54 protein-coding genes and 1 pseudogene (1 of these 55 only partly in view) are annotated in these 52,205 nt (G+C 62.9%); 31 read left to right on the forward strand and 24 right to left on the reverse strand.

All coding sequences use genetic code 11. From position 1 onward, the window contains the following. The 7 genes from NKJ12_RS24815 to NKJ12_RS24845 all read left to right on the forward strand — a co-directional run. On the forward strand, positions 1-772 hold the 3' portion of the coding sequence (locus NKJ12_RS24815; protein ID WP_352705660.1) for an ABC transporter substrate-binding protein. It extends 227 nt beyond the left edge of the window; 772 of the gene's 999 nt are visible here — the last part of the coding sequence; its start codon lies off the left edge, out of view; the stop codon is at positions 770-772. 32 nt (positions 773-804) lie between these two features. Then, positions 805-1,575: an ABC transporter ATP-binding protein gene (locus tag NKJ12_RS24820; RefSeq protein WP_502895557.1), complete on the forward strand. Its 771-nt coding sequence runs from the start codon at positions 805-807 to the stop codon at positions 1,573-1,575. 168 nt (positions 1,576-1,743) lie between these two features. Then, positions 1,744-2,373 carry a BA14K family protein gene (locus NKJ12_RS24825; RefSeq protein WP_352705663.1) on the forward strand — a complete coding sequence of 210 codons (630 nt, stop codon included), beginning with the start codon at positions 1,744-1,746 and terminating at the stop codon, positions 2,371-2,373. Between the two features lie 112 nt (positions 2,374-2,485). After that, complete coding sequence (locus NKJ12_RS24830) at positions 2,486-2,809, forward strand: DUF2934 domain-containing protein (RefSeq protein WP_352705666.1); 324 nt, start codon at positions 2,486-2,488, stop codon at positions 2,807-2,809. 14 nt (positions 2,810-2,823) lie between these two features. Next, a complete protein-coding gene (locus NKJ12_RS24835) occupies positions 2,824-2,973 on the forward strand; it encodes a hypothetical protein (RefSeq protein WP_023677295.1) in 150 nt (49 codons plus the stop codon). 161 nt (positions 2,974-3,134) lie between these two features. Continuing rightward, positions 3,135-3,341, forward strand: a complete 207-nt coding sequence (locus tag NKJ12_RS32305; protein ID WP_502899839.1) for a BA14K family protein — start codon at positions 3,135-3,137, stop codon at positions 3,339-3,341. 182 nt (positions 3,342-3,523) lie between these two features. Further along, a complete protein-coding gene (locus NKJ12_RS24845) occupies positions 3,524-5,725 on the forward strand; it encodes a KAP family P-loop NTPase fold protein (protein ID WP_352705668.1) in 2,202 nt (733 codons plus the stop codon). A gap of 56 nt (positions 5,726-5,781) precedes the next feature. Here the strand turns inward: NKJ12_RS24845 and NKJ12_RS24850 are convergent, their stop codons facing one another. Then, positions 5,782-5,958: a hypothetical protein gene (locus NKJ12_RS24850; protein WP_352705670.1), complete on the reverse strand. Its 177-nt coding sequence runs from the start codon at positions 5,956-5,958 to the stop codon at positions 5,782-5,784. 135 nt (positions 5,959-6,093) lie between these two features. On the opposite strand from NKJ12_RS24850, the gene NKJ12_RS24855 reads away from it, so the two are divergent. Both NKJ12_RS24855 and NKJ12_RS24860 read left to right on the forward strand, forming a co-directional pair. Continuing rightward, a complete protein-coding gene (locus tag NKJ12_RS24855; protein WP_254819421.1) occupies positions 6,094-6,354 on the forward strand; it encodes a hypothetical protein in 261 nt (86 codons plus the stop codon). Positions 6,355-6,357: 3 nt separating this feature from the next. Continuing rightward, the gene (locus NKJ12_RS24860) at positions 6,358-6,618 is read left to right on the forward strand and encodes a hypothetical protein (RefSeq protein WP_023677293.1); all 261 of its coding nucleotides are present in this window, start codon (positions 6,358-6,360) and stop codon (positions 6,616-6,618) included. Here the strand turns inward: NKJ12_RS24860 and NKJ12_RS24865 are convergent. Next, positions 6,615-7,319, reverse strand: a complete 705-nt coding sequence (locus tag NKJ12_RS24865; protein WP_352705672.1) for an SOS response-associated peptidase — start codon at positions 7,317-7,319, stop codon at positions 6,615-6,617. The genes NKJ12_RS24860 and NKJ12_RS24865 overlap by 4 nt on opposite strands. Before the next feature lie 112 nt (positions 7,320-7,431). Beyond that, complete coding sequence (locus tag NKJ12_RS24870) at positions 7,432-7,653, reverse strand: hypothetical protein (protein ID WP_254819423.1); 222 nt, start codon at positions 7,651-7,653, stop codon at positions 7,432-7,434. Positions 7,654-7,954: 301 nt separating this feature from the next. On the opposite strand from NKJ12_RS24870, the gene NKJ12_RS24875 reads away from it, so the two are divergent. Beyond that, on the forward strand, positions 7,955-10,153 hold the full coding sequence (locus tag NKJ12_RS24875) for a sensor domain-containing diguanylate cyclase (RefSeq protein WP_352705674.1): 2,199 nt from the start codon (positions 7,955-7,957) through the stop codon (positions 10,151-10,153). An 853-nt stretch (positions 10,154-11,006) separates the two neighbouring features. On the opposite strand, the gene NKJ12_RS24880 is transcribed toward NKJ12_RS24875, so the two are convergent. From NKJ12_RS24880 to NKJ12_RS24910, 7 genes and pseudogenes are all read right to left on the reverse strand, one after another. Next, positions 11,007-12,794 (reverse strand): ABC transporter ATP-binding protein, encoded by a 1,788-nt coding sequence (locus NKJ12_RS24880; RefSeq protein WP_502905729.1) that lies wholly within the window; start codon positions 12,792-12,794, stop codon positions 11,007-11,009. Between the two features lie 9 nt (positions 12,795-12,803). Next, a complete protein-coding gene (locus tag NKJ12_RS24885) occupies positions 12,804-13,790 on the reverse strand; it encodes a glycosyltransferase family 2 protein (RefSeq protein ID WP_352475738.1) in 987 nt (328 codons plus the stop codon). 48 nt (positions 13,791-13,838) lie between these two features. Beyond that, on the reverse strand, positions 13,839-14,942 hold the full coding sequence (locus NKJ12_RS24890) for a glycosyltransferase family 2 protein (RefSeq protein ID WP_352705676.1): 1,104 nt from the start codon (positions 14,940-14,942) through the stop codon (positions 13,839-13,841). 2 nt (positions 14,943-14,944) lie between these two features. Then, entirely contained in the window at positions 14,945-16,138 is a 1,194-nt protein-coding gene (locus NKJ12_RS24895) for an acyltransferase family protein (RefSeq protein ID WP_352690345.1), read from the reverse strand. Further along, entirely contained in the window at positions 16,138-16,473 is a 336-nt protein-coding gene (locus tag NKJ12_RS24900) for a hypothetical protein (protein ID WP_352690348.1), read from the reverse strand. The genes NKJ12_RS24895 and NKJ12_RS24900 overlap by 1 nt, the downstream gene beginning before the upstream one ends. Positions 16,474-16,699: 226 nt before the next feature. Next, positions 16,700-17,272, reverse strand: a complete 573-nt coding sequence (locus NKJ12_RS24905) for an MFS transporter (protein ID WP_352705714.1) — start codon at positions 17,270-17,272, stop codon at positions 16,700-16,702. 21 nt (positions 17,273-17,293) lie between these two features. After that, positions 17,294-18,291: pseudogene (locus NKJ12_RS24910) on the reverse strand (MFS transporter); the annotation flags it as partial. Between the two features lie 18 nt (positions 18,292-18,309). Between NKJ12_RS24910 and NKJ12_RS24915 the strand changes: the two are divergent. After that, the gene (locus NKJ12_RS24915) at positions 18,310-19,212 is read left to right on the forward strand and encodes a sigma-70 family RNA polymerase sigma factor (protein WP_352705678.1); all 903 of its coding nucleotides are present in this window, start codon (positions 18,310-18,312) and stop codon (positions 19,210-19,212) included. 88 nt (positions 19,213-19,300) lie between these two features. Here NKJ12_RS24915 and NKJ12_RS24920 read toward each other — a convergent pair whose 3' ends face one another. Beyond that, the gene (locus NKJ12_RS24920; protein WP_352705681.1) at positions 19,301-20,503 is read right to left on the reverse strand and encodes an MFS transporter; all 1,203 of its coding nucleotides are present in this window, start codon (positions 20,501-20,503) and stop codon (positions 19,301-19,303) included. A 217-nt stretch (positions 20,504-20,720) separates the two neighbouring features. Between NKJ12_RS24920 and NKJ12_RS24925 the strand changes: the two genes are divergently transcribed. Continuing rightward, on the forward strand, positions 20,721-21,140 hold the full coding sequence (locus NKJ12_RS24925) for a VOC family protein (protein ID WP_254819430.1): 420 nt from the start codon (positions 20,721-20,723) through the stop codon (positions 21,138-21,140). 80 nt (positions 21,141-21,220) lie between these two features. Here NKJ12_RS24925 and NKJ12_RS24930 read toward each other — a convergent pair whose 3' ends face one another. Next, positions 21,221-22,114 (reverse strand): LysR family transcriptional regulator, encoded by an 894-nt coding sequence (locus NKJ12_RS24930; RefSeq protein ID WP_352705682.1) that lies wholly within the window; start codon positions 22,112-22,114, stop codon positions 21,221-21,223. A gap of 96 nt (positions 22,115-22,210) precedes the next feature. Here NKJ12_RS24930 and NKJ12_RS24935 point away from each other — a divergent pair, with 96 nt between their 5' ends. Continuing rightward, positions 22,211-22,960, forward strand: a complete 750-nt coding sequence (locus tag NKJ12_RS24935) for an SDR family NAD(P)-dependent oxidoreductase (RefSeq protein ID WP_352507134.1) — start codon at positions 22,211-22,213, stop codon at positions 22,958-22,960. A gap of 161 nt (positions 22,961-23,121) precedes the next feature. After that, on the forward strand, positions 23,122-23,505 hold the full coding sequence (locus tag NKJ12_RS24940) for a YybH family protein (RefSeq protein ID WP_352705684.1): 384 nt from the start codon (positions 23,122-23,124) through the stop codon (positions 23,503-23,505). Positions 23,506-23,624: 119 nt separating this feature from the next. Here NKJ12_RS24940 and NKJ12_RS24945 read toward each other — a convergent pair whose 3' ends face one another. Then, positions 23,625-24,086, reverse strand: coding sequence for an Lrp/AsnC family transcriptional regulator (locus tag NKJ12_RS24945; protein WP_352690359.1), 462 nt, complete (start codon positions 24,084-24,086; stop codon positions 23,625-23,627). 160 nt (positions 24,087-24,246) lie between these two features. Here NKJ12_RS24945 and NKJ12_RS24950 point away from each other — a divergent pair, with 160 nt between their 5' ends. Then, positions 24,247-25,254, forward strand: a complete 1,008-nt coding sequence (locus tag NKJ12_RS24950) for an ornithine cyclodeaminase family protein (protein ID WP_352507132.1) — start codon at positions 24,247-24,249, stop codon at positions 25,252-25,254. Positions 25,255-25,266: 12 nt separating this feature from the next. On the opposite strand, the gene NKJ12_RS24955 is transcribed toward NKJ12_RS24950, so the two are convergent. Further along, entirely contained in the window at positions 25,267-26,199 is a 933-nt protein-coding gene (locus tag NKJ12_RS24955) for a dimethylarginine dimethylaminohydrolase family protein (RefSeq protein ID WP_352507131.1), read from the reverse strand. 33 nt (positions 26,200-26,232) lie between these two features. Next, positions 26,233-27,825 carry a zinc-binding metallopeptidase family protein gene (locus NKJ12_RS24960; RefSeq protein WP_502905734.1) on the reverse strand — a complete coding sequence of 531 codons (1,593 nt, stop codon included), beginning with the start codon at positions 27,823-27,825 and terminating at the stop codon, positions 26,233-26,235. 75 nt (positions 27,826-27,900) lie between these two features. Between NKJ12_RS24960 and NKJ12_RS24965 the strand changes: the two genes are divergently transcribed. The 6 genes from NKJ12_RS24965 (at position 27,901) to NKJ12_RS24990 (ending at position 33,389) form a co-directional block, all read left to right on the forward strand. Next, positions 27,901-28,788 carry a LysR substrate-binding domain-containing protein gene (locus tag NKJ12_RS24965; RefSeq protein ID WP_254819437.1) on the forward strand — a complete coding sequence of 296 codons (888 nt, stop codon included), beginning with the start codon at positions 27,901-27,903 and terminating at the stop codon, positions 28,786-28,788. 280 nt (positions 28,789-29,068) lie between these two features. Then, the gene (locus tag NKJ12_RS24970; protein ID WP_352705689.1) at positions 29,069-30,163 is read left to right on the forward strand and encodes an ABC transporter ATP-binding protein; all 1,095 of its coding nucleotides are present in this window, start codon (positions 29,069-29,071) and stop codon (positions 30,161-30,163) included. Positions 30,164-30,228: 65 nt separating this feature from the next. Beyond that, a complete protein-coding gene (locus NKJ12_RS24975) occupies positions 30,229-31,344 on the forward strand; it encodes an ABC transporter substrate-binding protein (RefSeq protein ID WP_352507129.1) in 1,116 nt (371 codons plus the stop codon). A gap of 24 nt (positions 31,345-31,368) precedes the next feature. Further along, a complete protein-coding gene (locus NKJ12_RS24980) occupies positions 31,369-32,202 on the forward strand; it encodes an ABC transporter permease (RefSeq protein ID WP_352705691.1) in 834 nt (277 codons plus the stop codon). A 4-nt stretch (positions 32,203-32,206) separates the two neighbouring features. Next, positions 32,207-33,013 carry an ABC transporter permease gene (locus NKJ12_RS24985; RefSeq protein WP_254819441.1) on the forward strand — a complete coding sequence of 269 codons (807 nt, stop codon included), beginning with the start codon at positions 32,207-32,209 and terminating at the stop codon, positions 33,011-33,013. Between the two features lie 88 nt (positions 33,014-33,101). Beyond that, entirely contained in the window at positions 33,102-33,389 is a 288-nt protein-coding gene (locus tag NKJ12_RS24990) for a DUF982 domain-containing protein (RefSeq protein ID WP_352705693.1), read from the forward strand. Between the two features lie 43 nt (positions 33,390-33,432). Here the strand turns inward: NKJ12_RS24990 and NKJ12_RS24995 are convergent, their stop codons facing one another. The 4 genes from NKJ12_RS24995 to NKJ12_RS25010 form a co-directional block, all read right to left on the reverse strand. After that, complete coding sequence (locus NKJ12_RS24995; protein ID WP_352455430.1) at positions 33,433-33,741, reverse strand: HigA family addiction module antitoxin; 309 nt, start codon at positions 33,739-33,741, stop codon at positions 33,433-33,435. 26 nt (positions 33,742-33,767) lie between these two features. Beyond that, positions 33,768-34,046 (reverse strand): type II toxin-antitoxin system RelE/ParE family toxin, encoded by a 279-nt coding sequence (locus tag NKJ12_RS25000; RefSeq protein WP_352705695.1) that lies wholly within the window; start codon positions 34,044-34,046, stop codon positions 33,768-33,770. 152 nt (positions 34,047-34,198) lie between these two features. Beyond that, a complete protein-coding gene (locus NKJ12_RS25005) occupies positions 34,199-35,266 on the reverse strand; it encodes a glycosyltransferase family 2 protein (RefSeq protein ID WP_352705697.1) in 1,068 nt (355 codons plus the stop codon). 468 nt (positions 35,267-35,734) lie between these two features. Then, positions 35,735-37,066, reverse strand: coding sequence for a dicarboxylate/amino acid:cation symporter (locus tag NKJ12_RS25010; RefSeq protein WP_352705698.1), 1,332 nt, complete (start codon positions 37,064-37,066; stop codon positions 35,735-35,737). Positions 37,067-37,287: 221 nt separating this feature from the next. Between NKJ12_RS25010 and NKJ12_RS25015 the strand changes: the two genes are divergently transcribed. Together NKJ12_RS25015 and NKJ12_RS25020 are read left to right on the forward strand one after the other, a co-directional pair. After that, positions 37,288-39,162: a sensor histidine kinase gene (locus NKJ12_RS25015; protein ID WP_352705701.1), complete on the forward strand. Its 1,875-nt coding sequence runs from the start codon at positions 37,288-37,290 to the stop codon at positions 39,160-39,162. A 6-nt stretch (positions 39,163-39,168) separates the two neighbouring features. Then, complete coding sequence (locus tag NKJ12_RS25020; RefSeq protein ID WP_352705703.1) at positions 39,169-40,524, forward strand: sigma-54-dependent transcriptional regulator; 1,356 nt, start codon at positions 39,169-39,171, stop codon at positions 40,522-40,524. A gap of 28 nt (positions 40,525-40,552) precedes the next feature. Here NKJ12_RS25020 and NKJ12_RS25025 read toward each other — a convergent pair whose 3' ends face one another. Beyond that, positions 40,553-41,296, reverse strand: coding sequence for a 2OG-Fe(II) oxygenase (locus NKJ12_RS25025; RefSeq protein WP_352507122.1), 744 nt, complete (start codon positions 41,294-41,296; stop codon positions 40,553-40,555). A 161-nt stretch (positions 41,297-41,457) separates the two neighbouring features. Here NKJ12_RS25025 and NKJ12_RS25030 point away from each other — a divergent pair, with 161 nt between their 5' ends. From NKJ12_RS25030 to NKJ12_RS25065, 8 genes are all read left to right on the forward strand, one after another. Then, positions 41,458-42,183, forward strand: a complete 726-nt coding sequence (locus NKJ12_RS25030; RefSeq protein ID WP_352507121.1) for a 3-keto-5-aminohexanoate cleavage protein — start codon at positions 41,458-41,460, stop codon at positions 42,181-42,183. 215 nt (positions 42,184-42,398) lie between these two features. Next, on the forward strand, positions 42,399-43,442 hold the full coding sequence (locus tag NKJ12_RS25035) for an acyltransferase family protein (protein ID WP_352507120.1): 1,044 nt from the start codon (positions 42,399-42,401) through the stop codon (positions 43,440-43,442). Between the two features lie 317 nt (positions 43,443-43,759). Further along, a complete protein-coding gene (locus NKJ12_RS25040) occupies positions 43,760-44,263 on the forward strand; it encodes an Lrp/AsnC family transcriptional regulator (protein ID WP_352507119.1) in 504 nt (167 codons plus the stop codon). Beyond that, on the forward strand, positions 44,260-45,423 hold the full coding sequence (locus NKJ12_RS25045; RefSeq protein ID WP_352507118.1) for a saccharopine dehydrogenase family protein: 1,164 nt from the start codon (positions 44,260-44,262) through the stop codon (positions 45,421-45,423). Before NKJ12_RS25040 ends, NKJ12_RS25045 begins: the two co-directional genes overlap by 4 nt. A gap of 109 nt (positions 45,424-45,532) precedes the next feature. Beyond that, positions 45,533-46,321 (forward strand): ABC transporter substrate-binding protein, encoded by a 789-nt coding sequence (locus tag NKJ12_RS25050; protein WP_352507117.1) that lies wholly within the window; start codon positions 45,533-45,535, stop codon positions 46,319-46,321. Between the two features lie 152 nt (positions 46,322-46,473). Further along, complete coding sequence (locus NKJ12_RS25055; protein ID WP_352507176.1) at positions 46,474-47,145, forward strand: amino acid ABC transporter permease; 672 nt, start codon at positions 46,474-46,476, stop codon at positions 47,143-47,145. Next, positions 47,142-47,816, forward strand: a complete 675-nt coding sequence (locus NKJ12_RS25060) for an amino acid ABC transporter permease (RefSeq protein WP_352455417.1) — start codon at positions 47,142-47,144, stop codon at positions 47,814-47,816. The genes NKJ12_RS25055 and NKJ12_RS25060 overlap by 4 nt, the downstream gene beginning before the upstream one ends. A 29-nt stretch (positions 47,817-47,845) precedes the next feature. Beyond that, positions 47,846-48,574, forward strand: a complete 729-nt coding sequence (locus NKJ12_RS25065; RefSeq protein WP_352507116.1) for an amino acid ABC transporter ATP-binding protein — start codon at positions 47,846-47,848, stop codon at positions 48,572-48,574. A 24-nt stretch (positions 48,575-48,598) separates the two neighbouring features. Here NKJ12_RS25065 and NKJ12_RS25070 read toward each other — a convergent pair whose 3' ends face one another. From NKJ12_RS25070 to NKJ12_RS25085, 4 genes are all read right to left on the reverse strand, one after another. Further along, the gene (locus tag NKJ12_RS25070) at positions 48,599-49,030 is read right to left on the reverse strand and encodes a DUF6841 family protein (protein ID WP_352507115.1); all 432 of its coding nucleotides are present in this window, start codon (positions 49,028-49,030) and stop codon (positions 48,599-48,601) included. Positions 49,031-49,276: 246 nt separating this feature from the next. Next, positions 49,277-49,633 carry a hypothetical protein gene (locus NKJ12_RS25075; RefSeq protein WP_352507114.1) on the reverse strand — a complete coding sequence of 119 codons (357 nt, stop codon included), beginning with the start codon at positions 49,631-49,633 and terminating at the stop codon, positions 49,277-49,279. Positions 49,634-49,840: 207 nt separating this feature from the next. Next, positions 49,841-50,899 carry a Gfo/Idh/MocA family protein gene (locus NKJ12_RS25080; RefSeq protein WP_352507113.1) on the reverse strand — a complete coding sequence of 353 codons (1,059 nt, stop codon included), beginning with the start codon at positions 50,897-50,899 and terminating at the stop codon, positions 49,841-49,843. A 53-nt stretch (positions 50,900-50,952) separates the two neighbouring features. After that, entirely contained in the window at positions 50,953-51,738 is a 786-nt protein-coding gene (locus tag NKJ12_RS25085; protein ID WP_352489914.1) for a ThuA domain-containing protein, read from the reverse strand. Between the last annotated feature and the right edge of the window lie 467 nt (positions 51,739-52,205).

Consider the following 52,205-nt stretch of genomic DNA (forward strand, 5'->3'; position numbering starts at 1 on the left):
GTTGTTTGCGCTCGCCTCTGGCAGCGTCGATATTGGCTCGGCCGCAACCGCCGCCGTGATCAATTCGATCTCCGGCGGCAACGACTTCGTCGCCGTCTATCCGAGCAACGGCATCAACAGCAAGGTGCACAGCGTCTTCTACGTGCTGGACGACAGCCCGATCAAATCGATCGCCGACATTGCCGGCAAGACCATCGCAGTCAACACGCTCGGCGCCCATCTCGACTACACCGTGCGCGAGGCGCTGCACAGCGTCGGCCTGTCTCCGGACGCCGCCAATCTTGTCGTCGTGCCCGGACCGCAGCTCGAGCAGACCTTGCGCTCCCGCCAGGTCGACATCGCGGCGCTCGGCTACTGGCAGGCGACGTTTGCCGGGGCGCTGGTCGACAATGGCGGCGTGCGCGGCGTGTTCAACGACACCGACGTGCTGGGCGAGCTGGCCGGCGGCTTCGTCGTGCTCAGGCGCGACTTCATCGCCGCGCATCCCGACGCCGCCCGCAATTTCGTCGAGCAGTCGGCGCGCGCCTCCGACTGGTCGCTGCAGAACCCCGACGAGGCGCGCAAGGTGCTGGCAAACATCCTCGACAAGCGCGGCGAGAACGGCGAGCTGGCGCGCTACTGGACCGGCTTCGGGCTGCGCCAGGGGGCCAAGGCGACGGACCGCGACATCGACTTCTGGGTCAGCGTGCTCGAGCGCGACGGCCGCCTGCCAAAGGGTAAGCTGAAGGCAGCAGATATCCTCTACCGGCCCGGCGAAACCAAGACCAACTGAGAAGGCCAACCGGCAAGACAATCAGCTGGGAGATGAGCGCGATGAGCGGCACAAGCGGCGGTGAGGTCAGCATACGCGACCTGTCCAAATCGTTCAGCATCGGCGGGCGTTCGCTTGCCGTGCTGAGGACCCTCAATCTCGACATCCGCTCGGGTGAATGCCTGGTCATCGTCGGCGCCAGCGGATCGGGCAAGACAACGCTGCTCCGCATCCTGGCCGGACTGGAGGCGGCCGACAGCGGCGGCGTCGCCATCGACGGCAAGCCGGTGCACGGCGTCGGCGCCGAGCGCGCGGTGATTTTCCAGGAGCCGCGCCTGCTGCCCTGGCTGACAGTGCTCGGCAACGTCGCCTTCGGCCTCGAAGTGCGCGGCGTGCCGAAGGCTGAGGCCGAGGAACGGGCGCGCTTCTACATCGCGCTCGTCGGCCTCGCCGAATTCGGCGATGCGTTTCCAAGGCAGCTGTCGGGCGGCATGGCGCAGCGCGTCGGTATCGCCCGCGCCCTGACCGTGCAGCCCGAAATCCTGCTGCTTGACGAGCCGCTAGGCGCGCTCGACGCGATGACCAAGATCGGCATGCAGGAGGAACTGGCGCGCATCTGGAGCGAGGAGAACGTCACCATGGTAATGGTGACGCACGACCTCGAGGAAGCGATCTACCTCGCCGACAGGGTGCTGATCCTGCCCAAGGAGAAAGGCGGCGCGGCGCGGCTGATCGACATCGACCTGCCCCGCCCGCGCGAGCGCAGCGAAAGCCGCTTCGTACGCTACCGCGAAGAACTGCTGCGCGAATTCGGGCTGCACTGAAAGCCGCCTAAGAGGGCTTGGATTCCGCGTCCCGCGAAGCGGGGAGAGGTGTCTCGGCGAAGCCGAGACGGAGATGGGCCTTCCTTCGAGTGCCCTGCACTACGCTCTTTCCTGGAACCGGATTCCCCGCCTCGGCATTTCCTTAACCGGGAGGCAAAGGAGCGCGGCATGAAAGCTTTGTTCGCAATCTTTGGCGGCTTCGTCCTGACGCTCGCCGTATTCGCCAGCGGTCTCGCCTTCGCCACCTGGTTATTGATAGCCAAGCCGGTACCGCCGGCCGCCCCGGTCTCCAGCGTCGCCGAACTGTGGGCCAAGGATCCGCGCCCGGTAAACCCGGCCTCGCAGCGCCTCGAGCGCCTCCCGGCCCGCCCGGTTCCCGTTCGCACCTCGGAAGTTGATCGCACCTCCAAACCCGCCGACACCGCCGCAGCTTCGACACCCGACACCACCGGCTCCATCAAGCCGGCGGTGGAAGAGCAGCAGACGCTACCCGCCGCTCATGTCGAATGGTGCGCCAGCCGCTACCGCTCCTACCGGCCGGACGACAACCGCTACACCTCCTACAGCGGCCAACAGCGCCCCTGCATCTCGCCCTATCTCGACATCACCGATGACGGCAGCTACGTCGAGGCGAGCGATACATCGTCGGTGGAGGGCTACGCCCCATCGGATGAACCCGGCGACGCCGAGCTCTCATCCGATCACGTGCAATACTGCTTCAGCCGCTACCGGTCATATCGACCGGAAGACAACACCTACCAGCCATATTCCGGGGGGCCGCGCCGGCAGTGCGAGTAGCGCGGGCCGCGGTGGCTGGCGGCCGCAGTGCATGGCGCCTTGTGCGACCAACGATCACGCAGATTTCTCGGGTTGGCACGGCGTTCATCCGATACCCAAAGGAGAAATCAACATGGGCGACGACCGGGAAGACAAGATTCGTGAGCGCGCATACCAGATCTGGGAACGTGAAGGCGGGATCCATGGCGATCCCGAGCGGCATTGGCACCGGGCCGAGGCCCAGATCGACAGGGAGGCAGCCCTGCCGCTGACGGCAGGCGATGCCCTGCCGGAAACCCGCGAGGTCGCGAGCTCCGACGTCTTGACGGTGGAGGCCCTGGCGGTGCGCACCGGCATATCGGGCGAACAGGCGCAGGAGCTGATCGACAGGCTGGGCAACGACCGGGCGGCGATCGAGCAAGCCGCGCGCAACCTCAAGGGGAAGCGCCGGCCCTAGCCAGGGAGAGACAGATGATCAGAAAACTCAAAGACGGAAAATACCGCCTCTATTCGCGCAAGAAGGACGAAAAGACCGGCAAGCGCCGCAATCTCGGCACGTTCGATACCCGCGAGGCCGCCGAGAAGCACGAACGGGAGGTGCAGTACTTCAAGCGCCATTGAGGGCGGCGTGCCGTCGCTTGCCAGGCAGCCGCGCCGGAATGCCTGGCGGAACCTGAATTCCAGCCCGTAACAAGGCGTCGCGAAGCCGCTACCGCTCCTACAGGGCAAGGGACGGTCCTACAGCGGAGCGGCGCCCCTGCATCTCGCCCTATCTCGATGCGGTGCTGCCGACCGCGCAACTCCCCGCCGATGGCAGCGACTACGTCGAGGCGAACGACGCTTCGATGGAGGTCCCGCCGGATGAAACCGGCGCCGCCTGGCTTCCGCCCTACCACGTGCAATATTGCTTCAGCCACTATCGTTCCTATCGGCCGGAAGACAACAGCTACCAGCCCTATTCCGGCGGCCCGCGCAGGCAGTGCCAATAGGTGGGCGCTGAGGGCGCCTGGCGCGCGTCGGTCGGCATCTATGTGCTGCACCTTCCGGAAGTAGGCGATCTGTTACATGTGTCGTCGGAATATCGCGCGACGGGCGATAGTCTCCCAGTGAAGAATTGCTTGTACCGGCTGGTTGCAGATAGATGGTCTGCAATATTGGGGGGGTGTTCGCAGTGGCTGAGGAAAAAGGCTATAAGCTGGGCGACGATCTGCCGAAATCCAACCCTTGGCGGGATGACCGTCTAGGGTATGCTCCGTTTGCAAAGCGGATAGCGACAGTCATCATCAAAATGACAGCACCAAACGGCTACGTGATCGGCGTTCACGGCCAGTGGGGGAGTGGGAAGTCGACCGCGCTCAACTTCATCTTAGAATATTTGAAGAAACACAACGCCGAGCACGAAAATGACCAGATAACCCATATCGATTTTCGGCCTTGGATTGTGTCCGGTCATCAGGATCTGATTCTCGCTTTCTTCAAGATACTGTCGGAGAGACTAGGACCGAAAGGCACCCGTTGGACGCGGTTTCAGAATTGGATTGCCGGGTTGATTAGCGGAACAACGGATAATCTGGTGGACGCTGCGGCGACTGTGGCCTTGACTGTCGACCCGAGCGGCGGTGCAGCTTCCGGATTTGCAGGCAACTTGGCAAAGAAGTCGGTCAACGCACTATTAGGTCGGTACCTCGAAAATCCGTCTTTGCAAACGGCATATGAGGACTTGAAAAGTCAACTTGGCCGTAGCGGCAGACGCTTTGTAGTCACGATCGACGATATGGATCGGCTAGAAAACAAAGACGTGAAATCGATCATGCAGATGGTAAAAAGCATCGGCCAACTGCCCAACGTCGTTTATCTTTTGGCCTACGATCGCGATATAGTCTGGGAAGCTTTGGATCACGGGACGGATCGTGGAAGACCGCGCTTCGCGGAGAAAATCGTTCAGCAAGAAATTGAACTTCCGCGGCCCGCCAAGAACGCACTTCTTACCATCCTTGATCAGGAGATCTCCTTTCTAACCGGCACGACTGAGGACACCTCGCGCTGGCACTACATCGTCCGCGACGGGATTCGGCGGTGGATACGGTCGCCACGCGATGTGGTGAAACTCTCCAACGCTGTGAAATTCTCTTGGCAAGCGTTGGAGGGAGAAATTGACGCTCAAGACCTCCTCGCTATTGAAGGGGTGAGACTGTTTGACCAAGGCTCGTTCAACTGGATTCGAGACAGCAGAGATTTTCTCTTCACGGAAGGGCGCTTTGTTATGGCGCAAGACGACGTGAGGAAGACCGCAGTGGAGGGCCTCAAACGGCGAATCCCCGACGAAGTCCAGCCGCAGGTCCTTCGGGTGCTATCAGTGCTGTTCCCGCAGGCGGCCAAATGGTTAGAAGGTCAGCAAGCCTCTGGTGATGAAGCCTTCATAGACGTGACCAAACGACGTGGTATTGGGAGCGAAGCCGGCTATGACGCTTACTTTGGTCTTCACCCGTCTTCCGATGCAATTCCTAAGGCGGTCATCAACGATCTTATGTCGAATCTGGAAGATGCCGACGCGATCGAGACCATCATTCGAAGCTACAGCGGAAAGAGAAATAGCCGTGGCGAACTGATGATCGCCAAGCTCCTTGACGAATTGCGCGTGCAGTACCGTGCAAGCCGTCCTGCGCAGCCGACCCAAGCCCTTCTGGATGCCTTGTTTCGGATCGGTGAAGACGTCATCGGTATTGATTGGGACGGTAATATGTTTGGGCTATCGCCGCGGGCACAGCTCGGGTTTCTTATTTGGAATATGCTGGAGCAGTGGGGGGTGGAGGAGGCAGGTAGCCACCTGATTGCAGCATTCGAAAAAGCTGCCTCACCAGCATTTGCAGCCGACATATATGTCGATCGTGGCCGTGAACTAGGCGTATTTCGCTCCGACTCCGGCGAACGGCCAGTAGTCAGTCAGGAGCATTTCGAGAAGCTCGGTGCCATTCTCATCACGAAAATCCAAGCCGCGGCTCACGACGGCACTTTGGAAGCCGCACCATTCTATTTTGACCTCACTAGGGCGTGGGCGCATATCGCTGGTGCGGCGGCTCCTAAGGCGTGGCTTGCTGCTGGTATATCCGAGAGCGCCGAGTTCATGGCGAAAGCCGGCAGAGGCTTGGTCAGTTATAGCGTTGGAACGAAAGAGCGCCGATATACAATGCGAGACGCTCCTGAGCCGCAGTTCTACGATTTGTCGTTGCTCGTCGAAGCAGGGAAGAAGCACCTAAAGTCCGACCTGAGTAAGGACCAGCGAAATCTGCTGACAGAGATTGTGCGCGGGTCCGAGCAACTGCTAAAGGGCCAGTCGCCGGAAGAGACGCGAGATGAACAACATGAAGGATGACGGCGCGTCAACCGCATCGCCCAACTGGATGTCCGGGTCTCGCCACCTCTGCACCCCTACCGCGCTGCCCGCCGGCTCTCCACCGCGTCAAGTCGCTCCTGCAGATGCCCATTCAAAACAATCATCTCCTTGAGCGCCTTCACCGCATCGCCCTTATGCCGGGCGATGAACCTGTCGGCGATGGCCTGCAGCGCAGCCTCCTGGCGGCTGTCTAGTGTCACGATGTGGTCCATGGCGGTGCCTCCAGCATTCCTGTTGAAATTGAACAAAACGGGAACAAAAATGTCAAGGGCGAATTGACTCCGCGAGGAATGCCTTCCTATTTGTCAGTAGGTGGGGCGGTTGCTCACAAATCGAGGAGAGCCGCGATGGGCAGACGAAAAAGCCGGTTCGACAGGTTGTCGGCGAGGGATGCGGAGGCGATCATCAGGGACGCTTTGAGCCTGCGCCGGACGGTGCTGTCGTCGCAGCTGCATCTGAAGGCGCATGGCGAGCTGTTCTGGCAGCTTTGCGGGCTTGTCGAGAAATTGCACGAGGTGCTGGCCAGCGTAGCGGAGAAGGAGCCCGATTATCGGATGGCGGAGCTTGGCCTGCTTCCCCTCCCCGAGGATTACTCGACCCGGAAATGAGCCATGGCCGGGCCGATGGACAGCGTTGGGCGTGCCGCCAAGGCCAACATGCTGCTTATCGTGGAGTGCGGCCACTGCTACCACGTCGGGCGCTTCAGGGCGAATGACGTGGCCCAGGTGGTGGGCTGGAACAAACCGCTGGAAGCGATCAGGTTCAGGTGCAAGCGATGCAGCCGCAAGGACACGACGGTGAAGACGCAGTTCATCGACCAGGATCATCCGCCCAAGGGCTACATCTGGGTGCTGCAGAAATTCAAGCGCTAAAACAATGAGCCTTGCGCCGGCGCCTGCTGCGGAAACTTGATCTGCGTCGCCGGCTTGTCGACGATCACCAGCGCGTCATCGGGCGCCGTGCGCTGCAGGTGTCTTGCCTCCGACCATGGCGCGCTGAGCCAAGCCTCGGTTTCTTCCGGCGTGGTCAGGATCACCGGCATTGCCTTGTCGTGGATCGGCGCGATCAGCGCGTTGGGCCTGGTCGTCATGAAGCCATAGACCTGGTGCTCGGCGGGGCCGTCCTTGACCTTGCGAATGCCCTGCCAGCGCGTCCACAGGCCGGCAAAGAAGAACAGCGGGCGGTCCTCGCCGAGTGCAAACCAGAAGTTGCGCTGAATGCCGGTCTCGGGGTCCTTGTCGCCGGGCGTCGGGCTGGGCTCGGCGAAGCTGGTGACGGGCACCACGCAGCGGTTCGCGATGCCGAGATATTGCTGCCAGTGGCCGTATTGCGGATTGCGGATATTGGTGGTGCCGTAGTCGGCCTTGCCCTTGACCCGCTCCAGTGGCGTCGGCATGCCCCACAGCAGATTGGCTAATTCGCGTTCGCCGTCCGGCGCATTGCGCACCACCGGGCCTGGCTGGTTGGGATAGATGTCGATGGAGGGTTCGAGATTGCCGAGTATATCGCGCAAGGCGCGGGTCCACTGGCGAATGGCCTCCTGGCTGGTCGTGATATTGTAAAGATTGCACATTTCAGGCCGTTCCCGGATGCTCAGGCATCTTGTTGGAAACGGCCCGGAATTTCCAGCGCTGTCCGTCGGGTTGCTGACACGGCAGGCCGTGTCAGCAATGGTTTTGTGAGACCTACCGCGCCGATTGTCTCATAGCTTGTGCGGCGACTGCCGCGAGAAAAGCCCTGGCCGCGGCATCGCAGGCCGCTCGGGACGGACCCTTGGCGAAAAGGAGAAGCTCGGCGGCTCGCATGTTGAGCCCGTGCTTTCTCGCGAATGTGACCAGATCGTAGGGTTTGTTGTCGTAAGGCTCGTCGTCGTCGTAGTCGATCGTCAGATCGTAGTTTTCTTTCATTTTCTTCCTCCCTTTAGCGATCTCCCCCCTCCTGTCGCTAACGCAAAATTAACGTCGATGGCGTCGGGCGAGTCCACCAATCAGAGATTGTGTAAGAAACGTACCGGGGCTGTGCGAGGTCAGATGTGCAGCCTCGCACCGGGTCCGGTGGGCAAGCGCCGCGTACCGACCCGATCGAAACCCGGCCTTCGGGCAGGCTAATTGTTAGGACGTTGATAAGCATTTGGTAATAAAAGGCGGGAAATGAAATGCTGGCTTGATCGGGCATCTATGATGCTGTCGTTCTCAGTGGGCCTGTGACGTGCGCATCAAAAGCCAGATCCTTCTCAGTATGATGGCCGCCGCGGCTTTGATCGGGGTGGTCGGCGGCGTTGCGATTTTTACGCAGATGGCGGCGATCAGGGCGTTGGGATTGACCGAAGCGACCAATGTCGCGCGCGAACTGGCCAACACGATCGTGTTCAGGTCATCCGATGGGGCGCCGTCGCTGTTCGACCGACCCGACGCGCTCCGGGAGTTTTTGGAGCATCAGCACCATGGTTCGCGCAGGGATTTCCTGATCGTCGATCGCAACAAGGTCCTTCTGGCCCACGCTTCCGACGAGGACCACAAGGTCGGCGACAAGTTCGATCACGACGCCGGCGATGAAGTCGGCCAGACTCTGAAAGATGGCATCTCCCGCAGGTTTGAGGATGCTCATGAGGCCAACGACATGCTGGTCGTTCCGATCGAACATCCCGAGGACACGATCATCGGTGCCGTGCTCCTGGAATACGACCCGTTGCTAGGCGATGCCGAACGGCGCACCAGCAACATGCTTTGGTTGGTTGGCCTCAGCGCGACAGCCGCCATGCTGGTTGCGGCGGGATTCGCCGCTGTACTGCTGCGTCGTTTCGGTACCGGCCTTTCTGGCATGATGGGAGGCATGGAATCGCTGGCCAAAGGCAATGCCATGACGCGTGTAAGCTACACCGGCAAAGATGAGTTCGGGCAGCTGGCGCACGGCTTCAACATGATGGCCGCCGAGCTGGAATCGGCGCGGGCCCACATCGAGGATATCGTCGAGACGGCGGCTGAAGGCATTGCCGTCCTCGACGGTGATGGCCGGATTGCCAGCGTCAATCCCGCGGCGGTCTCGATGATCGGGCGGCGCGCCAACAAGATCGTCGGCCAGGAGTGGCGCTCGGTCATGACGATACGTGATCCGAAAGGCGACGAATTCGCCGCCGGGACGTCTCCCATCGAGCTGGCCTTGACCTCGGGCCGCCAACACCAGGGCGAAGTGCGCTTGACCAAATTGGACGGCTCGCATTTGCCGGTGATCGCGAGTTGCAGTCCGCTCAGCAAGTCGGACGGAAGCCTCGTCCTCACGCTCAACGACATCAGCGAACTGCGCCGCGCGGAGAGCGTTGTGAACGAGCGTGCCAATCAGCTGGCGGGGCTGAACCGCGAATTGCACGAGAAGTCGGAAACAACGTCCCGTCTGGTGAAGCTGGGGGAGCTGCTGCAGGCCTGCGTTACGTTTCCTGAAGCGTTTTCAGTGGTCGGCACCGCCATGGCCGAGTTCCTCGGCGGCTTAAGCGGAACCGTCCACCTGACCAGCGCCTCGCGTAACCTGGTGGAAGAGGTAGCGCATTGGGGCGCCGTCCGGTCGAGCGCTGGCCAATTTGCGCCGGAAGACTGCTGGGCGTTGCGGCGCGGCCAGGAGCATGTCGCCGGCCCGGGCATGTTGTCGCCGCGTTGCGCCCATATCACCGAGAATGGCGGCAAGGGTTACGTCTGCATGCCGCTGGCGGCGCAAGGCGAAACACTGGGCATCTTGCATTTGTGTGAACCGAATGCGGCGGACAAACCGCAATGGCTCGCTGAAAGGCAGCAGATCCTGCGCGGCGTCGTCGACACGCTGGCATTGGCGCTGGCCAATCTGCGCCTGCGCGAGACGCTGCGGCAGCAATCGATCCGCGATCCGAATACCGGTCTGTTCAACAGGCGTTATCTCGAGGAGACCAGCAGCCGTGAACTGCGCCGAATGGAGCGCTCGGGTCAGCCATTGGTCGTCATGATGCTTGACGTCGATCATTTCAAACAGTTCAACGATACGTTCGGCCACGAGGCCGGTGACCTGGTGTTGAAGCAAGTTGCCGCCACCTTGATCGAGCATGCCAGGGATAGCGATGTCGTATCGCGCTATGGCGGCGAGGAATTCGCCCTTGTGATGCCGGGGTGCTCGCTTGAAGAGGGTGCTGAGCGGGCGGAGGCGCTGCGCCAGGCAATCAGACAGCTTCACCTGGCGCATCGAGGCAGGACGCTGGGCACTGTTACCGTTTCGTTCGGGGTGGCCGCTTACCCCGACCACGGAGCGGGCTGGGCCGAACTCACAAATGCCGCGGATCATGCGCTCTACGAGGCCAAGGGTGAGGGTCGCGATCGGGTCGTGGTTGCGCGCAACAGCGCCCCCGGCGAGCGACAAATCCAGTTGGTAACGGCTCCCAAAAAATAGCCGGACGCCATCTTGCCGCTGATTGCCAAGCGACGTTCGCAGGAAGGCCAAGCCCGCCTCGTTGGGTTCGGCTAAAGAATAAATCCGGCTAATAGCACCGTAAGGAGCAGTGACAGCGGAACGGCTGCAAGACACCAGATCTCCAACGTGTTGTTTTGCCGCGGGTCCATCGTCAGCCTCACTTTTTTATTTTGTCATTGTGACACCAACGGTTGGCCGGAGGTAGCGGTTCCAAGCGACGCTGTTCATAGAGCGCTGCCTGTGCTGCATATTAGCAACAGCTTGATGACCGCTGGGCCCTGTACCGCCTGGACAACTTCACTTGGCGCCGGATTGGATGCGCATTCCGCAGGGAATGCAAGCGCCCTCCGCATCAGCCGTGCGGGGATCGATCGACGCCCATGATCAGCGCCGAGCCGCATGCCCCGGAACCCGATGGCTGCATCCATCTCCGGACGAAGTTTCGCTACCACCGAGCCGATCCGATGTTCACTCACAGCCAGCGATGCCCGTTCGCAGGGACCTAAGTCTGACCTGCCTGCGCAATGGTCCCGTGCACAGGCAGTTTCGGGAACAACTGCGCCCGTCTTCAGTTGATGGCGTCACCTCCTCGAGGAGACATCGGCGCAGAATCAGTCCCTTCATGCGCTGATTAGGGTCCGCCTGCCATTGCTGGATTTGGCAGGCGGACCCTTGGTTCTGTATGCTTCAGATCGAAAGCGGGTAAGCTCGGGATCACTCATCACCCTAGAAATCCTCCCGAGAAGCATGGCGGAGGTCTTCCTCACCCCTGAGATGCTTGACCTAGCTTGACATTCGAGACGACCTCACAGCGCGCGCAGCGGGGTCGCCCTCAGCCCTCCAGCGCCTCGTGCTGGTAAAGCTCGTCCATACTGAGCGTCGCCAGCGCGGCGAAGGGTGCCTGCTTTTTCACGCGGCCGTGGCTCAGGATCACAACGTCGTCGCAGAACGAGATGGTGCTGCGATGATGGCTGATGACGATGGTGGTGCGGCGGCCGGCGCGCGACTTCAGCGTCTCGACGATCGCCGCTTCCGACAGTCCGTCCACCGCATTGGTGGCTTCGTCGAGGATGAGAATATCGGGATCGCGCACCAGGGCCCTGGCCAGTGCGATCCGCTGCCGCTGTCCCGCCGAGAGATTGACGCCGCGGTAGCCGACGACGGTCCTGTAGCCTTGCGGCAGGTGCTCGATGAAGCCATGCGCTTCGGCCAGTTTTGCCGCGCGCTCGGCATCGTCGGCCGAGACCGCGTCCTGGCCGTAGACAATGTTTTCGAAAATCGTGCCGTCGACCAGTTCCAGCTCCTGGCTGGCAAGTGCAATGTGCTTTCGCCACTGGCTGGGGTCGATGCGGTCCAGCGGCGATCCATCGACGAGGATCCTGCCGCTATCCGGTTCGACGAAGCGGCACAAAAGGTTGACGATCGTCGTCTTGCCGGCGCCCGACCGGCCGATCAGCGCGGTCGAGCGACCGCTGCGGATATCGAAACTCGCCGCATGCAGCACCACCGCGCGCTGCTCCGAGCCGGAATAGGTAAAGGTGACGTCCTCGAACTTGATGCCTTGGCTGAGCCCGGGGAACGCCGCGTCACCTTGCGGCGGCTGGGGCTTGCCGGATGGGTCCAGCATCCACGTCACCTCTTCAAGCGATCCGCTCAGGCCCTGCAGCTGGCTCCAGGCCATTTGCAAAGACCGCATATAGGGCTGCAGCCTGTAGAGCAGGATGACGAAGGCGACGATCAGCGGGAAGGAAACATTGGCGAACCAGGCGCCGATCACCACCGCCAGGAACAGCATGGCGTGCAGAACCTCGGTCAGCGGCGGCAACGCTCCCTGACGGGTCAAAAGCACGAACGCCGCCCGGCGCACCGCATCCGACGCCTGGTCGAATGCCGCCTTCTCGCGTTGCTCCTGGCCAAAAATGCGGATCAGCCGCCCGGCATGCACCAGATGCAGCATCTGCGAGGCGAGCTGGCTGTTACGGGAGGCGACGCTGCGGCTCGGCGCCTTCAGATTGGCGGACAGCATGGCGTGCGCGACCTGCACCAGCGCCAGGCCCAGCGTGACCAGCAACGTCATCTGCCACGACAGGAGCAGCAGGAAGGTGAGGAGGATGATCGCGGCCGATGCGTTGACGATTGCACCCAGCGTGATCTGGATGGCATCCGAGGCCCGCCAGGATTCGTTGGAGATGATGTTGAGCAGCCGTCCAGGGCTTTGCTGCAGGAAAAATGGATAGCCTACCCGCAACAGCTGCTCCGACAGCGCGCTGCGGATCGAATGGCTGGCCTTGCCGTAGATGAAGGTGGTCAGCAGCGTGTTGGCGTAGGCGAACAGATTTTTCAGCACGATCGAGCCGAGGATGGCGACCGATATGACGATCAGCCGGTCGCGCTCGCTCAGGCTCGCTCCGACATGCTGGAAGACGGCGGAAAAGCCGGCCATGCCGGTCTGCCCCTGTTGCCCCATGATTATGTTCAGCAACGGGATGATCAGGCCGATACCGAAGCCTTCAAGTGCCGCGCTGAGCAGCCCGAGCACCACCACGGCCGGAAGCAGGCGCAACTGCTTTTGCCCGAGCGCGCGACGCAGCATCGGCAGGCTGGGCGGCATCAGTCGCATGATAGCGGATCACCTCGCCTCGGCATTTGCCTGTTGCTCCTGTCGCATCTCCGTTGTCTTTGGCGATTTCGCCAGCAAAAGCACCGCGAACTTGGCCGCGCCGAGCAGATTCATGCCGATGATCGGCCAGTGCGACAGCTTGAGTTCACGGTCGAACAGCGGGCCTTTCCTCAGTTCGCGCAAGGCTGCCCTCATCGACCAGTAGAAATGCCGAAGCAGCCACGGCGCGTGGCGGATATGCTTCAGGCAAAGCCCGCCATTGCCCATGCTGTAATCGCGATGCAGCTTTTCGATGGCCTTGCGGTCGCGCCGGCCGTGATGGTGATAGATGGTCATGTCGGGCACGTATTCGACCGGAATGCCGAGCAGCACCGCCCGGACGAGATAGTCCGTATCTTCCGCCGAGCGCAGCGGGCCGCCGGCGCCGAAGCGTTCGTCGAAACGCCCGATGCGGGCGGCAACATCGCGGTGCATCGTCATATTGCAGCCGAGCACGAAGCCACCAGGATGGACATCCGGCGTGAGCCGCGCGCGCACCGGTGACCGCTTGATGGTGAACGGCAGGTCGCGGGGATCGCCAAGCTCGACGCGGCCACCGCGGATGACCCGTTCGCCGGCCGCATAGTGCCGCTGCAGATCGCGCAGATAATCCTTGTGGACCGCGCAATCATCATCGACGAAGACCAGCACGCGGCCCCGCGCCCGCTCCAGCCCGGCGTTGCGCGCGGCCGCCAATCCGGGTCGCGGCTCGCAAATGGCAGTGAACGGGATGTCCGACAGTTCGGCGATGCTGGCCAGCCGTTTGGCCGTGCTGTCGGTCGAGCCGTTGTCGACAACCACCAGCTCGGCGGCAAAGTCGGCATGGGCACGACACGCGGCCTGGATCGAGCTGATGCAGGGCTCGAGTACGGCGACACGGTCGCGGGTGCAGACAATGAAGCTGACCGCCGGCACCGGTCCTTGCTGCGGCCGCGGCGACATGGCCGCCGGCATCATCGAGCGGCCGCGTTGCTGGAACTGGTGCGATTTGACGAACATGGGCTGCTAGCTCAACTGGTTCGAAGGCAAAACCGCCGCGGCCGGCACGGACTGCAGATACCGCGACAAGGCATCCACCTGCCTGGTGACCGACATCGAGACGAGACTGAAGCGCGGCGCGAAAGCACCGGTGCGAAACACGTACTGCTCGCGGCGCCGGATGAGTTTCCATTTCGCCGTCCGTGTCAGGAATTCGTGCATCAGCAGCGGCTGTCTTTCTCCCGCTATCAGCTGATAGAGGAAATAGAACAGGTTCAGCGTGCCGGCCTGGTAGCTCGGCCTCGTCTCGACCGGAAGCGCGGCTATCCTTTCTTCCAGCGCGAGGATCCATTCGGCGGCACGGCGAATCGTCTCCATCGACAGGACCTCACCGATGGCGCGGAGGTCCTGCGTCTCTTGTACGAGCCCTTCGCGCTCTAGGTTCTCGGCGACGATCTTCAAATGCGTCCTGCGCATTTCGCGCTTGTGCCTGTTGGTCACGCTGTCGTCATGGATACGATAGGCGATGAGGTTTTCGGGGATCATTGCTGCCGGGTAGCGATCGGTCAGCCGCCTGAACAGGTCGAAATCCTCGGCGTGCTTGTAGCTCTCGTCATAATGTAGAACGCCGTCTTCGATGACCTTCCGGTTATAAACGATCGTTGAATGCATGAAGATCGTGAAGAACATCGACAATATGCGCAGGCTATTGTCCTGGAATATCGGATCGGGCGCCCCCCTGACGATGCGGTTGCCGAGCAAGGTGTCGAAGCTTGCGCCGCATAGAGCGAGGTCAGGCTGCTGGTCGAACAGTGCTACCTGCCGCGACAGGCGTTGGGGATAGGCGATGTCGTCGGCATCCATCCTGGCGACCAGATCGCCGCGGGCCATGGCCAGGCCTTCATTCAGCGTTGCGATCAGGCCGCGGTTTTCGCGTGAGACGATCGAGATGCGGCTGTCGGCCTGGCGGTATTTCCGCAGGATCTGCAGCGAGTTGTCGGTCGAGCCGTCATCGATGGCGATGACCTCAAGATGCTTGTAATCCTGGCGCAGGGTGCTGCCCAGCGCAGCTGCCAGATAAGGTCCCGCGTTGTAGATCGGCAGCAGAACGGAGACTAAGGGAGCAGCCATGATCAGCCCCGATCGGTTCGTTGCAGCTTGCGTGGCAAGCGTGAGGGGCGATCAGGCGGTCCACCCAGATATGCTCCGGCCGCAAGCCATCCGGCATTGCCCACGTCGATGCCTGCTGGGGCGGCGCCTGGGCCTCTTCGAGCAACATAGGGGAAGTGGCGCTTGAAGCTGTTGAGTGGCTTCTCGAAAAGCAGCCACGAGACCGAAGCCAGCATGAGCGTTGCCGTTCCCGCCAACAGGAACCGCCCCGGCCCTTGCTCGGAGACGTTGAGCGGGATCCACGGCTGTGATTTGACGACCAGCGCCAGCACTATGGGATGGTAGAGATAGACGCCGTAGCTGATGCGGCCAAAACCGAGCAGCGGCGGCAGTTCGAGAAGTTTTCCGGCGCGCCCGCCAATGCCCCTCGAACAGCTTGCAACGATGACCACCAGCGGCGCGACAGGCAGGATCTGCAACAGCAGCCAGAGGCCCCATTCCTGCACCGGATTTGCAGGCGTCGGCGCAAACCACTGCAGAACGAAAAACGCCGCAGCGAGCCCCGGCCAGCCAACTCGAAGCCATTGCGGCAAGCCAGCAGCTCTTGACCGGTAGGCGGCGAGCAGCGCGCCTGACGCCAGTGCATCCATAGACGCCGGCGGCAGCAGGTCGCGCGCCAGGCTGGGCGTTCCCGCGATCGGCCAATAAAAGCGATAGGCCAGCGACAGCGCGATAACGCCGATGCAGATCGATTCCAGGCGCCGGCGCGGCGCCAGCAGGATGATCAGCGGCCAGGCGATGTAGAACTGCTCCTCGATGCTCAGGCTCCAGAAATGGCAGAGCAGCCAGGGCGTCCATTCATTCTGCGATGCGTACCAGAAGTTCGACAGATAGAGCGCATGCCAGGCCAGCGACCCTCTGGACTGCTCCAGGTCCACCAGCCAGACGAAACCCAGCACGGCGAAATAAGGCGGGAATATCCGCAGCGCCCGCCTGATATAGAAGGATTTCAGCGCCGGTCCGGTTTCGAATTCGGCGGCCGCTCTGGCTTCCAGCAGCAGTCGCGTGATCAGAAAGCCGCTCAGCACGAAAAACAGGCGCACGCCAATATGGCCCCAGAACGAGGATCCTCCGGCCGCGAAGAAGTGGGCGTACAGCACCATCGTCACGGCGATGGCCCTCAGCGCGTCCAATTGGGTGTCGCGCGCATTTCCCATTAGCGGCGTACGCCGGCGGGACGGCGAAACTGCCAATCGGTCAACATGGCGGCGTCGTTCACGGCGCATTTCCAATCGGTAGCGCCCCCCTCACCCAGAATAGGGCCACCATTGTGCAACGCAACACAAAAAGTTGACACATTTGAAACAGGAACGTGAGACGCTACTAATAAAGCACAAGAAACAGCAGGAACCAGCCCGAATTGTCCATTTTTGACGATTTTCACACCCTGCCTTGGCCGACCAATTTCGGCGGCAGGGGTGCTGCGATGCAACATGCTCGCCGCCGCCGCGAAGCTCGTCCGCTCGATCGCCGCCGGCAGCACCGGCGTCATCCTCGTCGCGCATGATCTCTCCACGGTGCGGGCGCTGGCCGACAGGATCGTGGTCCTCAGCCTCGGACGCGTGGCCTATGATGGATCCCCCAGGCACCTGAGCGCCGACCAGCTGTGGGACCTCATAGCGAGCGGCACCCTCGCATCCGCCGGGCCAATAGGAAGGCGTGTTGAAGGAGGGGCTGCTTCGCGGGACCCACTCACGCGCAAGCTTCCCGCCTCCGGGTTACGCCTCCTTGCTCGCGTTCGCGAGCGCCACTGTGCGACGCTCCGGCAGCCCCATTCCGACGAGCGCACCGGCGAGCGAGAGCAGAGCGGAGACGTCGATTGCCGAGGTGAAGCCATCACTGAACGCATCGGTGGACGCGAAGCTTCCGGTCCCGGCGAACACCGCACCGGCGATCGCGATCCCAGATACGCCGCCAAGAAAGCGGAACGTGTTGAACGTGCCGGCAGCCTTGCCGACCTCCGGCCGCGCAACCGCATTGAGCACCGCGTTCTGCGCGGCAGGCATGGCCATCGATACGCCTGCGCCGGTAATGATCAGCGGCGCGACGAGCTGGATGTAGGGCAAATCAGGTGCTGCGATCTGCGCCAGCCAGGCCATTCCGGCCGCTTGCAGGATCAATCCGGCCACCACAAGCCAGCGCTCACCGACGCGGTTGATCAGGCTGCCGGCGATCGGTGCGACCACAAAAAGCGTGGCGGTCCAGGGCAGCAATCCCATGCCGGCGCCGAGCGGCCCACGGCTCTGGGAAAACTGCAGAAACTGCGGCAACAGGAATACGAGGCCGTACATGGCGGCGCAGAGCAGGAAGTTCGCACCTACGCCCGAGGAGAATGCGCGCGCCCGGAAAAACCGCAAAGGCAGCATGGGCTCACGGGTACGCAACTGCCAAAGGACGAATGCGATGGCGAGAAGCAGCCCGGCCGTCAGCGCCGACAGCACTTCAGAGCTGCTCCAGCCCACGATGTTGCCGCGCATCAGACCCCAGACCACTCCAAATGCCGCCGCAGTTACCAGGACGACGCCGAGGACATCGATTGCCGTGCCCGGCCCGTGACTCTCCGGAATCCGACGCAGCACCAGCGGGATGAGAACGATGCCGACCGGAACATTGAGCCAGAAGATCCAGTGCCAGGAGAGGCCTTCGGAGATCGCACCGCCGGCCATCGGACCGATGATCAGCGCCAGGCCGGTGATGCTGCTGAAGATACCCAGCGCCTTGCCTCGTTCCTCCGGAGGAAAAGCGACGCTCAGCAGCGCCATGGCCAGCGGCATGCCATTGCGGCACCCGCGCCCTGAACCGCGCGGGCCGCAATCAGCAATCCGGCATTTCCAGCGAGCGCGCAGGCAACCGACGCTGCGACGAACAGCGCCAATCCGGCGATGAAGATGCGGCGGCGGCCGAACCTGTCACCGAGCGCCGCCCCGGTCATAAGCAGGACGGCAAAACTCAAATTGTAGGCGTTCATCGTCCATTGCAGCGTCTCCAGCGAGGCATCGAGTTCGACCCGCATCGTGCTCAATGCGGTCGCCACGACCATCGCATCGAGAACGACCATCAAGGAGCCTATCGACGTGAGGGCGAGAACCCAGACCTTCGTTGACCCCGCACTTTGCTTGCTCATGATTATGACGCCTCCGGCTTGAACAGATGGCCCGCCAGTCTCGCGGGCCCGTGATCCAGTGACGCGGAGGCACCACCAAAGGATTCCAGCTAAAGAAAGTTTTTTTCGACCGAATCCTTTTGCCATCGTCGAGCGTCTATAGGACGCTGCCCGCGATGGCGGGCGCCCTGCCTGGGAGATACGCATGAAATCGACGCTTGTGCGATGACCGGATCCGCAATCGGCACGCCAGAAGGACGGGAGCCATTTGACCGGCTGCTCGGCGAATTGCGGCCGAAACTGCACCGTTACTGCGCCCGCATGACCGGTTCGGTGATCGATGCCGAGGATGTCGTTCAGGAAGCTACGGTCAAGGCGCTCGAGGCGTTCCCCGGGAGCGGGCCGATAGCCAATGTCGAGGGCTGGCTGTTCCGCATCGCGCACAATGCCGCGCTCGACCACCTGCGCCGTCGCGCCAGGGCGGATGCCGCGCATGCCGTCGACGATATCGACATGATACCTGACCCCGGTATGTCGGCCGAGGGTCGTCACACTGCAGCCGCAAGCCTGCAGACCTTCATGCGGCTGCCCGCGGCGCAGCGTAGCAGCGTCATCCTCATGGATGTGCTCGGCTATACGATCGAAGAGATCGGCAACATTATCGACAGCAGCGTTCCGGCGGTGAAAGCCGCTCTGCATCGCGGCCGTCTGCGCCTGCGCGAGGTCGCCGGCCAGCCTGACGATCGGCCTGTGCCGGTGTTGACCGAGCCCGAGCGGGCGCGTCTGGCAGCCTACGTAGATCGGTTCAACGCCCGCGACTTCGATGCGATCCGCGACATGTTGGCCGAAGACGTGCGGCTTGACCTCGTCAACCGGCTCCGGGCGAGCGGCCGCGCGAAAGTGGGCCGATACTTCCACAATTACGCGGGTATCCACGATTGGCAACTGCTTCCAGGCCAGGTCGATCGGCACCCAGCCATTCTTGTGATCGATCGGGATGACCCGGCCGGAGGGCCAAAATACTTTATCCTGCTGGAATGGGCGGGCGACAGATTGGCGAGAATTCGCGATTTCCGCTATGCGCGCTACACGCTTGATGGCGCCGAAGTAGTGCCTCTGCGGGCATAGCAATTCGCGTTTCATAATGCCGAACAACCACTGCCAGGATCGCGGCCGCTTGCCATCCAAGCGGCCGCCCTTTTTCGTCGATCCTGCTTTAAGCCGGTTGCAACTCCCTGCGCGGCAGCGGCGGGAAGGCGATCGCAATCGCCATCGCACCAAGCCCGACAAGGGCCGAGCCGATGAACAGCCAAGAATAGCTGGCATAGGCATCGAACACCATGCCGCCGGCGAGCGGGCCGAAAGCCATGCCAAGGCTGGACAGCATGGTTACGGCACCGAACACGGTGCCGAGGATGCGCTGGCCAAAATATTCGCGCGCCAGCACCGCATAGAGCGGCATGACGCCGCCATAGGTGGCGCCGAAGATGACGGCGAGCGTGTAGAATTGACCAAGCTCGCTGACGGCCAGATAGGCGGCGATAACCACGGCCTGTATGGCCAGCCCGGTGATCAGCACCGGCTTGACGCCCAGCCGGTCGGCGAGCACGCCGTAAAGCAGCCGGCCACCCAGCCCTGCCAGGCCCTCGATGCTGTAGATGCTGACCGCTGCCATCGGCGCGATGCCGCACAGCATCGCATAGCTCACCATATGGAAGATCGGCCCGGAATGGGCCGCGCAGCAGGCAAAGAAAGTCAGTCCCAACACGATGAATTGCGGCGAGCGCAGCGCCTGCGGAACAGTCATGCCGGCACCCTCGGCGGCAACGCTTGGGGCAGCGCCTTCGGCAGCGGGTTTGGGTGGCTGGCGCACCAGAAGCGCGGCCGGCAGTAGCAGCACCCACGCCGTTATGCCGATGTCGAACATCGCGGTGCGCCAGTCGTAGGCCGAAATCAGCCAGCGCGCGAAGGGCGAGATGGTCATTGGCGCCACGCCCATGCCGGCCGAGACCAGCGAGACGGCGAGGCTGCGGTTCGTGTCGAACCAGGCGGAGGTCAGCGCGATCATCGGCGCGAAGAAGGCGCTTGCCGCGAGGCCGACGAGCACGCCGTAGGCCAACTGGAAAACGAGCAGCGAACCGGTGCGGCTGGCCAGCACCAGCGCCAGGCCGAGCAGCACGGCGCCGGTCATGACGACGATGCGGGCGCCGAAACGGTCGTAAATGGCGCCCCAGGCGAAGCCGCCGAGGCCCATTACCAGGAAGTTCAGCGTCATCGCGCTCGATATGCCGGCGCGCGACCATTGTGTGTCGAGCGCCATCGGTTCGAGGAAGATCGCCAGCGAGAACATCGCCCCGAGAGCGACACAGGTCATCAGCGCGCCAGCCGCGACGATAACCCAACGATAGGGAAGGCTCATTTCAATTTTCTCCCATGCCGGAAGCGTTGATACGGCACGACCTTTTCGAGCTTCGCCGAGCCGCTTGCGTCCGAAGGACGTTGGAGATGTTTTGAATCCGACAATCCGGTTGCATTTTTTATCCAGTCAGAAAATTGCGCCGCTCAACTCCTCCAATGCATTGACCGTGCATCGTCCCGAGCTAGATTTCCAGCCTGGCCATCAGGAGCTATCGGGTATGGAACTTCATCGCGGCCGTCTCATCGACCACCTCCACCTGGTGGTCAGGGATCTCAAGGCCAGCCGCCGCTTCTACGAGGCTGTTCTCAACGTGCTCGACATACCGATCGGTGGCGCCGGCGATGATTATTTCTGGGCCGACGAACTGTTCATTTCCAGCCCCGACAGCCCGGCGGCCCTGGGAAAGCTGACCGGGCGCCATCACCTTGCCTTCCAGGCAAAGGACCGTGCGATGGTCGAAGCCTTCTACAAGGCCGGGCTTGAGGCCGGCGGCACCGACAATGGTGCGCCGGGCGAGCGATCCTACCATCCCGGCTATTACGCCGCCTTCCTGCTCGATCCCGACGGCAACAATATCGAGGCCGTCCACCACGGCCCGGCCAAACGCAGCGCCGATTCAGTGAAGATCACCTTCTAGCTTCGGGTAAAGGTGGTTCGCACCGGCCGGCACGGTTGGTCTCTGCCAAATCTGGGTGCTTGCGTCAGACCGCGTCTGCCCTATCGCGTCAGCGCCGCCATCTGGCTCGCCAGGAAGTCGACGAAGAGCCGTGCCCGGACCGGTAGCTGCCGCCCGTAGGCATGGACGATATGCACCGGCATGGTCGGCATTGCCACCTCGGGCAGGATACGGACCAAGCGGCCCGCGTCGAGATCGCCCTGCACCGCAAACCGCATCAGATGCGCTATTCCAGCACCGGCAAGTGCTGCATTGCGGATGGCGCCGCCATCATCGGTATCGAGCCGCCCATTCGGGACGATCATCGTACCGTCGGCAAAGGTGACCGGATAGGGCCGGCCGGCCATCTGGTAGCGGATGAAGTCATGGTTCGCCAGATCCTCGACCGATGCCGGACGGCCGCGCCGCTCGACATACGCCGGCGAGGCCACCAGCACGATCGGCAGATTGGCGATCTTGCGGGCAACCAGCCCCGTGTCCGACAGCGCCCCCATGCGCACGGCAACGTCATAGCCTTCGCGGATCAGATCGGCGTGCCGATCGGTGACGCTGAGCTCGACTTTCACTTCGCCATGCTGCGCAAGGAACGCCTGCGCCCATGTCGCGATCAGGCCGCGCCCGAGCTCGACCGGCGCTGTGACGCGCAGCAGGCCGCGCGCCGTATCGGCCACCTGGACGATGTCTTCGGCATCGTCCAGCGCCCTGAGCAGCGGCGCCACCCGCTCGTAGTAGGCGAGGCCTTCGCTGGTGAGCCCGAGCCGACGCGTCGAGCGCTGGATCAGCCTGACCCCGAGCCGCCGCTCGAGCCGTGCCACGCTTTTCGACACCGCCGATAGGCTCGAGCCAACCAACCGGCTGGCGGCATGGAATGAGCCGGCATCGACGGTTCGGACGAAGGCGACGAGACCGGCGGTCTTTTCGAGAATGGTGGTCATTCCGGAATTCTAGGCACGAAAGAATGGATCATTATGATCCTAATACGCTTTTTGATCATCATTAAATACCGCTCATCGTCGACAAAGGAGAGATTGATGAGCAAGCTGAACGGCAAGGTCGCCATCGTCACCGGCGCGTCCAAGGGTATCGGCGCCGCCATTGCCAAGGGTCTTGCCACGGCCGGTGCCGCGGTGGTCGTCAACTACGCCTCGTCACGGGAAGGCGCCGACCGTGTCGTCGCGGAGGTCGAGGACCGTGGCGGCCGCGCCGTCGCCGTCCAGGGCGACGTATCGCAATCGGCCGACGTGCGCCGCCTGTTTGAGGCGGCGAAGTCGGAGTTCGGCGGGCTCGACATATTGGTCAACAATGCCGGCGTCTTCGCATTCGAGCCGCTGGAAGCGGTGACGGAGGCCGAGTTCCACCGTGAGTTCGACACCAATGTGCTGGGCATCATTCTGACCACGCAAGCAGCAGTGAGCCATTTTGGCCCGAGCGGCGGCAGCATCATCAACATAAGCTCGGTCGCCAGCCGCAATCCGCAGCCGAACTCGCTCGTCTATGCCGCCACCAAGGGCGCGGTGGACACGATCACGCTGTCGATGTCGCGGGAACTCGGCGCCCGCAATATCCGCGTCAACGCCATTGCGCCCGGCGGCGTCGACACCGAAGGCCTCGAGCGTATCGGCATCGTCGGCAGCGACTTCGAAAAACAGATCGTCACCATGACCCCGCTCGGCCGTTTCGGTCGGCCCGACGACGTCGCTCGCGTCGCGGTGTTCCTCGCCTCCGACGAAGCGTCATGGCTGACCGGCGAGCGCATCACCGCCTCGGGCGGCTGGCGATAGATATGCAGGGCGCGGACCTGCCGTTTTACGGACCATGCCCCCGCAGCGTGACATCGAGGAACACCGCAATCGATGACGACGGGGATCCAAGCCCTATGTTTCTCAGCAAGGGAGGAGCGCCGTGCGCTATCGATGACCGCTAGATGCCAAGGAGGTAACGGATGACGGGCGACGAAAAAGCAATCCGAAGGCTGGTCGAGACGTGGATGGATGCGAGCAAGCGTGGTGACATTGCGACCGTGCTCAGCTTGATGACGGACGACGCGATCTTCATGGTTCCCGGCCGGGAACCCTTCGACAAGGAGATCTTCGCGGCAGCCGCGCGGGAGACGGCCGGCGTTCATATCGACGGCACCAGCGATATCGTGGAATTACAGCTTCTCGGCAATTGGGCCTTCATCCGCAGCCGCATCGACATGACGGCGACTCCGCCGAATGGCGAGCCGGTCCATCGATCGGGATATGCACTGACGCTGCTGCGCAAGGAGGCAGACGGTGAGTGGCGGCTCGCGCGCGACGCGAACCTGCTGACTGCGCAAGGCTAGCGCCGGTCTCCGACATCCTGCACCGGAAGGCGGGCAAAGGGAGAGCGGCCAAGGGGGACCGATAAGATGGCGAGGATGCGATGCAAGCCGCCCTGAACAAGTGTTCCTCCTCTACCTGATCACACGGGCAAGAGGGCGTTCTGCTTGACATCGGCGATGGAGGCGAAAGTGTGCGTTTCGCGCACACCCGGCAGCGGCAGGATGACCCGCTGCAGGAAGTCCTGGAACACCGCCATATCGGCGATCCGCGCCTTGACCAGATAGTCGAAGCCGCCAACCACCATATGGCACTCCAGAACCTCCGGGGCTTTCGCCACGGCTTCGGCAAAACGGTCAAAGACATGCGGCGCCGTGTGGTCAAGCCGGACCTCTATGAACACCAGCGTTCCCCGGCCGACCTTGCGCGGATCGAGCACGGCTCTGACCGCGGTGATGAACCCGTCGCGGAACAGGCGCTTCACCCGCTGGCTGGTTCCGGTCGGCGACAGCCCGATACGCCCGGCCAGATCAAGCGTCGTTCGGCGCCCGTCCTCCTGCAGCAGCCGGAGCAAGCTGCGGTCTATCTGGTCGAGGTCGTCCATTTCACAATCCACTCTATCTCAGGGATTTATGTGTTGATTTCACGCAGAGATGCCAAAATCAACGTATTTCATCACATGAAACCTCGCAATAGCTTGCACTTCCCTCACCCACGCGAAGCAAACGGGGTGAGCCGATTTCGACGAACAAAGGGAGTGCAGGATGACCAAGGAAGCGTTCAGTCCAGCCGGCAAGAGTGCGGCGGAAATCAGCAAGGGAGCGACCGAGATCCTGGTGCTGAGCGAAGCCGACGTGATGGCGTGCATCGACCTCAGCCAGCTTCTCGATGTTCTGGAAGACGGCTTCAAGGCGCTGTCACAAGGTAAGGTTGTCAATCCACCCCGGCCACAGCTCGACATCCCCGGAGCCGGCTACAGCCTCGCCATGCCGGCCTGGATGGAAGGCATGAACCTGACCGTCAAGATCGTCAATGTCTTCGAAGGCAACTTGGCCAAGAACCTGCCCAGCCACCTCGCCACCATCAGCCTGTTCGATCCGCTGTCCGGCCTGCCGGTCTGCATCATGGACGGCACTTTCATAACGGCGGTGCGAACCTCCGGCTCCGCTGTGCTGTCGGTGCGCGCGCTTGCCCGCCGGGATGCCAGGATAGCGACAGTGGTCGGCGCCGGCGTGCAGGCCAACCAGCATCTCCATTTGTTGCCGCTGGTGCGGGACTTTACCGAAATCCGCGTCGCTTCGAAGAGCTTCGACGATGCGGCAGCGCTTGCCCGGCTGCACCCGTCGGTGGTGGCGGTCGCCGACCTCGAGGCGGCAGTGCGCAGTTCCGACGTGGTGTGCCTGGCGACCCACTCCTATCAGCCGGTGATCGACGCAGGCTGGGTCCAGCCGGGCACGCATGTCTCGTCGGTCGGGGTGGCGCCGCCCCGCGGTGAAATGCCGATCGAGCTCATCGCCAAATCCAGTCTTTTTGTCGAAACCAAGGATGCATTCAAACCGACCCCGGTCGGTTCCTGCGAGCTTGCCGGCTTCGACCCGGATTTCGGCACCGAGCTTGGCGCCATGCTACTCGACCGCGCGCCGGGCCGCGTTTCGGATCAGCAGATCACCACCTACAAGGCGATGGGCATTGCGATGGAAGACATGGTCGCCGCCGACCTGGCCTATTGCTGCGCCCGGCGTCTGCGCAAGGGAAAGCTCGTCGTGCTGTAGGCGCGTGCCGCCTCACGCAGGCTCGCGCTTCAATGCCTGTGCCATGCAGTGGATGCCGCCGCCGGTCTTCGAGATTTCGCTCATGTCGATGGCGGCCACCTCGAAGCCGCGCGCTTTGAGCTGGCCGATCAGCGTCTGGCTCGAAGTCGGCGCGATCACCCTGTCCTTGCCCAGCGACATGAAGTTGCAGCCGAGCGCCATCGTGTCCTGGAACGGCACGTCGATAATCTCGTGGCCCTTGCCCTTCAGCCAGTCGACGATGCCGGGCTCCGTACAGGCAAGGCAGACGGCCGTCAGCTTTTCCGCAATCGGCACCACCATCAGGTCGATATGGACGTAATATTCGTCGATGAAGGCGATGCGGGTCTCCCAGCCCTCCTTGTCGAACCAGGCCTGCACCTGGCGCGCGCCCTCCTCCTGCGTGCGGGCGCCGCCGCAGCCGATCAGCACCACGCCATCCTCGATGACATTGAAGTCGCCGCCTTCGAAGGTGCCGGCGGTGACCATGTCGTAGATCGGGATGCCGAGCTTCTCATAGGTGCGGATCGCCGCGTAGTTCTCGCCGCGCCGCCACCACTGGGCCATCGCGGTGATGATGGCGCCGTAGGGCGTCATGACGCTGGAATCGCGCGAATAGACCTGCATCGGCAGCTCCGGCGTCGGCTCGTGCCAGTGGATGTTGACGCCGAAATGCTCATAGGCGGCGGCCAGGTCCTTGTGCTGTGCCTGCGCGATCTGGAGGTTGCAAGGCGCCTCGCGCAGATGTTTTCGCGACAGCGAGCTGGTCGAGAGATGACGCAGGAAATTCGGCGAGCCGAGCAGCACGTCGGTCAGCACGTCGGTCTCGTTGGCGAAGCCCCAGGCGGTCAACGGCTTGGTGCCGCCCACCGGGTTGCGGCGCTGCAGCGAAAACGGCTCGGCGACGATGCGGTCATGGACGGTCATGAGTTTCTCCTCGTGATGGGGGCGGCTGGTTGATCATGCGGCTTGGTTGCTTGGTATCCACCAATCCCGTCCGCGCGGGGTGGTGATGTATTCCGGCCAGCGAAATCCGATCGGCGGATCGTAGTCGCAGAGCGGGGCGATCCAGTTCGAGCCGCCGATGCCACCGCCGGTTCGGGCGACGAATTCGTCCATCGCCGCGTCGCGCGCAGCCTCGTCTTCCAACAAGCGAAGTGCCGCGAGCGCAATGGTCTTTGCTGCGCAGATGACCATCGGGTCGATGGTGGCAGAAATGCCGCCCAGCGCATTCATCGCCCAGCCCGGATAGGCGTGACCATTCTCCGAGCGCAGTGCCGGGCGGGCGACATAGAACCGCGCCGTTGGCGTATGCCACGACATGTCCGTGTAGTCGTCGGAGGTCGAATTGAGCTGCGATGGCGGCAGGTCGCGACGCAGCAGCGCCTCTGCATCCTGCGGCGCAATCAGCCGCTCCAGCTCGGCGATGAACGGTTCGTCGCTCGCCTCGCCGCCGGCATTGACCTGGATTTCGCGGGCGATCGCCTTGGCCGTCTCGTCCCAGCGCGGCGGCCCGACCGCCGCCAGCGCGTCGAAGGCAATGCCGGCCATGACGTGATTGGCCAGCCCCGGCCGCGACTTCGACACCCAGTGCCGCTCATGGCGGCAGCCGCTTATCCTGGCTGCGGCTTCCGCATTGCGGTCGAGCATGGCGGTGACCTGCTCGGCCATAGCAAGCGTCGGCACGCGGATCATGTACTGGATCTCGGCCAGCCCGGCCGGCAGATTGTCGGCGGTCGCCTGGCCCGCCGTCAGGATCGCCTCGCTGATCGACCAGCCGCCCTGATGCGGCAGCATGGAATCGCGCAGCGCCTTGGACGCCATGTACATCATCATGAGCGCGTCGTTGGCGCCGGGCGCCCTGACCGCCGAATGCGCCTGCGGGATGGGTGCTGCGGTGCCCGCCGCCCTCGCCCAATGTTCCGGCTCGTCACAGATGAAGCGGTGGATCATCGCATAGGCCGCACCGCAATGCGTGTCCCAGCGCGCCGTGTTGCAGAGCGGCAGCATGTAGAAAGGATGGAAGGAGATCATACCCGCCAGCCCATCGTAATAGCCCTTCGCGGCATGGATCGGCTTTGACCCGCGCACCTTCTCCGCCGGCTCGCCGGTGAAGCGCAGCGTGCCTGATATGCCGTGGCGCTGCATTGCTGCCTTGGTCGCCAAAAGGCCGCCGAGGCTGGCAATGCCGAGGCCGGAATGCGGATCGGTGTGGCCGCCCGCCTGTTCGCCGAGGCCGGGACGCGGTCGCTTCACCGTTGCCGCGTCCTGGCAATTGCCCGGCACCGCGTCGTATTCGGCGTACATGCCGATCGTCGGGCCGGTCCCGTTGATCCAATGGGCGCAGAAGGCCGTTGGCATACCGCCGGAGCCTTCCTCGACCGAAAAGCCTTCGTGCTTCAACTGCTCCACATACCAGGCGGCCGACTGGTATTCGCGCCAGGCGGTCTCGCCGAAGTCGAAGATGGTCCGCGTCCACGCCGACAGGGACGGCTGGATGTCGTCCAGACAGGCAAGCGCGGTCGCTTGTGCCGAGGTCATCGGTTTCTCCATGGCGGAAAGAAAGCAGTGAAGCGCCCCACCAAAAAGTGATATGTTTTCCCGGCTCATGCAAATTCGGTTCACCTCTTGAGAATTCCCTCGACGCAGGCGCTGCGCGCCCTCGACAGTTTTGCCCGCCACGGCAGCGTCTGGCGCGCCGCCGACGAACTGCATCTGACCCGCAGTGCGGTGAGCCATCAATTGCGCCTGCTCGAACGCGATCTCGGCTTCGATCTGCTCGAACGCATCGGCAAGGGCGTGGCGCTCACGCCGCGTGGCCAGCGCTATGCCAGCGACGTGCGCAAGGCGCTGACGGTGTTGGGTGACGCGGTGACGCGCCATGCCGGCACCGGCGTCGGCGGTTCGTTCAGCGTCAGTTGCACCCCTGGCTTCGCCTCGCTTTTCCTGTGCACTCACATTGGCGAATTCCGGCAGATGTATCCAGATGTCGCGCTCCGCATCCTGACGCCGCGCCGCCTCGATGACGTCAGCAATGCCGAGGCCGACGCCTTCATCGCCTTTGGCGTCGGCAACTGGCCGAACCGCGCGGTCGAGCTGTTGTGCGAAATCTCGTTCACGCCGCTGTGCAGCCCGACGCTGCTCAACAAGATCGGCGGCTTCTCCAAGCCGGCAGACGTGCTGCGCGCCAATCTCCTGCATCTCGGTGACACCGAGGACTGGGCGCGTTGGCTGGCGCTGTCCAAGGTCGAGAACCCCGACCCGGAAGGCGGCATCTTCTTTTCCGACATGAACCTGGTCTTTTCGGCGGCGATCGCCGGCCAGGGCATCGCCATGGGCGACGAACTGACCAGCGGCCGGGCACTGAGCGAAGGCCGGCTGGTGCGCCCCTTCGACATAGCGATCAATTCCCCGCGCTCGTATTTTCTGGTCTCGGAACATGCCAAGGCGGCGCATCCGGTGCTGGAGGCGTTTGGGCGGTGGCTGAGGTCGAAGCTGTCGGAGAACCAGCGTTAATCTCCCCCCTTGAGGGGGAGATGGCCGCGAAGCGGCCAGAGGGGGTCGCTTGGCTGGGCTCGGCCCGGTCTGATTTTCGAAGTAAGAGTCGGCCCGGTCTGATTTTCGAAGTAAGAGGAAGTTGGCGCTTCACGCGAGACGCCCCCCTCCGTCGCCTTCGGCGACATCTCCCCAAGATTGGCGCATAGATGAATCAAATTTGCCGATCAGGCGAAAACTATTCGGTTGCGGTAAGCCGCCGCCCTGCCTACGATTTCGCCTACGCTAAGGAAAGGGCAGGATGCAGCAACCCGGCCGGGCCGCAGAGATCAAGGCAATCGGGATCGGCAAGAGCTTCGGCTCGTTCCGTGCGCTGGACGATCTGACGCTCGATATCGGCCGTGGCGAGTTCCTTACCCTGCTCGGCCCCTCCGGTTCGGGCAAGACCACCTTCCTGATGATCCTTGCCGGCTTCATTCAGCCGACCGACGGTCGCCTTTACAGCGACGGCGTCGATATCACCGAGCGGCCGGCCGAGCAGCGCGCCGCCGGCATGGTTTTCCAGGGCTACGCACTGTTCCCGCATATGTCGGTCGAGGCCAATATCGCCTTCCCACTCAAGGTACGCAAGAAATCGGCGGCCGAAATCAAGCGCCGCGTCGGCGAAATGATCGAGCGCGTCGGGCTCAAGGGCCACGAAAAGAAACTGCCGTCGCAATTGTCCGGTGGCCAGCAGCAGCGCGTGGCGCTGGCGCGGGCGCTGGTCTTCGAGCCGGGCGTGCTTTTGCTTGACGAGCCGTTTTCGGCGCTCGACAAGGGCCTGCGCGGCCAGATGCAGGCCGAAATGAAGCGGCTGCACCAGGAGACCGGCACCACCTTCGTCTTTGTCACCCATGACCAGAGCGAGGCGCTGGCGTTGTCGTCTCGCGTCGCCATCTTCAACCATGGCAAATTGCTGCAGGTCGGCGCGCCCGACGAGGTCTACGACCGGCCCGACAACCGCTTCGTCGCCGAGTTCCTGGGTGAGATCAACATGCTGCCGCTGAAGGGCGTGCGCCCGGCCGACAATGGCTCGACCGGCCTCTGCGAAGACCGCGCGATCAGCATGCGCTGCAAGGCCGAGGAGGTCCGTGGCGACGCCATCCTGGCGATCCGGCCCGAATACATGTCGATCGCACGCGAGGCGGCAGCGGGCGAGAACGGTATTGCCGCGACTGCCGTCGCCTCGACCTATCTCGGCGCTGCGACGCGGCTCGATCTGACGACGCGCCAAGGCGCCAAGGTCACGGTCTCGGTGCCGAACGAGGTTGCCGCTTCCGCGCTCAGCAAGGGCAATTCCGTGTGGCTGACTTGGCCGGCGGAGAAAGGCTTCCTCCTTCCGGACGGAGGACAATGACGATCGGCGTGGCAAATTCGCCAAGCTGACTTTCAGGAATACCAACAACAAAAAGGGGAACTGACATGACAAATCAAACCAAGAAAAATTCCATCGAGGCGCTGTCCGCCAGGGCCGTGCGCGGCGAGATCTCGCGCCGGCAGTTCACGCAACTGGCCGCACTGGTGCTGGCCGGCACGCCGATGCTGCTGCGCTCGACCGGCGCCTTTGCCGCGGCGAAGGAACTGGTGCTGGTCAACTGGGGCGGCGACGCCATCACCGCCTATGACGCGGCTTATGGCCAAGCCTTCACCAAGGAGACGGGCATCACCGTCAAGATGGACGGCTCCGGCCCGACCGAAGGCGCGATCGCGGCGCAGTTCAAGAGCGGCGCGCCGACCTGGGACCTGGTCGACGTCGATCCCTTCTCGGCCATCACGCTCGGCGCCCAAGGCATGCTCGAGCCAATCGATTATTCGATCGTCGACAAGAAGAAGATGCGGCCGGGATTCGGCTGGGAATACGCGGCCTCGACCTATTTCTTCTCCTATGTCATCGCCTACGATGCCGAGAAATACGGCAGTCAGGCACCGACCGGCATGGCCGACTTCTTCGACGTGGCAAAATTCCCCGGCAAGCGCTCGCTCTACAAATGGGGCGTGTCGAGCTGGGAAGCGGCACTGCTTGCCGACGGCATCGCGCCGGCCTCGCTCTATCCGCTCGACCTCAAGCGCGCGCATGACAAGATCGCTGCCTTCAAGGAGAACGTCGTAGCCTATTGGGGTGGCGGCGCCGAAAGCCAGAGCGTGCTGCTCAATGGCGAGGCCTCGATGGCGATCGTCTGGTCGACCCGGGCTTCGCTCATCGAGCAGGATTCCGGCGGCAAGATCAAGTTCATCTGGGACCAGGGCCTGATCTCGCCCGGCGCGCTCGCCGTGCTCAAGGGCAATCCCGGCGGCAAGGACGCGGCGATGAAGTTCATCGCCAGCACCCAGGACCCGGAGAAGGAACTCATCATGTTCGACAAGCTCGGCCAGGGTCCGGCCAACCCGGCCGCCGACGCGCTGATCCCCGCCGACAAGAAGCGCATCAACCCCGTCGATCCCGAGAACATGAAAAAGCAGATCCCGCTCGACATGGATTGGTACGCCAAGAACTACGGGGCAGCACTCGACGAATACACGAAGATCATCTCCGCCTGATCCGCCGGGGAAAACCGGGCCGAGATGAAAGCATACGTTTCCGACAGGATGGGCGCGGCGCTGTTGATGGCGCCGCTGCTCCTCTTTCTTGTGCTGGCCTACGCCTGGCCATTCCTTGGCGTAGTCAAATGGAGTTTTACGCTGCCCACGCCGGGGCTGGGGCAGTACAATGCGCTGCTCACGGATCAGTTGGTGCAGTCGGTCTTCATCCGCACGCTGCGTATCGCCGCGATCGTGACGATCGTTTCGGTTGCCGCCGCCTACGCCATCACCGTTGTCTGGGTGCGCGGCACGCCGGTGCAGCGCGTCGTGGCCGAGTTCTGCATCCTGGTGCCGTTCTGGATCTCAGTGCTGACGCGCGCCTTCGGCTGGGTGGCGCTTTTGTCCAATCGCGGCCTGATCAACACCTGGCTGCAGGCGGTCGGCTTCATCTCGGAGCCGCTGGCTCTGGTGCGCAATGAGTTCGGCGTTATCGTCGGCATGACGCATTTCCTCATCCCCTTCGCGGTGTTTCCACTGGCCTCTTCGATGCGAAGCCTCGACGACCGTGTGCTGCTGGCGGCGCGCGGCCTCGGCTCCAGCCGCATGCGCACCTTCTGGTCGGTGTTCGTGCCGATGACCCGCTCCGGCATCATCGGATCGGCGCTGATCGTCTTCGTCTTTTCGCTCGGCTTCTTCGTCACGCCGGCGATTCTCGGCGGCGGCCGCAGCGTGATGATCGCCGAGCTGATCTATCTCCGCATCTTCCAGAGCCCGGACTGGGGCCTGGGCGCGGCGATCAGCGTGGTGCTGGTGCTGTTCGTCGGCGCGCTGATGGCGCTGCTTTTCCGCTATATCAGGCCGAAGCAGTTGGTGTAGCGCGATGCCGACCTACCGCCCCGGTCCCGTCTCGCTGATCCTCGCCGCCCTGGTCGCGCTATTCCTGCTGTTGCCGCTGCTCGCCGTCATCCCGGTGTCGCTGACGCCGAGCCGTATGCTGGCGATGCCGTCGGGCGAACTGTCGCTGCGCCATTACCGGGCGCTGATCGAGGATCCGCGCTGGATCAATTCGATCCTGCTCTCGATCAGGATCGGCATAGTCAGCAGCGCCTTTTCCACGGTGCTGGCGCTGTGCTTCAGCCTCGGCGTCTGGATGTTCCAGCCGCGCTTCACCGCCGCTCTCGTCGGCTTCGTGCTGCTGCCGATGGTGGTGCCGCCGGTGGTCTCGGCAATCACGCTCTATTTTCTGCTGACCTCGATCTCGGGGTTCTCGTCGTTCTTCGGCTACGACACCTGGCTGGGTGTCGCCATGGCGCACGCGGTGATGACGGTGCCCTTCGCCACGGTGCTGATCCTGGTGTCGCTTAGCCAGCTCGACCGCCGCATCGACCTCGCCGCCCGCGGCCTCGGCGCCACCGTGTGGGAGCGCGCCACCCGCATCATCATGCCCAACATCAAGTTCGGCATCGTCACCGCAGCACTGCTGTCCTTCGTGCTGTCCTGGGAAGAGATCGGCGTCACCCTGTTCATCACCTCGGTCAACGCCATCACGCTGCCGCGGCTAATGTGGATGGGCCTGCGCGACAACATCGACCCGGCGATAGCAGCGCTCTCGGTGATCCTGATCGTCATCACCGTGCTGGTGCTTGTGGCGCGCAGCGTCGTGGTCAGGCTGCGCGCGGCGCAGTAGACGCGCCTCACGCCGTGGTGACTGGCGCAAATGAAACCTTGCGCTACGATTTTCGTTATAGGTAGTCCAACACGTCGAAGGCTTCGCCATGAACCAAGGATGGTTTTCCAAGCCGGTTGCGGTTGCGGTCGGCATCGTGGGAGATATCCGCAACATTTCCAATGCACGGCAGGTTGTCGAATTGCTGGAAGCCCACTGGCGCGACGCCGGCAGCGCCAAACACGGCTTGGCACTGCGCACATGCCGCCGCGCCATGAGCGACGATCGCTGGACCGAAGCCGCCAGGGACGCGTTCATCGAGGCCGCGCGGGAGGCGCACGTCCTGGTCGAGCGAGCCGTCGAACCGCAGGACCGGTCCAGGCAGGCGGGACCGTGATCGATTTATGAGAGCCTCGGTGGTTCGGCCGATCTATCGCATCTCAGGCAGCATGCAGCCTTGGAATGGCGCTGACGTCGACCTCGCGCTCCGCGTGCCACGCATCGTAAGCGGCCTGCATCCTGAGCCAGATCGCGGCGCCGTCGCCGAACATCTTTCCAAGGCGCGCCGCAACAGCCGGCGACACCGGCTTCTTTTCGCGGATGATGTCATAAAGCTGCTGGCGCGAGATTCCGAGCAGATTGGCGATTTCCACCTTGGTCTTGCCGGTTGCCGGGATAATGTCGTCGAGCAACGCCCCGGGGTGGGATGGGCAGCGCTCCATCGGACGCATCGGCTCATACACGCTCATAATCGATTTCTCCAATCTAAGCCGTCTCAATGGTACTGTTCGAAATCGACGCCGACAGCATCATTGGCGTCGAATTCAAATGTGATGCACCACGGCCCGTTGACATGCACCGTGTAGCGGGTCGGGCTGAAGCCCTTCAACGCGTGGAAGTCGAAGCCGGGCAGGTCCATGTCGTCAGGCCTTTCCGAGACTTCCAAACGGTCAAGCCGGATAAGGATGCGCTTATGCATCTTGGCGTCGATCTTTCCGGTCTTTCCGGTTTGAAAGAGGTTCGCCAGCGCCTTGTGCTTGAACGACTTGATCATGCAACATGTAAGCATATCGCTTACACGGGTCAAGCAGGTGTAAGCAAATGATTTACGGAATGGTCCGAGCCCATCGAAGGCAATAATACGCCCGCTGGACGCTGGGCCGGGCCAGCCGAATACCTGGCGGACCTATGTCACGGCATTATCCGCTAACCCATCGCCTGGCGGATTCTCTTGGACAGGCGGCTCAAAAATGCCGGTCTGGACGACGCGTCAAGCTTCCACGACAGGACTGCCGTCGCCATTTTCCGCGGCAGCACCCCGACCGACAGGAACCAGGCGGCGAGGATGGCGCGCCGCCGCAGCGATGCCGTCATCTCGAGGCTGGCGACGGCGCCGGCCGCCCCGAGCGCCAGCCGGGAATCGTCGGCCACGGGATGTCGGTCTCTGTCCGCGCAAAGCGACGCCAGCCGCTCTTCCAGGTGGACCGGATCGTGGCGGACAGCATCCGACGGCACGATGGTCAGGCCGATCCCGGAAGCCTGGTCCGACAGCGCCTGCATGCGGCGGAAATCGTGGGTTACCCGCCAGCGTGCCCGCTCGGCGAGCTTTTCACCGAAGACCGAATGATTGGCGCCGTGGATCCGGTAGGCGCCGAGGCATTCGTCGATCGATTGGACGTGCCCGTACATCGGCGCCAGCGTTGCCAGATAGCCGTCGGCGCCCTGGCGGAACTCCGGCTCCGGGATGGGCATGATCGATTCGAGTGTTGCGCGGTCAAAGGCGAGCCCGCTGGTCACGGTCGTCTGATAGCGGCCCTTGTGCAGGAGTTTCGGCATGACGTCGCCGCTGTCGAAAGGCAGTTCGGGCGGCGGAAAGACATCCTTGATGCGTTGTCCCTCGTCGACGATGTGCAGTCTGGACTGGACCTGGGCGGTTGCCTCGTCCCAGGTCTCGACGATGGTGGAGACAGCGGTGGGATAGAGATAATCGTCGGCGTCGAGGAACAGGACGATCTTGCCCGAGCTCGCAGCGAAGCCGGTGTTGAATGCCGCCGCGTGTCCGCCATTTTGCGCTCGCGGGCATGCGAGGATCTCGTCGTGATACGATTCCATGATTGTGGTGGAATTGTCCTGCGATGCATCGTCGACGACGATGACCTCGACATCCGCGTAGTCCTGCTCGAGAGCGCTGTCGATGCTGCGTTTGAGGAACCGCGCATAGTTGTAGTTCGGGATGATGATGGATACCGGAAGCCGGTTTTGGACAGACTGCATCGCGTTTGACCTCGCATCTTGCTTTGGTTCGGCAAAAGCCCGCTCATGGGCCTGCCCCCTCTTCAAGCGCCCCTCTTGGCGCGCAACGAGTTCCCTGGGAAAAGCTTGCGCCTTCCAACAGGAGACGGGTCACGTTTCGCATTGCGACTTCGTACTGAGGCCGCCATTGCCTTCGAGGGCTGCTGCCATGTCACGATGGGCGGCAGCAAAAGCTCCGACGTTCGGCCAAGGTGATGTCGCAACCGAGCCCGACGGAAATGTCTCGCCTCGCGATCAGGTCGGGGAGCGAAGCGGACGGTGCCCTGAAGGCATGGCGGATAGTGGCCTGCAAATGCGGCTGGAACAAGCCCCGCGTCGAAAACAGGGCCACTTCAGGTTGCGTTTCAGGCGGCATGCCGCGACCGCCGGCGCTTTTGCCCCGGAGCCGGGGAACCGCCTCCGGGGCTTATGGTCATGTGGCCTAAACAGTCAGGCGGCCTGCAAACCCGGCAGCGACAGGTCGACTTCCTCCGGCAAGTCGCCGGCCATGGCGGCGGCGAACTTCGTCTGGTCGAGTTCTCCTTCCCAGCGTGCCACCACGACCGTCGCTACCGCATTGCCGATGAAGTTGGTCAGCGCCCGGCACTCCGACATGAAGCGGTCTACGCCGAGGATCAGCGCCATGCCGGCGACCGGCACCGTGGGGACGACCGAAAGCGTCGCCGCCAGGGTGATGAAGCCGGCGCCGGTGATGCCGGCGGCACCCTTGGAGCTCAGCATGGCGACCGCAAGCAGCAGGATCTGGTCGCCATAGGTGAGTGGCGTGTCGGTCGCCTGCGCGATGAACAGCGCGGCCAGCGTCATATAGATGTTGGTGCCGTCCAGATTGAAGGAATAGCCGGTCGGGATGACCAGGCCGACCACCGAGCGGTTGCAGCCGGCGCGCTCCATCTTGGCCATGAGGCCCGGCAATGCCGCTTCCGAGGACGAGGTGCCGAGCACCAGCAGCAGCTCCTCCTTGATGTAGCGGATCAGCGCCAGGATCGAGAAGCCATTGTAGCGGGCGACGGCGCCGAGCACCACCAGCACGAACAGCAACGCAGTCAGGTAGAACGTGCCGATCAGCATGGCCAGATTGGCGATCGAGCCGATGCCGTATTTGCCGATGGTGAAGGCCATGGCGCCAAACGCGCCGATCGGCGCGGCCTTCATCAGGATGGCGACGAGGCGGAAGATCGGCGTGGTCAGCGCCTGCAGGAAATCGACGACCGGACGGCCGCGATCGCCGACCAGCGCCAGGGCGACACCGAACAGCACCGAGAAGAACAGCACCTGCAAAATGTCGCCTTGCGCGAAGGCACCGGTGATGGTGTCGGGGATGATGTTCATGAGGAAGCCGACGATGGTCGTGTCGTGCGCCTTCTCGGCATAGGCCGTCACCTTGGCGGTATCGAGCGTGGCCGGATTGATGTGCATGCCGGCGCCGGGCTGGACGACATTGGAGACGACCAGGCCGACGACCAGCGCCAGCGTCGAGAACACCAGGAAATAGATCATCGCCTTGCCGGCGACGCGGCCGACCTTCTGCAGGTCGGAAACACCGGCGATACCGGTCGCCACGGTCAGGAAGATCACCGGCGCGATCACCATCTTCACCAGCTTGATGAAGGCGTCGCCGAACGGCTTCATCGCCTCGCCGGTTTCGGGATAGAAATGGCCGAGCAGCACGCCGGCGGCGATCGCCGCCAGCACCTGCACATAAAGGTGCCGGTATAAGGGAAGTTTGCCGCGCGGCCCGGCGGCAGCGATTGCTGTCTGCATGACGTCCTCCATGGCGCCCCGATCGAAAGCTCGACTCCCCGGGGCAGTTGTTTTGACCAGCAGCCTCGCGACTGCTGAATTCGTGTTTGCAATAGCCGTGCCAGATACGCAGAAGAGTTGTTCGTCATTGATTTTATTGAGCATTCCCAAACGGCCGCACTGCCGGACGCATGGTCAAGTGCGACTCTCCGCATAGGTCGAATTGTGTTTTGTGCGAGTTCATGCACAAATGGGCGATGCTGCAACGCCCCGCCGGTGCCTTGTCTTCGACGCCCGAGCAACTCGCCAGGCGGGCGCGCCGAGCCTGGCTGCTGTTTGCGGCCGTCGCGCTTTTGATCGTCACGGCAGCGCTCTACGGCGCCGGCCTTTACGGCCGTACCGCCGAGATCGGGACCCTGGCGGCGCAGGGGCGTACCGACGCCAATCTGAAGGTCGCGCTGCTGCGCGCCGTGCTCGAAAGCCCGCGCGCCCTGCCCCTGCTGTTGTCCGCGGACCAGCAAGTGCGTGATGCGCTGACGCAGAAAAACGCCGCGGCAATAGATGTGCTGAACCGCAAGCTCGAGGGGCTGGTCTCCGGCACCAAGGCGTCGGTGCTCTATGTGATCGGCGCCGACGGACTGGCGATCGCCTCCAGCAACTGGCGCGAGCCGATCAGCTTCGTCGGCAACGACTACCGTTTTCGCGATTATTTCTCCGGCGCGATGCAGGCCGGAACCGCCGAATATTTTGCGCTCGGCAATGTCAGCAAGCGTCCCGGCCTCTACATTTCGCGGCGCGTCGGCGATGCCGCCGCACCGCTCGGCGTCGTCGTCGTCAAGATGGAGTTCGACCAGCTCGAAGCCGACTGGCGCGAGGCCAACCGCCCGGCCTATGTCAGCGACGAGAACGGCGTCGTGCTGATCACCAGCGTGCCGTCCTGGCGCTTCATGACAACCGCGCCGCTGGCCGCACCCAAGCAAGCCGCAATTCGCGACAGCCAACAGTTCGGCGACGCGCCGCTTGTGCCGTTGCCGATCATGCACGCGCAGGCGCTCAGCCCGGATGTGTCGATCGTCCACGCGGTGACGCCCGGCGGCAGCGACGCGCAGTATCTCAGCCTTTCGACGCCGGTTCCTTCGACCCCCTGGCGGCTCGACTATCTGATCCCGGCTGAAGCGCCGATCGCCGCCGCCGTCCGCGAAATGCGGCTTCTGGCACTGGGTGTCGTCGTGCCGCTGCTCGGCCTGGCCGCGTATCTGTTGTGGCGCCGGCAGTCGGCGCAGATGCGGATTGCCGCCGAACAGGCGGCGCGCACCGAACTCGAACGCCGCGTTGTCGAACGCACCGAGGATCTGAGCCGAGCCCGCGACCGGTTGCAGGCCGAGATCACCGGCCACCGCAACACGGAGGCAAAGCTCCAGGTGGTGCAGCAGGACCTGGTCCAGGCCAACCGCCTCGCCATCCTCGGCCAGGTCGCCGCCGGCGTCGCCCACGAGATCAACCAGCCGGTCGCCACCATCCGTGCCTATGCCGACAACGCCCGCACCTTCCTCGACCGCAAGCAGACCGGGCCGGCTGAGGAAAATCTCGGCGCCATTGCAGCCCTTACCGAACGCATCGGCTCAATCACCGAGGAGTTGAAGGCATTTGCCCGCAAGGGCCGCACCGCCGCCGAGCCCGTCGAATTGCGCGGCGTCATCGAAGGCGCCGTCATGCTGTTGAGAAGCCGCTTTGCCGGCCGGCTCGACGCATTGGTCGTCGACCTGCCGCTGCCGAGCCTCAAGGTCATGGGCAATCGGGTGCGGCTCGAACAGGTGCTGATCAATCTCTTCCAGAACGCGCTGGAGGCGCTCGACGGCCGCGACGACGCTCATGTGCAGGTCTCGGTCGAAGAGACCGCGGATGGCGTGACCATCAGCGTATCCGACAACGGGCCCGGCATTCCGCCGGCGATCCTCAAATCGCTGTTCACGCCGTTCAACACCTCCAAGGAAAAAGGCCTTGGCCTCGGCCTCGTCATCTCCAAGGACATCGTCGCCGACTATGGCGGACGCATCGAGGTTTCGAGCGGCGACAGCGGCACCCGCTTCACCATTCATCTCCAGAAAGCAGCGTAAGCCATCATGACGAACGACAATTCCGCACCGGTGGTCCTGATCGATGACGATCGCGATCTCCTCAAGGCCACCGCGCAGACGCTGGAGCTTGCCGGCTTCTCGGTCTCGGCCTTTGCGGTGGCGGCCGAGGCGCTGGCCACGCTCGACGCCGGTTTTGCCGGCGTCGTGGTGTCGGATATCCGCATGCCTCAGATCGACGGCTTGCAGCTTTTCAATCGCATCCTGCGGCTGGATGCCGACATTCCCGTCATCCTCGTCACCGGCCATGGCGACATCGCCATGGCCGTCAAGGCGATCAAGGACGGCGCCTACGACTTCATCACCAAGCCCTTCGCCGCCGACCGGCTGGTGCAGAGCGTGCGCCGCGCAGCGGAAAAGCGCCGCCTGGTAATGGAGAACCGGGCCTTGCGCGAGGCGGCCGGAGAGGCGCAGGACAGCCTGCCGCTGATCGGCCAGACGCCGGCGATGGGCAGGCTGCGCCGTACGCTGCGCCAGATCGCCGATACCGACGTCGACGTGCTGGTGACCGGCGAGACCGGCTCCGGCAAGGAGGTGGTGGCAAGTCTTCTGCATCGCTGGAGCCGCCGCGCCAAGGGCAATTTCGTCGCGCTGAATTGCGGCACGCTGCCGGAGACCGTCATCGAGAGCGAGTTGTTCGGCCATGAGGCCGGCGCCTTCACCGGCGCGCAGAAGAAACGGATCGGCCGCATCGAGCACGCCAGCGGCGGCACGCTGTTCCTCGACGAGATCGAAAGCATGCCGGTCTCGACACAGGTGCAGATGCTGCGCGTGCTGGAGATGCGCGAGGTCACGCCGCTCGGCACCAACGAGGTGCGGCCGGTGGATCTGCGCGTCGTCGCCGCCGCCAAGGTCGACCTCGGCGATCCGCGCCAGCGCGGCGCTTTCCGCGAGGATCTCTATTACCGGCTCAACGTGGTGACGATCTCGATCCCGCCGCTGCGCGAGCGCCGCGACGATGTCGCCCTGCTGTTTTTCTATTTTGCGGAGCGCGCCGCCGCCCGCTTCCACCGCCCTGTGCCGGCAGTTCCAGCGACGGTGCATCGCCATCTGAGCGACCATGACTGGCCGGGAAATGTGCGCGAGCTGGCGCATTTCGCCGAGCGGTTCGTGCTTGGATTGGAGGAAGGCGCCGAGACGCAACCCCCTGCCCCGACCCAATCGAACGCCGCCATGAAGCTGCCGGAGCGGCTGGAGCGCTACGAGGCCGACATCATCCGCGAGACGCTTGGCCGCAACGACGGCGATGTCAGGCGCACGATCGAAGCGCTGGGGATTCCGCGCAAGACTTTCTACGACAAGCTCCAGCGCCACGGCATCGTGCGCAGCGATTTTTCCCGGTAATCGCCGGCGGCCTGGACCGGCGGCTCGGTTACTTGGCGTCGTGGAAGATGATGCCCACAGTGTGGCGCATGCCGGAGCGTAGCCGGCTGACGCCATGCCTGAGGTTGACGCGGTAATTGCCCTTGCTGCCCTGGACCGGACGATTGTGGACCGCGAAGGCGACCGCATCGCCCTGGCGCAGCGGCACCACCTCGACGCGGCTCTGCATGCGCGGACGCTGCTCGGTCAGCACGAACTCGCCGCCGGTGAAATCCTTGCCTGGTTCCGACAATAGGATCGCCACCTGCAGCGGGAAGGCAAGATCGCCGTAGAGATCCTGGTGCAGGCAGTTGAAGTCGCCGGGGACATATTGCAGCAGGAGCGGCGTCGGCCGCGTCTGGCCCTGCTCGTGGCATTGCTCGAGGAACGCCGCGTGTTCGTCGGGATAGCGCTGCGCGATACCCATGCGCGCGTTCCAGTCGTTGGCAACCGCGGCCAGGCGCGGATAGAGCGCGGTGCGCAAGCCGCCGATCAAGTCGGGCAAGGGATAGCGGAAATAGCGGTACTCGCCCTTGCCGAAACCATGCCGCGCCATGTGCACATGGCTGCGGAAATGGCTCTCGTCCGGATAGAGCCCGGCGATATGCCGGCACTCCTGCGGCGTCAGCAGCTTTTCCATCACCGCGCAGCCATAGCCGCTCAGCTCATCGGCCAGCGTCCGCCAATCATATCCGGCAACGCGCACCTCCGCCGATTTCACCGCCGCTTTCGCGCCTATCGAATGGATGGTCATGGCTTCGCCTCCTGTGGCTTCTCTGTCAATTGAAATGGGTGAAGCGGCCCGCGCAGACCACCCGTTTCTTGCCGGGTGAGCCTTGCGGGACGGGACGTCATTCAATTTCCGATTTCGTGGTCATGGGCTAAACTTGTTCCACTCAACGGGACCACCACCTCATGATCGTCCAGACCTGCATCAATGGCGCGCGCAGCGCCGATTTCCACCCCCGACTGCCGCTTGATCCCGAAGCCATTGCGCGAGACGGCACGGCCTGCGTGGCCGCAGGTGCGGCCGAGTTGCATGTCCATGCACGCGGGCTCGATGGCCGCGAAAGCCTTGCCCCTGACGCAATGGACCCGACCGTGCTGGCGCTGCGCCGCGCCTGCCCGGGAACGCTGATCGGCGTCTCCACCGGCGCCTGGATCGAGAGCGACGACGAGCGCACGCTTGCCGCGATCGCCCGCTGGAGCGAGCTGCCCGACTATGCCTCGGTCAATCTCAGCGAGAATGCAGCACCGGCAGTCATGGGCCGTCTGCGCCAGCGCGGCATTGGCATCGAGGCGGGGCTTGCCTCCGTAGCCGACGCCGAACGCCTGGTGAGCCTCGACCATGGCAACCGCGTGCTGCGCATCCTGATCGAAATCTCCGAGCAGGAGCCGGACGCTGCGCTTGAGATCAGCGACGATATCGCCGCCGTGCTCGACGGCGCCGGAATGCGCCGGGCAATCCTGCTGCACGGCGCCGACGCCACGGTCTGGCCTTTCGTGCACCGGGCGGCGGAACGCCGTTGGTCGACGCGCGTCGGACTGGAAGACGGCAAGGAGCTTCCTGATGGAACAGTAGCACCCGGTAACGCTGCGCTGACAGCGGCAGCCGTCGCTATCTTCGAGACCAGTCGTTAGCACGGGGAAAGCGTCGATGGCCGCCGATCCCCCTCTTCAGGGGGGAGATAGCAAGTTTTGGCAAATAGGCAGGTCTAAGTCGGCGAACTCAAGCGTGGCAGCACGCTAATGTCAGTAAAATCTATCTAAAACTTTACATATTAATTAAACCAGCAATTAATCAGCACATCAACGACCCCGTATGTTAGTGCTCTCCCGCACCGGGGACCATTTTTATGAAAATCATTCCGCAGAATGATCACGCCGCGCCGCGCCGGATTCAACAGTATACATCGATACAGATCCTGCGGGGGCTGGCAGCCCTCATGGTTGTTACCTATCATCTTCCGGGCGCACTGGGCATGCTCGACCTGCGTATTCCCGTTCTGAACAGTGGCGTCGACTTGTTTTTCGTCATCAGTGGTTTTGTCATGGTTCTCTCGACGGAGAACAGACGCTCAGACCACCGTGCTTTTTTGATGCAGCGGTTCACGCGCGTCGTTCCGTTCTATTGGGTTATGACCTTCCTCATGGTCGCCGCACTTTGGTTGTTTGCCGATCGTGCAGTGTCTCTTGAGCAGATCACCAATAGCCTGCTTTTCATACCCTATCTCGATACGGTCACAGGCTATGTCCAACCGGTGCTGGGCGTGGGTTGGACGCTCAATCTGGAAATCCTGTTTTACATTCTGTTCGCGGCGACTATGCGTGTCGGCACGCTGACGCAAATGGCCATGGTCGGCGTTGTCTTTGCAATCGCCGTAGCGGCGCGCATCGTCTTCAAACCCGCCGCCGACACTGTGCTGTTTTTCTATACCACGCCAATCCTGTTTGAGTTCCTTGCCGGCATGGCGCTCGGCCACCTGGTCGGCAGACTGGCGCGTTTGCCTACCGTCCTGGGTGTCTCGGCGCTCGTGTTCGCCATCGTGTCCATGCTGGTGATGGTACTTGGCTTCAACTTGCCGCGAACCCTTGCTCAGGGAATCCCGGCCTTGATCCTTGTCGCCGGTTGCATCAGCCTGGAAAACTACTTCCGGCTTTTTGCTCCTCGCCTGCTGGCAAGGTTGGGCGATGCCTCCTACTCTCTCTATCTGACGCATCCTATCGTGCTGCTTGCGACCGCTCCTGTCGTTGCAAGCGTCAGCGTATCACCATGGCTTGCTGGCATGGTTATTGTCACCGCCTGCATTGCCGTCTCCCTGGCCAGCTACAGTTTTGTTGAAAAGCCGATTTTGGCCATTTCGCGGATGAGCCTTTCCGCCCGTCACGTGAAGGCATGAACTGCGGCTGCGCTCCGCGGAACCACGCTGTCTCGCCAACCTTAGACCGGCGGCGCTGAACCTTCAAAAGATCCGGAAACAAAAACCCGCCTCGGGAGGATGGGTCGTTGGAGCCAAATTGGCACCATATCCAAATTAATAGCATAGCTGCCGGCACAAAGCAAGAACAAAATGTGGCGTCCTCGACGAAACTGCCGACAGGCATAGGGGCACCGCGCACGACATGCCTCTTGCCATTGTTAAAAATCTCTCATAACGTATTTTCATATCCGAAAGAAAATCCGACCGTTTATTTCCCTTTATGAAAGCCTGAGCGTTTGCGCGAACATCTCGATCAGACCGACCGGCGACTGGTCAAGCTGCTGTCGCAGGACGCGCAGCTTGGCGTCAACCGCCTCGCCGAGAAGATGGCGATCTCGGTGCCGACGGTGCGCATGCGGCTGCGCAACCTGCTCGACCGCAACCTGCTCAAGATCGTCGGGCTGCTCAACCTCACCGAACGCCCCGAGCTGATCTCGGCGATCGTCGGCATCAATGCGCAGGGACGCGGCCGCGCCCGGGAACTGGCGCAGCGCATCTCCGAACTGCCTTTCGTGAACTCGGCAGCCGTCGTCACCGGACGCTTCGACATCATCGTCGACGTGACTGTGGCCGGTGATGTCGCCGATCTCTACCGCGTCACCAGCGAGCTGATCCCCGGCGCCGGTGAGCCGGGCGAAGTCGTGCGCAGCGAGACCTTCGTCGTCATGGCCTCCTGCAACAAATGGGTCAGCCTGCCGGAAGGCTGCTGGTCGGACGAGCCGCGGAAGGAAATGGCATGAAGATCGCGGTTCTCGGCGGCCTCGGCCTGCAAGGCCGGGCGGCGATCGCCGATCTCGTTGCCAGTGACGGCGTCGAGCAAGTGGTCTGTGTCGACACCGCAACCGACGGCGCTGCGCGGCTTGGCGGCCTGACCGACCTTGCCCGGGTGCGTTTCGTCGTGCCGGAGGACGCGATCGGCCCAGCATTGGCCGATGTGATGAAGGACGTCGACGCGGTCATCGACCTGTTGCCGCAACCGCTGATGCGCGAGGCGGTGCAGGCGGCGATCGCGACGCGCACGCCGCTGGTCACCACCAATTACGGCAAGGCCATCGCCGATCTCGCGCCGGAGGCCGAAAAGGCCGGCGTCTCGATCGTCACCGAATGCGGGCTCGACCCCGGCATCGACCTTGTGCTCTACGCGCGCGCCGCAAGCCAGTTCGACACCATCACCGCGATCGATTCCTACTGCGGCGGCATTCCCGAGCCGAAAGCGGTGGTCGAGCCGCTGCGCTACAAGGTGAGCTGGAATTTCGACATGGTTCTGGTCAGCCAGAACCGCGACAGTGTGCTGGTCGAGAATGGCGAACGGGTCGATGTGCCGGCCGCCCGCCAGCACGACAATCGCTTCATCCACGAGATCGAGGTGGCGGGGCTGGGCAGGCTGGAAGCCTTCCCCAATGGCGACGCGCCGCATTATGCCGGCATGCTTGCCGCCGCAAAGGGGCTGCAGCGCTCCGGCCGATATTCGCTGCGCTGGCTTGGCTGGTCGGCGTTCTGGGCGCCGCTGAAGCAGCTCGGCTTCCTGTCCGAGGAAAAGGTATCCGGCACCGGTGTCAGCCCACGCGAATTCCTCGGCCGGCTGCTTGGCCCGCAACTGCAATATGGCGCGGACGAAAAGGACCTTTGCGTCATGCGCAACGTGTTTGTCGGCAGCGAAGGCGGCCGCCGCAAGACGGTGACCTCGGAGCTGGTCATCGAACGCGACCTCGCCTCCGGCCTGTTCGGCATGAGCCTTGGCGTCGGCTATCCCGCCAGCATCGTGGCGCAGATGCTGGCACGGCGCGAGATCGCCACGCCCGGCCTGCTCAACCCACTGCTGCATGTGCCCGATGGCCGCTTCCTCGACGAGCTGGCCAGGCGCGGCATCAAGGTCGCCGAAACGGTGAGCTGGGATTGAAGATTTTCGAACGGTGGTTGCCGCCGGCAACGGCGCTGCCGCTCAAAAAGCACCCGATGGGGTGAAACAACAAGTGGAACAACAAACGACAACAAGGAGGAATGCCCAAATGAAGATTGCCAAGCTTTTCATCGCCGGACTTGCGCTCGTCGGCCTCACCGCTGCCGCCAGTGCCGGAACCCTCGACGAGATTACCAAGCGCGGTGAGTTGCGCGTTGCGGTGCAGACGCAAGGCCCGCCCTTTTCGCTGGTGGGTGCTGCCGGCGAACGCACCGGCAGTTCGGTCGAACTCGCCGAACTGATGGCCAAGGAAATGGGCGTCAAGATCACCTTCCTCGACTTCGACTGGGACGGCCTGATCCCGGCGCTGCTGTCGGGCAAGGCCGATCTTCTGGTCGCCGACATGACGCCGACGCTGGCGCGCGGCATGAAGGTCGCCTTTACCAAGCCTTACATGTACACGGGCAGCACCGTCTTCACCAAGGCTGGGACCGCCTTCAAGTCCACCGAGGACTGCAAGGCCAAAGGCACCAAGATCGCGGTGCTGCTCGGCGCCACCGGCGAGAAGGAAGCCAAGGCCGCCTTCCCCGATGCCGACATCAAGAGCTACAAGGGCGGCGGCCCGCTGCTGCTCGACGCCGTCAATAACGGCCAGGCCGATTGCGGCGTCAACGACGTCTCGGCGGTCAAGGGGCAGTCGACCGCTTACCCAGCCGGCAGCTTCACCATCATGCCGGATATGCTGTCGAAGGAGCCGCTGGCCTTCGCCACGCGCTATGACGAGCAGGACCTGCTGGTCTGGATGAACCTGTTCCTCGACCAGGTCAGCCTCGACGGCCGCCTGCAAAAGAACCTCGATTACTGGGTGAATTCCGACGCCTGGAAGAAAGACCACTAACGGATAGGGAGTAGGGAGTAGGGAGTAGGAAGTAGGAAGTAGGAAGTAGGGATGGCCATTCCGGACACCTTCACTACTCACTACTCACTACTCACTACTCACTACTCACTACTCACTACTCACTACTGCCTACTCACTACTGCCCACTCACCATGCTCGAAAACTTCAGCTTCCGCACCATCGTCCAATATCTGCCCCTGTTCGGGCAGGGCCTCGTCACGACCGTGTGGCTGTCTGTCCTGTCCTTTGCCGGCGCGCTCGCCGTCGGCATCGTGCTCGCCGCGATGAATTTGCAGCGCGGCCGGCTGTTCCGCGTCCCGGCCAAGGCCTATATCGACGCGGTGCGCGCCACGCCCTTACTGGCGCAGCTCTATTTCCTCTATTTCGGCCTGCCGCGGCTCGGCTTTATCCTGCCCGAGTTCGTCGTCGGCATCCTCGCTTTGTCGCTGAACAGCGGCGCCTATGTCGCCGAGATCATCCGTGCCGGCATCCTGTCGATCCCGCGCGGCCAGGTCGAGGCCGGCGTCGCTTCGGGCATGACCTATGTCCAGCGCATGCGTCTCGTCATCCTGCCGCAGGCGTTCAAGGTGACGATCCCGCCGCTGCTCGGCCAGGCGATCGTGCTGGTCAAGGATTCCGCCCTGTTGTCGCTGATCTCGGTTGCCGAGCTGACGCGCGCCGGACAATTGCTCGCCTCCGACCGCTTCATGCCGGCGGAAGGTTTCATCACCATCGCCGCCTTCTACCTCCTGCTCTATTACGGGCTGAAGGGACTGGCGGCGCTCTCCGGGCGCTGGCTCGGCCTCGCGGGGGCACGGATATGATCTGGCAGCAGCTGCAAAGCGTCGCCGGCAGCTATCCCCTGGCGCTGCGCGGCCTCGGCATGACCGTGGTGCTGTCGCTGATCAGCCTGGTGCTGGGCACGCTGCTCGGCTTCGGCCTCGGCATCCTGCGCACCGGCGGCAACCGGCTGATCAGCGGCGCGATCGGTGCCTGGGTCGACCTGATCCGTGGCACGCCGTTCCTGGTGCAGATCTTCCTGATCTTCTTCATCCTGCCGGAACTCGGCATCGAGCTCGACGCCTTCACCGCCGGCATCATTGCGCTGACCAACCTGGCCGCCTGCTTCATCTGCGAGATCGTCGTCGCCGGCATCCGCTCGGTGCCGACCGGCCAGGTCGAGGCAGCACTTGCGTCCGGCCTGTCGCGCTGGCAGCGCATGCGCCAGGTGGTGCTGCCGCAGGCGATGCGCATCGTGCTGCCGCCGCTGGTCGGGCAATATGTGCTGCTGATCAAGGATTCCTCCGTCGTTTCGGCCATCGGGCTCACCGACCTCACCCGCGTCGGCTGGCTGGTGGTGCAGCGTGTACCCAACGGCCTGCTGGTCTTCTTCCTCGTCGGGCTCGGTTACTTCATCGTCTGCTACCCCCTGATCATGCTGGCCCGCCGGCTGGAGCAACGCATGGGCGCGGCGCATGGCGAGGTGCAGTTGTGATGTCGAACCTTAAAAAAAATGGCACTGGCATGATCGAATTTCGCGGCGTCAACAAATGGTTCGGCACGCTCAACGTGCTCAGGGATATCACGCTGAGCGTCGAGCCGCGCGAAGTGGTCGTCGTCTGCGGCCCGAGCGGCTCGGGCAAGAGCACCCTGATCCGCTGCATCAACGGGCTGGAGACGATCCGCGACGGCGACCTGACGGTCGACGGCCAGCGCCTCGGCGACGCCGCCACCAACATGACGCGGCTGCGCACCGAGATCGGCTTCGTCTTCCAGTCGTTCAACCTCTATCCGCACAAGACGGCGCTCGAGAACGTCACCCTGGCGCCGATCCATGTCCGCAAGATCCCGCGCGCCGAGGCCGAAATGGCCGGGCGCGAATTGCTCGCCAAGGTCGGTCTTGCCGACAAGATCGACGCCTATCCGGCGCAGCTCTCAGGCGGCCAGCAGCAGCGCGTGGCGATCGCCCGCTGCCTCGGCATGCGCCCCAAGATCATGCTGTTCGACGAGCCGACCTCGGCCCTCGATCCCGAGATGATCTCGGAAGTGCTCGACGTCATGGTCGCGGTGGCCGAGGAAGGCATGACCATGATGGTGGTGACGCACGAGATGGGCTTTGCCCGCAAGGTCGCGCAGCGGGTGGTGTTCATGGACGCCGGCGCCATCGTCGAGAGCGGCACGCCGGACGAGTTCTTCTCGCATCCGAAGACCGACCGCAGCCGCGCTTTTCTGAGCAAGATCCTGCGGCATTAGGGGGGCATCAGGAGAAAGCGGACCTCAGACGATGCCGTGCTTTCTCAACAGCGCCTGCTCGTCGTCCGATATCCAGCCGAAAACCTTCGGCTCGCCGTCCAACTTCTGCACGAGGTAGTGGACGTCAAAATCTATCGCCACCTTCGATTGATCCTTGCGGGCATAGGTTGCTGTCCAGGCGACATGAGCCACGCAATGATGTTCGTCTATCGGCGAGAGCCGGACATTGCGTATCCGCATTTCCTTCGTCCCTATCGCGCGATAGTGCGCATGGCCTTGCGCCATGACCTGCTTGAATTGCTTATCGTTCTTTCCAGTCATGACCCCGGCGGGCGAAGCCGCTATGAAGTCCGAAGCATACAGCGATGCGACCTCATCCATGTCCATGTCGCCGCCGAGGGACTGGTTGAAAAAGCGCTCATATCGCTCGAATAGCTTCCTTACGCTGGTCTCCATAGTTTCATCTCCCAGGTGCGGCTATGTTGGGTGGGACCAGGAAACGCTCCGCCGATCTCCGACATCCGCGATTGCCCCTCAGCCAATCATGACTTCGTCCCAGGGCGGAGCAAGATCCTGCGGCATTGAGGCTTAGATTCAGTCAGTTGGTTGCCACCGATGGCCCAGATGGGTGGTTGGACTTATCCGGAGGTGCGGATCTATCGGCAAAGATTTGACGTCCTATTGGAGAGACCGATCGTGCGCTCAATTGCCTTTATCTGACTCAACACTGCGGTTGGCCGACGCGAGGAAGCGTGCAGATAACAAGTGAATGGATCTCGTCGCAATAGACCATGTTGTAATAAGAAAAAATAGCGTTGCGACAAAGGCAACTAGGGAAAGGCTGACGACGCCAAGAACAGCAAATGGGTCACTTTCCACGGTCGCGATGAAATTGTCAGACGGCCGAAAAGCCCCGGCAATGGCTGATCGGAGCTCAGGATTGTAATGGAAGAAGGCGAGAATCGCAGCGAAGAGACATAAAACTAGAATAGCCGCTAAAACCGATTCTGCGCTTTCAAAGGACGTGCGTTCTTTAAATTTATGGGAAGATTGGATCATCTAAATACCTATGCAAAGAAGAATTTAGCGATCTGGTTTGCTCATTTATCCATCGGTTTTCTAGCGATTCGATAGAGTCGCGATGCCTTGTCCGCACATTATGAGCAGCGTCGAGGCATATGCAAGCGATGCAGCCAGATGCTTCCGCTGCTTGTGCCGTTGAACAGCATCGGTCGACCGCCCCGCCCTACGGCGAGGAACCCAAGCCTATTGCGCGTCCGCGTGAGTGCTCAATTCTGCCCTCTTCTCATCCGACACCACGGCGAGGTCGAGCACCTTCTGCAATTCAGCAGCATGGCGGAAAGACGGTTCGGCCTGGATGCCGTTGCGGGCTGCATCGACAAAGCGCTGGTAGTTGGTCGCCACCGTTCCGGCGTCCAGAACCTGCCATTTGGCGTTCTCGATGTCCTCGCCGATGCAGGCTTTCAGCTCCGAGCTGGTCAGATTGTGCACGACTTCGATGCCACCCTTGTCGCCGTAGATGCGCAGGCGGAGTTCGTTCAAATGGCCCGTCGCCCAGCGGCTGGCATGAACGACACCGAAAGCGCCATTGCTGAAATCCAGCGCCATGGTGAAACTGTCATTGGCGTCGAGCTCGTATTCGCCGATGCGGTTTTCGGGCGCCTTGTCGAAGGATCTCAGGCGGCAGAACACATGGTCGATGTCGAGCGCCGCGCCATAGCTGGCGAAATCGAGGATGTGGATACCGACGTCGCCCAGCACGCCGTTGGAGCCATGGCCGCGCGACAGCCGCCACAGCCATTTCGAATCGGTGCGCCAGTCGCCCCAGAATTTGGACACCAGCCAGCTCTGCAGATAGGACGCCTCGACATGCCTGACCGTGCCGATGTCGCCGGCCAGCACCATGGCGCGCGCTCTCTGCAGCGGCGCGACATTGCGATAGGTCAGGTTGACCATGTTGATGATGCCGGCCCGCTCGGCGGCAGCGGCCATCTCACTGGCTTTCTCGAAGTTTTCGGCCAGCGGTTTCTCGCACAGCACCGGCTTGCCCGCCGCGATCAGCATCATGGTGGTCGGATGGTGGATGCGATCAGGCGTCACGTTCGCCACCGCATCGAACTTGCCCCATGCCAGCGCCTCGTCCAGCGACGCGAACCGGTTGGGGATACCGTAGATGTCCGAAAACTTGTCGACGCGCGTGCGGTCGAGATCGACGGCGCCGATCAGTTCGACGCCCTCGATCTTGCCGAACTGCCTGGCGTGCTCCTCCGCCATCCAACCGGTGCCGAGTATCAAGAGGCGCATGATTCTTATCCTTAGGACAGGGCTTTATCTTCTTGTTCGATCATGGATTTGGTCTAGCGAAAGCCGGCTTCGCCCGCGGAATGAAGTTTTCCGCCGCGCTCGACGATCGGCTCGAGCGCCTTTTCCACCGGCACGTTCGGCGCATCGAGGATGGCCGGATTGGAGCCTTGGGGGTTGTGCGCCCATCTCACCGCATTGCGCAGCACCTTGTGGACGTTGGCGTCGTGATAGGTCGGATAGGTCTCGTGGCCGGGCCTGAAATAGAAGATGTTACCGGCGCCGCGGCGATAGGTCAGCCCCGACCGGAACACTTCGCCGCCCTGGAACCAGGAGATGAACACGGTCTCGAGCGGCTCCGGCACGGCGAACTGCTCGCCATACATCTCCTCGTTCTCGAGCTCGAAATACTCGCCGATCCCGGCAGCAATAGGGTGGTTGGGGCTGGTCACCCAAAGCCGTTCGCGCTCGCCCGCCTCGCGCCATTTCAGCGTGCAGGGCGTGCCCATCAGCTTCTTGAAGATTTTCGAGAAATGGCCGGAATGGAGAACGATCAGCCCCATGCCTTCCCAGACGCGGCGCGCCACGCGCTCGACCACTTCGTCGGCGACGGCGCCATGGTCCTTGTGCCCCCACCACAGCAAGACATCGGTCTCGGCCAGACGGTCGGCCGGCAGCCCATGCTCCTTCTGCTCCAGCGTCGCCCACGACACCGAAATCTCCGGGTCGAGCTTCAGCGCATTGGCGATCGTCGCGTGCATGCCCTCAGGATAGATGCCGGCGACCACCTCATTGGTCCGCTCATGGATATTCTCGCCCCAGACGACAGCGCGTATTGTCATGATGTCCTCGTGATTGTTTGAAGCTGCAGCCGCCCCGGCCGGTCATTCATAGTGTCATCGGACGGGATTGAAAACCTTCGAGATTGGCCAAACCTCCCCAGCTTCGTCATCCTAGGGCGGAGCAGGCGCGAAGCGACGTCGCGAAGACCCTGGGATCCATGCCGTGACCTCTCCGCGGTGCAACGGGCGGGACTTTTTGATGCGGGAAGGACAGGAGGTGAAAGGGATCGCTACAGAACGGCTTTCAATCTGCGTCGTTGCATTCTTCGGCTGACGTAACGGCATGGATCCCAGGGTCTGCGCTCCGCTTCGCGTTCGCTCCGCCCTGGGATGACGAAGCCATGAAGGACTGCCGCGAACGACCTAAGCCCCTCGCCCCTCTTGGGCCTGTTGCGTAATTCGCTGATTGTGATTCTCTGAGACGAAGCTCGGAGGGAATCGCGATGGCAGTGAAGCAGATGGGCCAG

The organism is Mesorhizobium sp. M0195 (assembly GCF_040322115.1).
In the GTDB taxonomy this organism is placed as follows: domain Bacteria; phylum Pseudomonadota; class Alphaproteobacteria; order Rhizobiales; family Rhizobiaceae; genus Mesorhizobium.

Coding starts and splice junctions, on each gene's coding strand:
- NKJ12_RS24900 (WP_352690348.1), bottom strand. CDS start 16,473: ATGACGCCGGTGCTGCCGGCGGCGATCGAGCGGACGAGCTTCGCGGCG.
- NKJ12_RS25085 (WP_352489914.1), bottom strand. CDS start 51,738: ATGACAATACGCGCTGTCGTCTGGGGCGAGAATATCCATGAGCGGACC.
- NKJ12_RS24850 (WP_352705670.1), bottom strand. CDS start 5,958: ATGGACCACATCGTGACACTAGACAGCCGCCAGGAGGCTGCGCTGCAG.
- NKJ12_RS24880 (WP_502905729.1), bottom strand. CDS start 12,794: ATGCGACTGATGCCGCCCAGCCTGCCGATGCTGCGTCGCGCGCTCGGG.
- NKJ12_RS24905 (WP_352705714.1), bottom strand. CDS start 17,272: ATGTACGGCCTCGTATTCCTGTTGCCGCAGTTTCTGCAGTTTTCCCAG.
- NKJ12_RS24825 (WP_352705663.1), top strand. CDS start 1,744: ATGAAAGCTTTGTTCGCAATCTTTGGCGGCTTCGTCCTGACGCTCGCC.
- NKJ12_RS24915 (WP_352705678.1), top strand. CDS start 18,310: ATGACCGGATCCGCAATCGGCACGCCAGAAGGACGGGAGCCATTTGAC.
- NKJ12_RS25060 (WP_352455417.1), top strand. CDS start 47,142: ATGATCTGGCAGCAGCTGCAAAGCGTCGCCGGCAGCTATCCCCTGGCG.
- NKJ12_RS24980 (WP_352705691.1), top strand. CDS start 31,369: ATGAAAGCATACGTTTCCGACAGGATGGGCGCGGCGCTGTTGATGGCG.
- NKJ12_RS24890 (WP_352705676.1), bottom strand. CDS start 14,942: ATGGCTGCTCCCTTAGTCTCCGTTCTGCTGCCGATCTACAACGCGGGA.
- NKJ12_RS24885 (WP_352475738.1), bottom strand. CDS start 13,790: ATGATGCCGGCGGCCATGTCGCCGCGGCCGCAGCAAGGACCGGTGCCG.
- NKJ12_RS24830 (WP_352705666.1), top strand. CDS start 2,486: ATGGGCGACGACCGGGAAGACAAGATTCGTGAGCGCGCATACCAGATC.
- NKJ12_RS24870 (WP_254819423.1), bottom strand. CDS start 7,653: ATGAAAGAAAACTACGATCTGACGATCGACTACGACGACGACGAGCCT.
- NKJ12_RS24895 (WP_352690345.1), bottom strand. CDS start 16,138: ATGGGAAATGCGCGCGACACCCAATTGGACGCGCTGAGGGCCATCGCC.
- NKJ12_RS25010 (WP_352705698.1), bottom strand. CDS start 37,066: ATGCAGACAGCAATCGCTGCCGCCGGGCCGCGCGGCAAACTTCCCTTA.
- NKJ12_RS24995 (WP_352455430.1), bottom strand. CDS start 33,741: ATGAGCGTGTATGAGCCGATGCGTCCGATGGAGCGCTGCCCATCCCAC.
- NKJ12_RS24865 (WP_352705672.1), bottom strand. CDS start 7,319: ATGTGCAATCTTTACAATATCACGACCAGCCAGGAGGCCATTCGCCAG.
- NKJ12_RS25065 (WP_352507116.1), top strand. CDS start 47,846: ATGATCGAATTTCGCGGCGTCAACAAATGGTTCGGCACGCTCAACGTG.
- NKJ12_RS25080 (WP_352507113.1), bottom strand. CDS start 50,899: ATGCGCCTCTTGATACTCGGCACCGGTTGGATGGCGGAGGAGCACGCC.
- NKJ12_RS25055 (WP_352507176.1), top strand. CDS start 46,474: ATGCTCGAAAACTTCAGCTTCCGCACCATCGTCCAATATCTGCCCCTG.
- NKJ12_RS25050 (WP_352507117.1), top strand. CDS start 45,533: ATGAAGATTGCCAAGCTTTTCATCGCCGGACTTGCGCTCGTCGGCCTC.
- NKJ12_RS24820 (WP_502895557.1), top strand. CDS start 805: ATGAGCGCGATGAGCGGCACAAGCGGCGGTGAGGTCAGCATACGCGAC.
- NKJ12_RS24920 (WP_352705681.1), bottom strand. CDS start 20,503: ATGAGCCTTCCCTATCGTTGGGTTATCGTCGCGGCTGGCGCGCTGATG.
- NKJ12_RS24855 (WP_254819421.1), top strand. CDS start 6,094: ATGGGCAGACGAAAAAGCCGGTTCGACAGGTTGTCGGCGAGGGATGCG.
- NKJ12_RS24925 (WP_254819430.1), top strand. CDS start 20,721: ATGGAACTTCATCGCGGCCGTCTCATCGACCACCTCCACCTGGTGGTC.
- NKJ12_RS25005 (WP_352705697.1), bottom strand. CDS start 35,266: ATGCAGTCTGTCCAAAACCGGCTTCCGGTATCCATCATCATCCCGAAC.
- NKJ12_RS24930 (WP_352705682.1), bottom strand. CDS start 22,114: ATGACCACCATTCTCGAAAAGACCGCCGGTCTCGTCGCCTTCGTCCGA.
- NKJ12_RS24955 (WP_352507131.1), bottom strand. CDS start 26,199: ATGACCGTCCATGACCGCATCGTCGCCGAGCCGTTTTCGCTGCAGCGC.
- NKJ12_RS24945 (WP_352690359.1), bottom strand. CDS start 24,086: ATGGACGACCTCGACCAGATAGACCGCAGCTTGCTCCGGCTGCTGCAG.
- NKJ12_RS24860 (WP_023677293.1), top strand. CDS start 6,358: ATGGCCGGGCCGATGGACAGCGTTGGGCGTGCCGCCAAGGCCAACATG.
- NKJ12_RS24975 (WP_352507129.1), top strand. CDS start 30,229: ATGACAAATCAAACCAAGAAAAATTCCATCGAGGCGCTGTCCGCCAGG.
- NKJ12_RS24950 (WP_352507132.1), top strand. CDS start 24,247: ATGACCAAGGAAGCGTTCAGTCCAGCCGGCAAGAGTGCGGCGGAAATC.
- NKJ12_RS25030 (WP_352507121.1), top strand. CDS start 41,458: ATGATCGTCCAGACCTGCATCAATGGCGCGCGCAGCGCCGATTTCCAC.
- NKJ12_RS25070 (WP_352507115.1), bottom strand. CDS start 49,030: ATGGAGACCAGCGTAAGGAAGCTATTCGAGCGATATGAGCGCTTTTTC.
- NKJ12_RS25020 (WP_352705703.1), top strand. CDS start 39,169: ATGACGAACGACAATTCCGCACCGGTGGTCCTGATCGATGACGATCGC.
- NKJ12_RS24970 (WP_352705689.1), top strand. CDS start 29,069: ATGCAGCAACCCGGCCGGGCCGCAGAGATCAAGGCAATCGGGATCGGC.
- NKJ12_RS24990 (WP_352705693.1), top strand. CDS start 33,102: ATGAACCAAGGATGGTTTTCCAAGCCGGTTGCGGTTGCGGTCGGCATC.
- NKJ12_RS25075 (WP_352507114.1), bottom strand. CDS start 49,633: ATGATCCAATCTTCCCATAAATTTAAAGAACGCACGTCCTTTGAAAGC.
- NKJ12_RS24940 (WP_352705684.1), top strand. CDS start 23,122: ATGACGGGCGACGAAAAAGCAATCCGAAGGCTGGTCGAGACGTGGATG.
- NKJ12_RS25035 (WP_352507120.1), top strand. CDS start 42,399: ATGAAAATCATTCCGCAGAATGATCACGCCGCGCCGCGCCGGATTCAA.
- NKJ12_RS24960 (WP_502905734.1), bottom strand. CDS start 27,825: ATGGAGAAACCGATGACCTCGGCACAAGCGACCGCGCTTGCCTGTCTG.
- NKJ12_RS25000 (WP_352705695.1), bottom strand. CDS start 34,046: ATGATCAAGTCGTTCAAGCACAAGGCGCTGGCGAACCTCTTTCAAACC.
- NKJ12_RS25045 (WP_352507118.1), top strand. CDS start 44,260: ATGAAGATCGCGGTTCTCGGCGGCCTCGGCCTGCAAGGCCGGGCGGCG.
- NKJ12_RS24935 (WP_352507134.1), top strand. CDS start 22,211: ATGAGCAAGCTGAACGGCAAGGTCGCCATCGTCACCGGCGCGTCCAAG.
- NKJ12_RS24835 (WP_023677295.1), top strand. CDS start 2,824: ATGATCAGAAAACTCAAAGACGGAAAATACCGCCTCTATTCGCGCAAG.
- NKJ12_RS24985 (WP_254819441.1), top strand. CDS start 32,207: ATGCCGACCTACCGCCCCGGTCCCGTCTCGCTGATCCTCGCCGCCCTG.
- NKJ12_RS25025 (WP_352507122.1), bottom strand. CDS start 41,296: ATGACCATCCATTCGATAGGCGCGAAAGCGGCGGTGAAATCGGCGGAG.
- NKJ12_RS25015 (WP_352705701.1), top strand. CDS start 37,288: ATGCACAAATGGGCGATGCTGCAACGCCCCGCCGGTGCCTTGTCTTCG.